Source organism: Candidatus Eremiobacterota bacterium (genome assembly GCA_031082125.1).
In the GTDB taxonomy this organism is placed as follows: domain Bacteria; phylum Vulcanimicrobiota; class CADAWZ01; order CADAWZ01; family Ess09-12; genus Ess09-12.
The window spans coordinates 1-57,671 of the sequence record JAVHLM010000025.1; the positions used below are offsets into that span (position 1 = coordinate 1).

At 56.3% G+C, this 57,671-nt stretch carries 45 protein-coding genes (1 of these 45 running past the window's edge); 29 read left to right on the forward strand and 16 right to left on the reverse strand.

From position 1 onward, the window contains the following. From RDV48_22930 to RDV48_22960, 7 genes are all read left to right on the forward strand, one after another. A partial coding sequence (locus tag RDV48_22930; GenBank protein MDQ7825673.1) for a restriction endonuclease subunit S occupies window positions 1-520 on the forward strand: 520 nt, incomplete at its 5' end. After that, the gene (locus RDV48_22935; protein MDQ7825674.1) at window positions 517-2,631 is read left to right on the forward strand and encodes a DUF262 domain-containing protein; all 2,115 of its coding nucleotides are present in this window, start codon (window positions 517-519) and stop codon (window positions 2,629-2,631) included. The genes RDV48_22930 and RDV48_22935, both read left to right, overlap by 4 nt. Before the next feature lie 37 nt (window positions 2,632-2,668). Continuing rightward, window positions 2,669-3,079 (forward strand): hypothetical protein, encoded by a 411-nt coding sequence (locus RDV48_22940; protein MDQ7825675.1) that lies wholly within the window; start codon window positions 2,669-2,671, stop codon window positions 3,077-3,079. Next, window positions 3,076-6,231, forward strand: a complete 3,156-nt coding sequence (locus RDV48_22945; protein MDQ7825676.1) for a type I restriction endonuclease subunit R — start codon at window positions 3,076-3,078, stop codon at window positions 6,229-6,231. The genes RDV48_22940 and RDV48_22945 overlap by 4 nt, the downstream gene beginning before the upstream one ends. 70 nt (window positions 6,232-6,301) lie before the next feature. Then, window positions 6,302-7,177 (forward strand): three-Cys-motif partner protein TcmP, encoded by an 876-nt coding sequence (tcmP, locus tag RDV48_22950; protein MDQ7825677.1) that lies wholly within the window; start codon window positions 6,302-6,304, stop codon window positions 7,175-7,177. A 4-nt stretch (window positions 7,178-7,181) separates the two neighbouring features. Further along, window positions 7,182-7,892 (forward strand): phage Gp37/Gp68 family protein, encoded by a 711-nt coding sequence (locus tag RDV48_22955; GenBank protein MDQ7825678.1) that lies wholly within the window; start codon window positions 7,182-7,184, stop codon window positions 7,890-7,892. A gap of 348 nt (window positions 7,893-8,240) precedes the next feature. After that, window positions 8,241-8,909 carry a hypothetical protein gene (locus tag RDV48_22960; protein MDQ7825679.1) on the forward strand — a complete coding sequence of 223 codons (669 nt, stop codon included), beginning with the start codon at window positions 8,241-8,243 and terminating at the stop codon, window positions 8,907-8,909. A gap of 29 nt (window positions 8,910-8,938) precedes the next feature. Here RDV48_22960 and RDV48_22965 read toward each other — a convergent pair whose 3' ends face one another. Further along, complete coding sequence (locus RDV48_22965) at window positions 8,939-10,690, reverse strand: HD-GYP domain-containing protein (protein ID MDQ7825680.1); 1,752 nt, start codon at window positions 10,688-10,690, stop codon at window positions 8,939-8,941. A 240-nt stretch (window positions 10,691-10,930) separates the two neighbouring features. On the opposite strand from RDV48_22965, the gene hypF reads away from it, so the two are divergent. From hypF to RDV48_23000, 7 genes are read left to right on the forward strand one after another with little or no spacing between them, the layout of a single operon-like run. Beyond that, the gene (gene hypF, locus RDV48_22970; protein ID MDQ7825681.1) at window positions 10,931-13,309 is read left to right on the forward strand and encodes a carbamoyltransferase HypF; all 2,379 of its coding nucleotides are present in this window, start codon (window positions 10,931-10,933) and stop codon (window positions 13,307-13,309) included. Next, window positions 13,309-13,530, forward strand: coding sequence for a HypC/HybG/HupF family hydrogenase formation chaperone (locus RDV48_22975; GenBank protein MDQ7825682.1), 222 nt, complete (start codon window positions 13,309-13,311; stop codon window positions 13,528-13,530). The genes hypF and RDV48_22975 overlap by 1 nt, the downstream gene beginning before the upstream one ends. Continuing rightward, window positions 13,520-14,620 carry a hydrogenase formation protein HypD gene (hypD, locus tag RDV48_22980; GenBank protein MDQ7825683.1) on the forward strand — a complete coding sequence of 367 codons (1,101 nt, stop codon included), beginning with the start codon at window positions 13,520-13,522 and terminating at the stop codon, window positions 14,618-14,620. Before RDV48_22975 ends, hypD begins: the two co-directional genes overlap by 11 nt. Beyond that, window positions 14,617-15,627 carry a hydrogenase expression/formation protein HypE gene (gene hypE, locus RDV48_22985; GenBank protein MDQ7825684.1) on the forward strand — a complete coding sequence of 337 codons (1,011 nt, stop codon included), beginning with the start codon at window positions 14,617-14,619 and terminating at the stop codon, window positions 15,625-15,627. The genes hypD and hypE overlap by 4 nt, the downstream gene beginning before the upstream one ends. A gap of 11 nt (window positions 15,628-15,638) precedes the next feature. Next, the gene (gene nagZ / locus RDV48_22990; GenBank protein ID MDQ7825685.1) at window positions 15,639-17,279 is read left to right on the forward strand and encodes a beta-N-acetylhexosaminidase; all 1,641 of its coding nucleotides are present in this window, start codon (window positions 15,639-15,641) and stop codon (window positions 17,277-17,279) included. A gap of 10 nt (window positions 17,280-17,289) precedes the next feature. Beyond that, entirely contained in the window at window positions 17,290-18,585 is a 1,296-nt protein-coding gene (locus RDV48_22995; protein ID MDQ7825686.1) for a serine/threonine-protein kinase, read from the forward strand. Further along, entirely contained in the window at window positions 18,575-18,931 is a 357-nt protein-coding gene (locus tag RDV48_23000; GenBank protein ID MDQ7825687.1) for a hypothetical protein, read from the forward strand. Before RDV48_22995 ends, RDV48_23000 begins: the two co-directional genes overlap by 11 nt. A gap of 18 nt (window positions 18,932-18,949) precedes the next feature. On the opposite strand, the gene pgl is transcribed toward RDV48_23000, so the two are convergent. Beyond that, window positions 18,950-19,654 carry a 6-phosphogluconolactonase gene (gene pgl / locus RDV48_23005; protein MDQ7825688.1) on the reverse strand — a complete coding sequence of 235 codons (705 nt, stop codon included), beginning with the start codon at window positions 19,652-19,654 and terminating at the stop codon, window positions 18,950-18,952. A 128-nt stretch (window positions 19,655-19,782) separates the two neighbouring features. Here pgl and RDV48_23010 point away from each other — a divergent pair, with 128 nt between their 5' ends. Then, on the forward strand, window positions 19,783-20,298 hold the full coding sequence (locus RDV48_23010) for a hypothetical protein (GenBank protein ID MDQ7825689.1): 516 nt from the start codon (window positions 19,783-19,785) through the stop codon (window positions 20,296-20,298). A gap of 160 nt (window positions 20,299-20,458) precedes the next feature. Then, the gene (locus RDV48_23015; protein ID MDQ7825690.1) at window positions 20,459-22,789 is read left to right on the forward strand and encodes a carboxypeptidase regulatory-like domain-containing protein; all 2,331 of its coding nucleotides are present in this window, start codon (window positions 20,459-20,461) and stop codon (window positions 22,787-22,789) included. Between the two features lie 258 nt (window positions 22,790-23,047). Here RDV48_23015 and RDV48_23020 read toward each other — a convergent pair whose 3' ends face one another. Together RDV48_23020 and RDV48_23025 are read right to left on the reverse strand one after the other, a co-directional pair. Continuing rightward, a complete protein-coding gene (locus tag RDV48_23020) occupies window positions 23,048-23,293 on the reverse strand; it encodes a DUF2442 domain-containing protein (protein ID MDQ7825691.1) in 246 nt (81 codons plus the stop codon). Between the two features lie 17 nt (window positions 23,294-23,310). Beyond that, window positions 23,311-23,577, reverse strand: a complete 267-nt coding sequence (locus RDV48_23025) for a DUF4160 domain-containing protein (protein MDQ7825692.1) — start codon at window positions 23,575-23,577, stop codon at window positions 23,311-23,313. A gap of 398 nt (window positions 23,578-23,975) precedes the next feature. On the opposite strand from RDV48_23025, the gene RDV48_23030 reads away from it, so the two are divergent. Continuing rightward, on the forward strand, window positions 23,976-26,501 hold the full coding sequence (locus RDV48_23030) for an HNH endonuclease signature motif containing protein (GenBank protein ID MDQ7825693.1): 2,526 nt from the start codon (window positions 23,976-23,978) through the stop codon (window positions 26,499-26,501). Here the strand turns inward: RDV48_23030 and RDV48_23035 are convergent. Next, on the reverse strand, window positions 26,395-26,748 hold the full coding sequence (locus tag RDV48_23035) for a type II toxin-antitoxin system Phd/YefM family antitoxin (protein ID MDQ7825694.1): 354 nt from the start codon (window positions 26,746-26,748) through the stop codon (window positions 26,395-26,397). The genes RDV48_23030 and RDV48_23035 overlap by 107 nt on opposite strands. A gap of 245 nt (window positions 26,749-26,993) precedes the next feature. On the opposite strand from RDV48_23035, the gene RDV48_23040 reads away from it, so the two are divergent. Then, window positions 26,994-28,814, forward strand: coding sequence for an ankyrin repeat domain-containing protein (locus tag RDV48_23040; protein ID MDQ7825695.1), 1,821 nt, complete (start codon window positions 26,994-26,996; stop codon window positions 28,812-28,814). Window positions 28,815-28,930: 116 nt separating this feature from the next. Continuing rightward, window positions 28,931-29,317 (forward strand): SRPBCC family protein, encoded by a 387-nt coding sequence (locus tag RDV48_23045; protein ID MDQ7825696.1) that lies wholly within the window; start codon window positions 28,931-28,933, stop codon window positions 29,315-29,317. 236 nt (window positions 29,318-29,553) lie between these two features. On the opposite strand, the gene RDV48_23050 is transcribed toward RDV48_23045, so the two are convergent. After that, on the reverse strand, window positions 29,554-32,631 hold the full coding sequence (locus RDV48_23050; GenBank protein ID MDQ7825697.1) for a response regulator: 3,078 nt from the start codon (window positions 32,629-32,631) through the stop codon (window positions 29,554-29,556). A gap of 376 nt (window positions 32,632-33,007) precedes the next feature. Between RDV48_23050 and RDV48_23055 the strand changes: the two genes are divergently transcribed. After that, entirely contained in the window at window positions 33,008-34,636 is a 1,629-nt protein-coding gene (locus RDV48_23055) for a hypothetical protein (protein ID MDQ7825698.1), read from the forward strand. Here the strand turns inward: RDV48_23055 and RDV48_23060 are convergent. The 4 genes from RDV48_23060 to RDV48_23075 all read right to left on the reverse strand — a co-directional run bounded on the left by RDV48_23060 (window position 34,633) and on the right by RDV48_23075 (window position 39,821). Further along, window positions 34,633-36,516, reverse strand: a complete 1,884-nt coding sequence (locus RDV48_23060; protein MDQ7825699.1) for an inositol monophosphatase family protein — start codon at window positions 36,514-36,516, stop codon at window positions 34,633-34,635. The genes RDV48_23055 and RDV48_23060 overlap by 4 nt on opposite strands. 27 nt (window positions 36,517-36,543) lie before the next feature. Continuing rightward, window positions 36,544-37,377 (reverse strand): serine/threonine-protein kinase, encoded by an 834-nt coding sequence (locus RDV48_23065; protein ID MDQ7825700.1) that lies wholly within the window; start codon window positions 37,375-37,377, stop codon window positions 36,544-36,546. 61 nt (window positions 37,378-37,438) lie between these two features. After that, window positions 37,439-38,635, reverse strand: a complete 1,197-nt coding sequence (locus tag RDV48_23070; protein ID MDQ7825701.1) for a class I SAM-dependent rRNA methyltransferase — start codon at window positions 38,633-38,635, stop codon at window positions 37,439-37,441. A 7-nt stretch (window positions 38,636-38,642) separates the two neighbouring features. Continuing rightward, a complete protein-coding gene (locus RDV48_23075; GenBank protein MDQ7825702.1) occupies window positions 38,643-39,821 on the reverse strand; it encodes a zinc-dependent peptidase in 1,179 nt (392 codons plus the stop codon). A 222-nt stretch (window positions 39,822-40,043) separates the two neighbouring features. Between RDV48_23075 and RDV48_23080 the strand changes: the two genes are divergently transcribed. Beyond that, entirely contained in the window at window positions 40,044-41,810 is a 1,767-nt protein-coding gene (locus tag RDV48_23080; GenBank protein ID MDQ7825703.1) for a hypothetical protein, read from the forward strand. Between the two features lie 60 nt (window positions 41,811-41,870). Beyond that, window positions 41,871-43,190 (forward strand): glycosyltransferase family 87 protein, encoded by a 1,320-nt coding sequence (locus RDV48_23085; GenBank protein MDQ7825704.1) that lies wholly within the window; start codon window positions 41,871-41,873, stop codon window positions 43,188-43,190. Here the strand turns inward: RDV48_23085 and RDV48_23090 are convergent. Continuing rightward, window positions 43,114-46,176, reverse strand: coding sequence for an efflux RND transporter permease subunit (locus RDV48_23090; GenBank protein MDQ7825705.1), 3,063 nt, complete (start codon window positions 46,174-46,176; stop codon window positions 43,114-43,116). The genes RDV48_23085 and RDV48_23090 overlap by 77 nt on opposite strands. After that, the gene (locus tag RDV48_23095) at window positions 46,173-47,576 is read right to left on the reverse strand and encodes an efflux RND transporter periplasmic adaptor subunit (protein ID MDQ7825706.1); all 1,404 of its coding nucleotides are present in this window, start codon (window positions 47,574-47,576) and stop codon (window positions 46,173-46,175) included. The genes RDV48_23090 and RDV48_23095 overlap by 4 nt, the downstream gene beginning before the upstream one ends. A gap of 174 nt (window positions 47,577-47,750) precedes the next feature. On the opposite strand from RDV48_23095, the gene RDV48_23100 reads away from it, so the two are divergent. From RDV48_23100 to RDV48_23125, 6 genes are all read left to right on the forward strand, one after another. Continuing rightward, on the forward strand, window positions 47,751-47,927 hold the full coding sequence (locus RDV48_23100) for a hypothetical protein (GenBank protein MDQ7825707.1): 177 nt from the start codon (window positions 47,751-47,753) through the stop codon (window positions 47,925-47,927). Window positions 47,928-48,001: 74 nt separating this feature from the next. Further along, a complete protein-coding gene (locus RDV48_23105; GenBank protein MDQ7825708.1) occupies window positions 48,002-48,709 on the forward strand; it encodes a hypothetical protein in 708 nt (235 codons plus the stop codon). 98 nt (window positions 48,710-48,807) lie between these two features. Beyond that, a complete protein-coding gene (locus RDV48_23110; GenBank protein MDQ7825709.1) occupies window positions 48,808-49,605 on the forward strand; it encodes a YiiX/YebB-like N1pC/P60 family cysteine hydrolase in 798 nt (265 codons plus the stop codon). Window positions 49,606-49,804: 199 nt separating this feature from the next. Continuing rightward, window positions 49,805-51,310 carry a TolC family protein gene (locus RDV48_23115; protein MDQ7825710.1) on the forward strand — a complete coding sequence of 502 codons (1,506 nt, stop codon included), beginning with the start codon at window positions 49,805-49,807 and terminating at the stop codon, window positions 51,308-51,310. A gap of 120 nt (window positions 51,311-51,430) precedes the next feature. After that, window positions 51,431-51,943 (forward strand): 4-vinyl reductase, encoded by a 513-nt coding sequence (locus RDV48_23120; protein MDQ7825711.1) that lies wholly within the window; start codon window positions 51,431-51,433, stop codon window positions 51,941-51,943. Between the two features lie 11 nt (window positions 51,944-51,954). Further along, window positions 51,955-54,726 (forward strand): response regulator, encoded by a 2,772-nt coding sequence (locus tag RDV48_23125; GenBank protein MDQ7825712.1) that lies wholly within the window; start codon window positions 51,955-51,957, stop codon window positions 54,724-54,726. Here the strand turns inward: RDV48_23125 and RDV48_23130 are convergent. From RDV48_23130 to RDV48_23145, 4 genes are all read right to left on the reverse strand, one after another. Next, entirely contained in the window at window positions 54,710-55,351 is a 642-nt protein-coding gene (locus RDV48_23130) for an HAD hydrolase-like protein (protein ID MDQ7825713.1), read from the reverse strand. The two genes, RDV48_23125 and RDV48_23130, sit on opposite strands and share 17 nt — an antisense overlap. A gap of 11 nt (window positions 55,352-55,362) precedes the next feature. Then, a complete protein-coding gene (locus tag RDV48_23135) occupies window positions 55,363-55,944 on the reverse strand; it encodes a DUF6036 family nucleotidyltransferase (protein MDQ7825714.1) in 582 nt (193 codons plus the stop codon). Continuing rightward, window positions 55,917-56,135, reverse strand: a complete 219-nt coding sequence (locus tag RDV48_23140) for a hypothetical protein (GenBank protein MDQ7825715.1) — start codon at window positions 56,133-56,135, stop codon at window positions 55,917-55,919. Before RDV48_23140 ends, RDV48_23135 begins: the two co-directional genes overlap by 28 nt. 111 nt (window positions 56,136-56,246) lie before the next feature. Then, the gene (locus RDV48_23145; protein MDQ7825716.1) at window positions 56,247-56,795 is read right to left on the reverse strand and encodes an ankyrin repeat domain-containing protein; all 549 of its coding nucleotides are present in this window, start codon (window positions 56,793-56,795) and stop codon (window positions 56,247-56,249) included. Window positions 56,796-56,999: 204 nt separating this feature from the next. Here RDV48_23145 and RDV48_23150 point away from each other — a divergent pair, with 204 nt between their 5' ends. Then, window positions 57,000-57,671 carry the start of a hypothetical protein gene (locus tag RDV48_23150; protein ID MDQ7825717.1) on the forward strand. The gene runs 1,722 nt beyond the window's last position, so only the first 672 of its 2,394 coding nucleotides appear in the window; it begins with the start codon at window positions 57,000-57,002; its stop codon lies off the right edge, out of view.

Here is a 57,671-nt window from a genome sequence, read left to right on the forward strand (position 1 = left end):
GGAGGTGCCTAAATTCATTCGGGAATTTGTCCCAAAACTATTGACAAGTTCCGAAGCGATTACCGAGCTTGGCTTGAGGAAATGCAACAGTAAACTTTATCCCAAAGATACAGTATTCATTACTGCCAGAGGAACGGTTGGGAAAATCATAATGCCCTCTATGGACATGGCGATGAATCAATCGTGTTACGCACTTCGCGGAAAGCAAGGAATAAGCCAACCCTATCTCTTTTTTGCGACGAGGGAGCAGATTGATTATCTGAAGAAGAACACAGGTGGCGCGACGTTCGACACAATCGTCGTCGATACCTTTAGACGAATGCTTGTTGTAAAACCGAGCAATGAGGTTGTTGTTCAGTTCTCGCAGTTTATTCAACCAGGAATGGAATTGATTCTAAATATCTTAAAGAAAAACACACTCCTCCGCTGCACCCGCGACCTACTTTTGCCCAAACTCATCTCCGGCGAGGTGGACGTGTCGGAGTTGGACATCACCGTTCCCGAGGAGGCTGAAAGATGAAAGCCACTGAAGCCAAGTTTCTGGATTTCATCAAAAAATCGCCGCAGTTTGTCATTCCCATCTACCAGCGTACCTATTCGTGGACAGAGAGGGAGTGCCGACAGCTCTGGGATGATATTATCCGTACCGGCAGCAGTGAAAATGTGTCAGCCCATTTCGTCGGCTCCATTGTCTACATTGAGAAGGGGATATATCAGGTGACGAGCCAATCCCCTCTTCTGGTCATTGATGGTCAGCAGCGACTTACCACGATGGCGCTCCTGATTGCCGCATTAGCCAAAGCGCTGGAGAATCTTCACGAAGGAAACCGAGAGCCGGTGGACGGATTTTCGCCCCGGAAGCTGCGTAATTACTATCTCATAAATCCTGAGGAAGAAGGCGAGCGGCATTACAAGCTCATACTCTCCCAGACAGATAAAGACTCGCTCATTGCGGCAGTCGCCGGTAACGAGCAACCCAAAGAACATTCCCTGCGCATCGTTGAAAACTATGGGCTCTTTGAATCATGGATTGCAGGCTGCAAGGGTGAGTTTGCCACGCTGTGTAAAGGTATCGCCAAACTAGTAGTGGTCGATATTGCGCTGAGCCGGGATCAGGACAATCCCCAGTTGATCTTTGAAAGCATGAACTCTACCGGTCGGGAACTGACCCAGGCCGATTTAATTCGTAACTTCATTCTGATGGGATTAGAACCGGCATTACAGACCCGACTCTATGAGAACTTCTGGCGACCTATGGAGCGAGATTTCGGGCAAGAAGGCTACAGCACTCACTTTGATAGTTTTATGCGTCATTATTTGACGGTAAAGACCGGCGATATTCCCAACTTGGACGCAGTGTACGACGCCTTCAAGACTCATGCCCGGTCCCCCAACGTAGTGGAGGCAGGAGTAGAATCATTAGTGGCCGATATTCGAGAGTTTTCACGCTATTTTTGTGTTATGGCCTTGGGGAGCGAGCAAGATCGCGATCTTAATCTCGCATTCCATGACTTGCGTGAGCTGAAGGTGGATGTTGCTTATCCATTTCTTTTGGAGCTATATCATGATTATGCGGGGAACATTTTATCAAAGCAGGATTTTCTTGCAGCAGTGCGCCTTGTCGAGGCGTATGTCTTCCGCAGGGCTATCTGCTCAATTCCTCCAAACTCACACAATAAGACATTTGCGACCTTCACTAAGATTCTCAAGAAGGATAGCTATCTGGAAAGTATCCAGGCTCACCTGCTTTTACTTCCCTCCTATCGGCGCTTTCCAAATGATGAGGAGTTCAAACGGGAATTACAGTTGCGCGATCTTTACAATTTCAGAAGCCGCAGCTATTGGCTGAGGCGATTGGAGAACCACGGACGCAAAGAGCGCTTAGAGGTTGACGAATATACCATTGAGCATATACTGCCTCAGAACGAAAAATTGTCCAAAGCATGGAAGGAAGCTCTGGGGGAAGAGTGGGAACATATCAGAGAAACAAAGCTTCATACCCTCGGGAACCTTACCCTGACAGGTTATAATTCGGAATATAGTGACCGCAGCTTTATAGAGAAGCGCGATATGCCTGGCGGCTTCAAGGAAAGCCCTCTTAGATTGAATCAAGGACTTGGTCAGCTTGAAAAGTGGAATAAAGAAGCCATCAGTAACCGCGCTCAATGCCTTAGCGAAAAGGCAGTGGCAGTCTGGCGTGCTCCGCAACTGGCCGCCGATGTTCTTGCAGCATACCGGCCCAGCAAGGAGAAGACCTTGGGCTATTCAATAGAGGATCATCCGCACCTTCTCAGTGGTGTAGGACAAAAGCTTTTCGATGCATTTCGCAAGGAAGTAATAGCAATGGATCCCGTAGTCAGTGAAGAGTTTCTCAAGTGCTACGTGGCTTATAAGGCCGAGACCAACTTTGTCGATGTGGTTTCTCAGGCCAAGCGGTTGATACTTACGTTGAACATGCCGTTTGCTGATATTACTGATCCGCGAAATCTGTGCAGGAACGTTTCCGGCATGCGTCGTTGGGGCAACGGTGATGTGGAAGTGGGGTTCGCCTCACTCGAGGAATTGCCATACATCATGGGGCTGGTGCGCCAGTCATTCGAACGGCAGATGGGGAATGGGGGTGGGCAATGACTCCTACATCAATTGTAATCACGAAAGAGGCCGGATAATGAAAACCAGCGATCTCGAAATTCTGCTCCAGGAAGGCGAAGGCGTGCTGCTGGAGTATAAGGAAGTCCTTTCCTCTTCCTTTGCCCGCGAGCTTGTGGCCTTTGCCAACACTGCGGCCCACCCCGCAAGTACCCCGCAGGAACCCCGCAAGTACCCCGCAAGTACCCCGCAAGTTCTGGCTGTACTCAATGCCGCTCTATCGGGAGAAAAGACGCGGGAAGAGCTGCAGGAAGCAGCGGGAATCATTGACAGGGAACACTTCCGCAAGCACTATATTGAACCCCTTCTCTCTCAGAATTACTTGGAACGAACCATCCCTTCGAAACCCAGAAGCTCGAAGCAACGGTACCGAATTACCATGGAGGGGCGCAGGGCTCTCGAAGCTTCAGCGAAGGAGAATGAACCATGACCCCCACCGGCTACACCGAAGATATCCTGGTCGAGCAACCGGCCATCGCCTTGCTGGCGGAGCTTGGATGGGAGACTATTAGCGCCTATCACGAGTTTGATCACGGAGCAAGTACACTGGAACGGGAGAACCGGGCCGAGTTCATCCTCACCTCCCGCCTGCGCCCAGCCCTGATGAGGCTGAATCCAGAGGCGCCACCTGCAGCCATAGCCCAGGCTATTGAAGAATTGACCCGCGACCGTTCACGAATGAGCGCAGTGGCTGCCAATCGTGAGCTCTACCACCTGCTTAAAAACGGCATCCGGGTCACTGTGCCGGATCCTGAAGGTGATGGCGAGACGGTGACAGTGGTGAGGATTATTGATTGGGATGACCCGGCCAACAATGACTTTTTGCTCTGCTCGCAGTTCTGGGTCACAGGCGAGATGCACACCCGCCGGGCTGACCTGGTAGGCTTTGTCAACGGTCTGCCTCTTCTGCTCATTGAGCTCAAGGCCGTACATCGCCGCCTGGAGACCGCATTCACCGGCAATCTGCGCGACTATAAAGACACCGTGCCTCAGCTTTTCTGGCCCAATGCCCTTATCATTCTCTCTAACGGCAGCCAGAGCCGCGTGGGGAGTGTGACCGCCGGCTGGGAGCACTTTGCTGACTGGAAGAAGGTGGGCAGTGAGGGCGAAACGGGAAGGATATCATTGGAAACAATGCTGCGTGGCATATGCACCCCCGCACGGCTGCTGGACCTTGTGGAGAACTTCACTCTATTTCAGGAAGTTCCCGGCGGGCTGATCAAGCTGACGGCCAAGAACCACCAGTATCTGGGCGTCAATAACGCATTGGAGGCCCTGGCTGACATACAGCAGCGGGCGGGCAAGCTCGGTGTGTTCTGGCATACCCAGGGGAGCGGCAAGAGCGTTTCGATGATATTCTTCGCCCAGAAGGTGCTGCGCAAAGTGCCGGGCAACTGGACTTTTGTGATAGTTACCGACAGACAGGAGCTGGATGGGCAGATCTACAAAAATTTTGCTTCTGCAGGAGTGGTGACCGAGGGCCGCGCCCAGGCAGAAAGCAGTAAACATCTGCGGCAGTTGCTCACAGAAGATCACCGCTATATATTTACACTAATCCACAAGTTCCGCACAGAGAAAGGCGAGGCTCACCCGGTGCTCTCTCTGCGGAGCGATATCATCGTCATCACCGATGAAGCTCATCGCAGCCAGTATGACACGCTGGCGCTGAATATGCGCACCGCCCTTCCCAACGCTGCGTTTCTCGCTTTTACGGGCACACCCCTGATCGTGGGTGAGGAAAAAACCCGGCAGGTCTTTGGCGACTATATCAGCGTCTATGACTTTCAGCAGTCGGTGGTTGATGGCGCGACGGTGCCACTCTACTATGAGAACCGCATCCCGGAGCTGCAGTTAATAAACGAAAGCCTCAACGAGGACATGGAGCGGCTGCTGGAAGAGGCTGAGCTGGACGAGGAACAGGAAAAGAAGCTGGAGCGAGAGTTCGCTCGCGAGTATCACCTGATCACCCGCGACGACCGCCTGGAGGCAGTGGCGAAGGACCTGGTGACACATTTCACAGGGCGGGGATTTCAGGGAAAGGCTATGATGATCTGCATTGACAAAGCGACGGCCATCCGGATGTACGACAAAGTAAAGAAGTGCTGGGGTGAGAAGATTTCGGCATTGCAGGTAGAGCTTGCTGGTGCAGACTGCGAGGCCCGCCAGGAGCTCGAACAGCGCATTGCACGAATGAAAGAAACCGACATGGCGGTGGTTGTCTCACAGGGACAGAATGAGATCGCAGATATGGCCGATAAGGGTCTGGACATTCGCCCGCATCGTAAGAGAATGGTTGAGGAAGACCTGGAAACGAAGTTCAAGAATCCCGAGGATCCCTTCCGGCTGGTCTTTGTCTGCGCCATGTGGATGACCGGCTTTGATGTGCCGAGCTGCTCGACCCTCTACCTCGACAAACCGATGCGCAACCATACACTGATGCAGACCATTGCCCGGGCCAACCGGGTTTATCCCGGCAAGGTGAGCGGTCTGATCGTTGACTATGCGGGAGTATTCCGAAATATAGAACGGGCATTGGCCATCTATGGCGCTGGTGGTGGAGGCGACAAGCCGGTGGAGGACAAAGCCGCTCTTGTGTCTGCACTGCGTAAGGCGCTGGAAGAAACCCGGGATTTTTGTCAGGAACAGGGAGTAAGCCTGGAAGCCATCCAAGCCGCCGAGGGATTTGCCCGTGTCGGCCTGCTCGATGATGCTGTAGAGGCACTGGTGGCTTCCGAAGAAGTCAAGCGCCGCTTTCTTGACTTGGCAAACACCATACAGCGGCTCTATAAGGCGGTGCTGCCAGACCAGGCTGCTCAGGTATTCTCAGCCGAGGTGATACCCGTGGAGGTAATCGCCTGTAAAATCAGGGCATTGACACCACCGGCAGATATCTCTCTGATCATGCAGCAGGTGGAGGCACTGCTCGACCGCTCTATTGCCACAGAGGGTTATGTAATCAGGGAGGCAACCCCTCCTTATGGCGACGAGCACTGGATTGACTTGAGCAGGATTGACTTTGAAAAGCTTGCCGAGAAGTTCCAAACGGGCCACCAGCGCACAATCAATGAGAAGCTCAAGGGGACGGTGGCTCAGAAAGTAATGGCCATGGTGAGGCTCAACCGCACGCGCATGAATTATCTGGAGCGCTTCCAGGAGATGATCGAAGCCTACAATGCGGGGAGCCTAAATGCCGAGGAGTTCTTCAAGCAGCTTCTGGCCTTTGCCCAGAGCCTGAATGAAGAAGAGAAGCGGGGCCTGAGCGAACAGTTGAATGAAGAAGAGCTCGCCCTCTTTGATATCTTGACCAAGCCAGAGATTGAAATGAGCGATGCGGACAGGGAGAAAGTAAAATCAACCGCAAAGGAGCTGCTTGCCACCCTCAAGACAGGCAAGCTGGTTCTTGACTGGCGGAAGCGGCAGCAGGCCCGGGCTGAAGTGCGGGTCACCATTGAGAAGGTGCTGGACCAGGGCTTGCCGAGAGCCTACACGCCGGAATTGTTCGAGCTAAAGACGACGGCCGTTTTCCAGCACGTCTATGACTCCTACTATGGCGCGGGTCGTAGCTTATATGCCGCAGCGTAAAGATGTGGAAATAAGAAGCCACTCTGAATATTGGGTAAAATTTTAGGGGACAAGAAGGAAAGTATCAAAAATGGAAAGGTCTTCAAAATCTCATTCATTCGGCGGAGATTGGACAGAAGAGAAATTGCTCAAAGTCCAAAAGTATCTCCAGGAATATACGAAGGCACTCAAAAACCAGCCTTTCATTACTTATTATATCGATGCGTTTGCGGGTACCGGATACCGCACTGTTAAAAAATCGGCTCACAAGGATGACCTTTTATTTCCCGAGCTTGGAGAAGATGACACCCAGCGCTTTCTTGATGGCTCTGCAAAGAAAGCACTTAAAATCATAATCCCGTTTTCACACTATATTTTTATCGAGAAGAGCAAATCCAAGGCAAAAGAACTGGAAGCTTTAAAAGATGAGCACCCGGAACGAGATATTCAGATAGTAATTGAAGATGCGAATCTTTATCTTGAGAAATGGTGCACTGCTATGGGCAGCTATGACAGAGCTGTCCTTTTTCTCGATCCTTTTGGGATGGAAGTGAAGTGGGAGACCATATCACATATAGCACAGACAAAGAAAATTGATATGTGGTATCTCTTCCCGGCAGGTGGTGTAATGCGGCACCTAAGGCGTGACGGGAAAATTGATGAGAAAGGACTGAACAATCTCAATACAATATTTGGCGATAATAATTGGTTCAATCATTTCTATGATAATATCAGGCAATTAGGCCTGTTTGGAAATGAAGACTATATTGTAAAAACTGCCGATTGTGAAGCCCTTAAGCAATTTCTATTGAAAAAGCTGAAATCGATATTTTCGGGAGTTGCAGAGAACCCTCTTATCCTCTGTAATTCCAATAATACTCCTCTTTATATTCTCTGCTTCGCTGCAGGAAATGAAAAAGGAGCTAAAGTTGCTTTGAAAATTGCGAATTATATTCTCAAGAGGTGAGCATATGGCATTGCAATCGTCGATAGAATGGACCGAAGCTACGTGGAATCCCATTACTGGGTGCAGCAAGATCAGTCCGGGTTGCCGGAATTGCTATGCGGAGCGCATGGCGAAAAGGCTTAAGGCTATGGGGCAAAAGAATTATTCACGGGGATTTGAGGTGCAGGTCCATGACCACTGTGCTGAATTACCGCTCCAATGGAAAAAGCCACAGATGATTTTTGTGAATTCCATGAGCGATCTTTTTCATGAAGCAGTTCCCGATGATTTCATTCTCAGAATCTTCGGCATTATGGCACACACCCCCTGGCACCGCTTCCAGATTCTCACTAAGCGCTCTGATCGCCTGAAGAAGATGAGCAGCAGGATCCCTTGGATGCCTCATATATGGATGGGAGTGAGCATGGAAAATGAAAACTATCAGTTCCGACTTGACGATTTGGTAACCACAGGGGCTCATTTGAAGTTTCTTTCACTGGAGCCTCTGCTTGGGCCTCTTAAAGAACTCCATCTTGGCGGAATCGACTGGGTCATAGCGGGTGGAGAGTCCGGCCCTCATGCACGGCCGATGGAGCCTTCCTGGGTCATAAACATTCGGGACCAGTGCACAGGCGCAGAAGTGCCCTTCTTCTTTAAACAGTGGGGCGGAATGAACAAGAAAAAAAACGGGCGGCTCCTTGAAGGCCGCACCTGGGACGAAATGCCAGCCAGTTAGAGCCCAGGGGCTATTCTCCTCTTAAGCAAACATTTGAGATTGTCGCTGCAGGTGTAACGGAATACAGACAATCTCTGTTTGCCGGGAGAATGCCCCTGGGCTCACTCTGCAGAGTTTTACAATGAGCGTCCGGCATAAAGGCGTTTCTGGCTCCGGTTTATTCGAAGCCTGCCGCATGGATGCGAATCTTTCTTGACAAACGGGTTGCAGCACATTATACTATATTTAATCTCAATGCTTGTAATCAAATATCCTAAGAAGAGTTACCGAAGATTTCTGACAAAAATCTTTCAAGAAGCTCCACATTATTGACTCTGTAACCTAAAGCACACACTTCAGGAGGGAACAATGACAAAGAAATCATCATGGCTTCTGATCCTGCTGCTTCTGGCGGTGCCCCTTATGCTTGACGGTTGTTCAGGCTCCTCAGGCGGGGACTCATCCACTCCATTTACGGGAAGCAGTGCGCCAATCGAGACGGGCAACCCGAATGGCCTGAGCTCCGAGATCGGTGCATACTCTCACGATAATATTGTGACCTTCACTACAGAAGAAAGCACTATTACTTTTTCAATGACGGGATACGACATTACGTCAGGGCAGCCATGGGATGGCGTCACCACTTCGCCTGAGGACGGCTTTCTCACTATTGACGTGAAATGCGGGAGAAAAGGCTCCTCGGGTCCCCTCAACTGGGTCAAAGACTGGGTGAGCGCCCACAATGCCAATCTCGTCTATGCCGATCAGAGCAACCCCTATTACCCGGGATCAATGAATTTTGCCCTCACCGGCATGCTGACCGTGGGGTACAGGACTTACAATATCTGTCTCGGACAGTACGGCTCATGGCCCGCCAACGTCTGGATGTGCGCCGGGGAGAATTTCACCGTGGGCAGCTTTCTTGGAAGCAGGGCAATACTTTCTCCTGACAAAGCGTATTATATCCTCGGCACCGGCAAGGACTACGAGTTCGTGGTAATGGACTCGGATATCGCAGGGGCTCAGAAAAGCAAATAATCCCCCGGCAGACTGACCTGGCATCAGCTTCAATATGAGGGCGCCTGAAGAGAGACGAAGAATTTTGACAGGCTCCTGAATCGAAGTGTTGAAGCCTTGCGGCGGTAATAGCGCCCCTCTTCGTCAAACTTTATGAGGCCCTCTTTCACCGCGAGGTCAAAAAACTCCCTGCTGTGCACGTAGTCATCGAATAATCTCACCAGCCTGTCATCCCACTGGTGGATTTCCGGGTCGCCCAGGATCCTTAGGGCCTCCTCCACAAAGAAGGCTTTCCTGTATGGCCTGTCGCTCGTCATGGCGTCAAAGGCATCGGCTATGGAGAGTATTTTTGAGCCGACAGGGATCTCGTCGCCCTTCAATCCCATGACATAGCCCTTTCCATCAAAGGACTCATGGTGGTAGCGCGCGTAAAGCCGTGCCCGGTCCATATGGTGAAGGTTCTTGATAATCTCGTCAGTAAGGGGAACATGCCTTCGAATGAGCTCCTGCTCGTCCCAGGAAAGGCCTCTCTTCTTTTTCAATATTTTATCGCTGATACCGATTTTTCCAATATCATGAAGCACGGCTGCCATCGAGACATCCTCGATTTCGTCCTCCGGGAGGCCCATTGCCCTCGCAAGCCCCGTGGAGTAAAGGCGCACCCTCTCCACGTGGCCCGCCGTGTATTCATCCCTTAACTCCAGGGCCCTGTTGAGCGACTCAATGAAATTCACCAGGATCTTCCGTTCCCTCTCCCAGAGGGAAGAGAGATTGATGGCAGTGGCAAAAAGGGTGCTCAGGTATCCCAGCCTCTCGAGGTCGTCCTGCCTGTAATAGCCATGCTCCTTCTTTGCCAGGTGGATATTGGCAAGCACCCTGTCCTCGTTTACCAGCAGGTAGTTCATCCACGACCCGTTCTCCAGGTATTCCGAGAGGGCCCTCGCGGCAGGCTCCTCTTTCCTCGTATCGGGAACAACCCGCGATTCCTTTTTCTCCAGTGAGAAGCGCGTGCTCTCCATCAGCACCCCTGAATCCTCAAGGCGCTTCCATTGCTCCTCCCGGTAGCCGCGCTTCAGCCGGAACCGCACCGCCGCCTCTTCCGTCAGTTCCATCGCGGCAATGTCAAACTCCTCGTTGTAGACGGAAATCTCTCCCATGTCGGCGTCAAATATCTCCATCATGAAATCCAGGATATCGAGGGAGGTCTTTTTCAGGTCGCAGTGGGCAGTGTTGATCCGCTTGAGGACCCTGTTGTATTTTCTTTCAAAGCCCATCGAGACGTTGATGGCCGTGGCGAGCAGCTCAGAGAGGCATCCCAGCCTCTCGAGATGCTCGCCGGTGTAATAGCCATGCTCCCTCTTGCCGAGGTGGACATACGCAAGCACGGTGCCGTCCTTGCACAGGACATGATTCATCCATGAGCCTATCTCCAGGAACTCCGAGAGAGCTTTCAGCCTCTCCTGCTCCGATCTCGTATCGGAAACCATCCGGGACTCTTTCTTTTCCAGAGCGAAACGTGCTCCTTCCCGCAGGATTCCCATTTCCTCGAGGGGCTTCCACTGCTCCTCGCTGTAGCCGTGCCTGAGGCGGAATTTCACGGCTTTTTCCTCATTGAAGGGCATCGTGCGGATATTGAAGTCCTCGTTGAAAACGGTAATCTCTGCCTTATCGGCGCCCAGAACATCAACGATGAGGCTCAGGACCTCGAAAGAGGTCTCCCTGAGATGGCTCTGCGAGGTATTGATCTTTTTCAGGACCCTGTTGAACTTCTGCTCAAAACTCTCCGTGAGAGGAATTCCCATTTTTCCACGCTCCTTGAAGTTCCGCCCTTTCACTCCGTGCCGGGGCGATTCACCCCTCACCACGGCAAATCCCGTCGATTCTCCCGTGGAGCCCGGGCAGCCCCTCTTTTCTGCAGGGGGTTTTGCGGTGACGATGAGATTATAGCAGAAGTGAAGGATTAAAGCAAAGCCCGGGAAAGAGGGGCCCATGAAAAGGGGTCGAATAAGAACAGGACTCAGAACCGCCTTAAGAGATGAAATATGGCACAGCAAAGAATCCCGGCGAGTCGCCAGACAACGGCTCACAATGAGTCTCCTGCGCAGAACGAGAACCCGGCAGAACAGGAAAGCCGGCCCCAGGACTGGGCAGCCCTTTCGATCAGGATCAGGGGGATTGTGCAGGGCGTGGGATTCAGGCCCTTTGTCTATTCCCTCGCCGGGGCCTGGAATCTGAGCGGCTATGTGCTCAACGACAGCGAGGGCGTCATGGTATGGGTGGAGGGACCGAAAGGCCGGCTGGGGGGATTCCTGCGCGAGCTTCCCCTCAAAGCGCCTCCCCGGTCCAGGATCCTGGAGCTTGCCGCCTTGCCCGGAGATCCCGAGGGCATTGAAGGCTTCACCATAAGGGAGAGCATGGCCCTGCAGCGTCAGGACATCTTCATCTCCCCTGATATCGCCACCTGCCCTTCCTGCCTTTCCGAGCTGCGGGACCCCGGCGACAGGCGCTCACGCTATCCTTTCATAAACTGCACCGATTGCGGCCCGCGGTTCACCATCATTGAGGGAAGCCCATACGACAGGCAAAAGACATCGATGAAAAGATTCCCCATGTGCCCCGAGTGCGGGAAAGAATACGGCGATCCTTCATCAAGGCGATTCCATGCCGAGCCCAATGCATGCAGCCTCTGCGGTCCTGCACTTACCCTTCTCGATGCGAAAAGCGAGCCGGTTTCGGTCGCGGATCCTCTCAGGGAGACGGTGAGACTGCTGGCCGAGGGCTTCATCGTGGCCGTCAAGGGCCTGGGAGGCTTTCACCTTGCCTGCAGCGCCTCCCGCGAGGACTCGGTTCACAGGCTTCGCAGCAGGAAGTACAGGGAGGACAAGCCCTTCGCCCTCATGGCCCCCGGCATGGAGAGCATAAGGCTCCACTGTGAGGTGAGCGCTCACGAGGAAACCCTCCTTGCCTCGGAGAAGCGGCCCATCGTGCTCCTGAAAAAGAAGCACCCTGAAAAGCTTGCGCCTTCCCTGGCGCCTGGCTATGACACCCTGGGCTTCATGCTCCCCTACACTCCCCTCCATCACCTTCTCTTTGATGAAGGGGCACCTCTCCTCGTGATGACCAGCGGCAACGTGAGCGACGAGCCCATCTGTTACAGGAACGAAGAAGCTCTCAGGCGCCTCGGGGAGATTGCCGATTACTTCCTCGTCCATGACAGGGACATTTACATGCGCTGCGATGATTCAGTCGTGGTAAGCTTAGAGAACCGTGAAATTCCCCTGCGCCGATCAAGAGGCTCCGTGCCTGAGCCTCTTATAGTCCCCCTGGTGTTCAGGCGCCCTCTCCTCGCCTGCGGCGGTGAGCTGAAAAGCACCTTCTGCCTCGGAAGGGAGAGCCTCGCATTTCTCTCCCATCATATAGGCGACCTGGAGAACCTTGAGACCCTGGATTCCTTTGAAAAAGGTATCGCGCATTTCTGCAGGCTCTTTTCACTTGAGCCTGAGGTTGTGGCATGTGATATGCACCCGGAGTATCTCTCCACGAAGTATGCCCTCGAAAAGTTCGGCGGGAAAGTTGTACAGGTGCAGCACCACCATGCCCATCTGGCGGGCTGCCTGGCAGACAACGGTATTGATGAGAAAGCCATGGGCGTCATTTTTGACGGCCTGGGCTATGGCGACGACGGAACCCTCTGGGGCGGCGAGTTTCTGCTGGGGTCTTACAGAGAATATGAGCGCGTTGCTTATTTCAAGCCCATCCCCCTTCCCGGCGGCACGAAAGCCATCAAGGAGCCCTGGCGCATGGCCCTCAGCGTGCTTTACAACGCAATGGGAGAGGATCTCTGGAGCGCCTCCATCCCCTTCGTAAAAGCAATTGACCATAGCAGGTGGCCGATACTCAGGAAGATGCTGGAAGGGGGCCTCGGGAGCCCCCTCACCTCGAGTGCCGGGAGGCTTTTTGATGCCGCAGGAGCCCTCCTGGGCATAAGGAGCGAGATCACCTACGAGGGCCAGGCGGCAGTGCTGCTGCAGATGGCTGCCACCGGCAGCACTGCTGAATGGTACGACTATGACGTCGTGCCCCGGGGCAATCCCTTTCCATATATCATTGACACAGGAAAAATGTTTACGGCAATGGTCCATGAGATTGAAAGGAACACTCCCCTCCCGATTATGGCTAAAAAATTCCACAACACCATGGCTCGAATCGTTGAAACGGTCTGCAGGAATATAAGGAGATCAGGTGGAACATCATTGGTGGCTTTAAGCGGCGGAGTTTTCCAGAACATGCGGCTCCTGGAGCTGTGCCAGGGGCTCCTGCTTGAGTCGGGGTTCACAGTATTGCTCCATGGAAGGATCCCACCCAACGACGGCGGCCTTTCCCTGGGGCAGGCCATGGTGGCAGAAGCGAGGTGTCGGTAATGTGTCTTGCGATTCCCACAAAAGTGATAAGCATTGAAGGAAAAAACGGGAAAGTGGAGTTCGGCGGCGTGGTGAAGGAAGTCTGCCTGAGCCTCCTCGATAATGTACAGGTGGGAGACTATGTGCTGCTCCATGCAGGCTATGCCATCGAGCGCATCAACGAAGAAGAGGCCTTTGAGACCATAAGGCTCCTGGAGAGCATCGTGAGCTATGAGGTTTAAAGAGGAGTTCCGCAACCATGATATGGCCCGGGCTCTGGCGGAAAAAATAGCCGGGGAGTCCTCCGGGCAGCCTATGACCTTCATGGAAGTCTGCGGGACTCACACTATGGCCCTTCACCGTTATGGAATCCCCGGCCTTCTCCCCTCCTCCATAAGACTCCTCTCGGGCCCCGGGTGCCCTGTCTGCGTGACGCCCAACGAGGCTGTGGACAGGGCTGTTGCCTATTCCCGCAAAGAGGGCTGCATTCTTGCCACCTTCGGAGATATGGCCCGCGTGCCGGGATCGGAATCGAGCCTCATGCATGCAAAGGCAGAGGGAGCCTCGGTGGCTTTCCTTTATTCCCCCCGGGATGCCATACAGCTTGCACAGTCGCGGAAGGACCGTATCGTTGTTTTTCTTGCAATCGGTTTTGAGACGACGGCACCCACTGTCGCCTCCATGATTGAGGAAGCCCGCGAGCTCGGCATCGGGAACCTCCTGGTCATCACGGCGATGAAGACCATCCCCATGGCTTTGAAAGCCCTCGTGAGCACTGAAGAGCTAGGCCTCGACGGCTTTCTCCTCCCGGGGCACCTGAGCGTCATCACAGGAACTTCCCTTTACGAGTTTCTCCCCGAAGAGCATGGGATTGCTTGCGTGGTGTCAGGTTTTGAGCCCCTCGACATCCTGCAGTCGCTTCTTATGCTGGTGAGGCAGGTCCGCCACAGGAGCCCCCTGGTGGAGAACCAGTATATCCGCGTCGTGAAGAAAGAGGGCAACAGGAAAGCCATGGCTCTCATTGCAAAGGTCTTCAGGGAAGGGCCCTCCCGCTGGAGGGGAATCGGCGACATTCCGGCCTCGGGGCTCTCCCTTGCCGGGGAGTACAGGGACTTTGATGCACTGGAAAAGCTTCCCGTAAGCATCGATGAGCCCCGCGAGAAGGAAGGGTGCCTCTGCGGGATGATCCTGCGGGGCCTCAGAACCCCCCGGGAATGCCCCCTCTTTGCCAGGGCCTGCACGCCGGAAGAGCCCGTAGGCGCCTGCATGGTGTCATCAGAAGGCACATGCGCCGCCTGGTATAAATACCGCCGCGGGGAGGAAACACCATGAGCGCCAGGGAGGAGAACATCCTGATGGCTCATGGGAGCGGGGGCATAGCCACCCACCGCCTGGTGAAGGATCTCTTCCTGCCCCTTCTCCAGAATCCCGTGATTGAGGCCCTCGATGACGCAGCTTCCCTCGAGATAGAGGGCAGGAGGCTCTTCTTCACCACCGACAGCTTTGTCGTGACGCCCCTGGTCTTTCCCGGCGGCGATATAGGGAAGCTCTCCGTCTGCGGCACCATCAACGACCTCGCCGTATGCGGCGCAGAGCCCCTGTATCTTTCATGCTCCCTCATCATGGAGGAAGGTCTCTCCATGGCGGTCCTCCGGAAGGTTATGGAATCATTGGCACGCACTGCCCTTGATGCAGGGGTGCCCGTCGTCACGGGAGACACCAAGGTCGTGGAAAAAGGCCATGCCGACGGCCTCTTTATCACCACCTCGGGGATAGGCATAAAGAGGGGGCACCAGCCGACAGGCGCCATCGAGGCGGGAGATGCCGTGATCATAAGCGGGACACTGGGGGATCACGGCGTTGCCGTCCTCTCTGCCCGCGAGGACCTTGCGCTCGAATCTCCCATAACAAGTGACTGCGCCCCCCTCCACAGGATGACAGCAGGCCTTCTCTCCGGATGCGAAGGCGTAAGATTCATGCGTGACCCCACCAGGGGAGGCCTTGCCACCACGGCCAACGAGCTGGTGGAAGGGATGCACTTCGGCATTAAATTCAGGGAATCGGCCATCCCGATAAAAGCCTCCGTCGAAGCCGTTTGCGACCTCCTGGGATTTGATCCCCTCTACCTTGCCAACGAAGGGAAGATCCTCGTCATCATCGACAGTGCCGAGGCACAGAAAGCCCTCGAGGCCCTTCAGAGCTTCCCCGAGGGAAAGGATGCCGCCGTCATCGGTGAGGTGACGGCAGATCACCCCGGGCGCGTGGTGATTGAGACCGCCATCGGGGGGACCAGGATACTTGATATGCTCGCAGGAGAGCAGCTCCCGCGGATATGCTGAAAGGAGATGCCATGAACACCGCTGAAAGTCCCTCTCATAAAGAAGCCACTGATCCCGTTCAACTTGACGACAGGTCCCTCGCCGCAGGACTCATCATGATAGAGCGCCCCGGCACTGAAGTTGACGGGAGCTTCAGAGAGGAGTACCGCCAGAATCCCTGGGGAGGCATTATTCTCTTCGGCAAAAACATCGCAGGTGCTGAGCAGCTTCGCGCCCTTACCGCCTCTTTCCAGGAGGCTGCGGGGGCTCAAGTCCCCCTCCTCATAGGCGTTGATCATGAGGGCGGCATCGTGTCAAGGTTCTCCTTCCCCTCCATCACGCCGCTCTGCGGGAACATGGCCCTCGGCGCCGCGGGAAAAAAGGAGTATGCTTACGAGTCGGGCCGGATCTGCGCCTTTGACCTGAGGGGCCTGGGAATCAACACCAACTTCGCTCCCTGTGTCGATGTGAACAGCAATCCCCTCAACCCCATCATAGGCGCCCGCTCCTTCGGCGAGTCGCCGCAGGCAGTGGCGGAGCTTGGAGCGGCCTACGCGAGGGGCCTCATGGACGGGGGAATCATTGCGTCGGCAAAGCACTTCCCCGGCCATGGCGACGTGTCAATAGACACCCACAGCGCCCTGCCTGCCATAAACCGATCCCGCGAGAGCCTCGAAGAGACTGAGCTTGTGCCTTTCCTCGCAGTAATACGCGAGGGCGTGGATATGGTGATGACATCCCATATCACCTTCCCTGCCCTTGATCCCTCGGGGCTCCCGGCAACGCTCTCCCGGGCCATCCTCACGGGGCTCCTGCGAGAGACCCTTCATTACGAGGGTGTCATAATCACTGACTCCATGGCGATGAATGCCATACGGAACGGCTTCGGCTATGCCGAGGCGGCCATCATGACCCTGGAAACGGGGGCCGATATAGCCATGCTCTGCGGATCCCGTGAAGAGCAGCTCGAGGCCCTTGAAGCCATCGTGAAGGCGCTTGAAAGCGGCAGGCTCAGCCGCGAAGCCTTTATTGCATCTTACCGGCGCATCCTCAGGCTGAGGGGAAAGGCCGGGGACCCCGTGCCTTCGGAGAGCCCTGTGAGCCACGAGAAAAACGACGGGGCGATGAAAGTCATCACCGAAGCATCAATCACCCTGGTGAAAAACGAGGGGGGAATGCTCCCTCTCACGGAGAAGGCAAAGCAAGACATCCTGCTGGTTTCACCTTCCCTCTTCCCCCCTTCGCCTCTTGGCGAGGCCCATATCAAGCCTACCCTGGCCCGTCACCTTGAAAAATTCGCCCCCCGGGTCACCTCCCTTGAGTTCGACGTGAAGTCCGGGGCCCATGACTCTGAAAAGCTCGCCGTGCTCGCTGAAAAAGCCTCGGCAATCATCTACACGGCCTTCTGCAACGGGAGGCTCCCCGAGGGCCAGAGGAAGATCGCCGCATCGCTTCTGCGCCACAGGGAAAAGCTCGCAGTGGCCTCTCTTAACAGCCCCTATGTGCTCATGGACATTGCCGATGTCAAAGCTTGCGTCAACTGCTATAATTACGGCGACCTCTCCACGGATGCCCTGGCGCGTGTCCTTGAAGGATCACTCAACCCCACCGGGAAGCTTCCCGTGAGCCTCCCAGGGCTTTACCCCCTGGGGCATTCACTATCATACCGTTAAGAGGAGCGCTTTGTTCAAGCAGGGAGATGTCATCCAGTCACGGTACACCGTAAAGAAGATCCTGGGCAAGGGGGGGCAGGTCCAGGTGTACCTTTGCGATGACAACCGGTCGGGAGGCGCTCCCGTGGTCCTCAAGGAGCTCCTCTTCAAGTGCTTCAATGAAGACGACAAGGAGAGGGAATACGGCCTCTTCTGCAAGGAGGCGAACATACTCAAGGATATCAGCCATCCCAGCCTGCCCAGGGTCTATGATCTCTTCGAGGAAGAGGGAAGCCACTTTATTGTGGAAGAGTATATCGAGGGGACGCCCCTCGATAAATACGCGAAGAAAACCGGAGGGAAGCTCAGCGAGGACCTGGTCCTCTCCATTGCCCTCCAGATGACAGCGGTGCTCAGCTACCTCCACTCGCAGGCCGTGCCGGTGGTGATAAGGGACATCAAGCCTGCCAACATGATCCTGACCGATGACGGCAAGGTATTCTTCATAGACTTCACCATCGCGAGGCACATGGTGGCTGACAGGGAGGACACCGTCCGCATGGGCTCCCCGGGGTACGCACCCCCTGAGCAGTACAGGGGCCTGAGTGACCCGCGCTCCGATATCTTTGCCCTGGGTGTCACGCTCCACCAGTTCCTTACGGGCCACGATCCCGTCGAGACGCCTTTCACCCTCCCCCCGGCATGCAAGCTCAACCACCGCCTCTGCCCCACCTGGGAATCCATAATCTGCAAGGCCACCCAGCTCTCACAGGACCTGAGGTACCAGGAAGCCGGGGAGCTTAAGGCCGACCTTGTCCTGCTCAATGAGGCCATGAAGGCGCGAGCCGCGCTCCGCCATGGGAAGAAGGCGTTCATGAAAAATGCATGGGCTGCCTTGCTCATACTGGCTATTATCGCCCTCGTGGCGGGAGGGAGCCTCATTCTCTTCAGGCAGTATGTGAAATCCGAATATGAGAAGCTCTATGGCTGCTTTGAAAATATGAAAGCTCTCTCCGATGCCCTGGAGCGCCATTATGACCGCACCGGCGAATTCCCCGATACCGTGGAGGAGCTCATTCCTCTCGATCTTCCTTCCCTACCCCTCTGCCCCAAGGCCGGGAAAGCCACGTATTCCATAGTGCGCCTCGATGAGAAGAGGGAATTCACGGGGGGGCGGGAGTATGTGGTCGCCACTTACAAAATAGGGTGCAGCGGCACCTGGCACAGGAACCTCCCCATGGAGCCCTATAAGTATCTCACCTACCGAAAGCTGGCGAAAAATGCCGGCAGGAACACCGTGAAAGGGGGAAAACAAAATGTCCCGTGAATCAATGCTCAAGGACGACCTTGAACAGGCCCAGGCCCTCATGAAGATACTCTACAGCCGCATGAAGCCCCTGGAATGCGTCAATGACGAAAACAAGGAGACTCTCTCTTACAGGATAGCCGAGATTATGACGGCCTGCAAGAACCTCTATACCAGGATACTCCCCAGGCTGCTGGACGACACGACAGGCGAGGATTTCTGGGATCTCCTCTGCGAGATGAGGATGCATTACCTGAATATCCTGGACATCATCAACGAGTTCGACGAGACTTTCCTCGCCTCCATCAAGCAGGAAGAGGAAGAAGACACCGGCGGCGGGGAAGATGACGACGAGGAACAGGGCTGAAGCCCTGCGGCGCTGCGTTCAGTGAGCGTGAAGGCCTGCAAAACCCGCTGCGGCGCTGTCAGCAAGTATAAAAGCCTGCTCCCTGGCTATCCGTCCTGCCGGGATCGAGTCATCGCCGCTCTTCAGGCGTGAGAGCGCATCGGCTTTCCCGCTTCCCGCCACAAGCCACAGGATGCGCCTTGCGCGGTTGATGAGAGGAAAGGTAAGGGTCATTCTCATCCTTCCCTGGTAGGTCCCCGTCAGGGCGACATCTCTATCGGCCACGTCAAGGACAGGGTCGCCCGGCACCAGCGAGGCCGTGTGGCCGTCACTGCCCAGGCCCAGGTGGACCAGGTCAAGCTGTGGCGGCGTTCCCGCGATACCGCGGAGAGCTCTTGCATATTCTCTGGCCGCCAATTCAATATCCTGCTGTTCCACGGGCATTGCCAGGATCTGCTCAGGGCGGAGCGGCGAGGGGCCGAGAAGGCATTCCTTAAGGCCGGTGAGGTTCCGGTCTGGACCTCCAGAAGGTGCGACGCGCTCATCGACCTGAATTATTGAGAGGCTCTCCCAGGGGAGATCTTCCCCGGCAAGGTGCCGGAGCATCTTCCAGGGCGTTTTCCCGCCGCTCACTGCGAGAGTAAACCACCCCCTGGCTTCCACAGATTCCCATGCCTCGCGGGCTATGAAGGCGGCAGCCTTGCGGGCAAGGAACTCCTCGTCGGGAAATACCATGATCTCCATGGAAAAATTATATCCTGCCGCACGGGGAAAGTCAAAGGCTCTCAGGGAGAGCCAGTCTCCAGTCCGGCCCTTGAGAGGTCACCCGGCTTCTGTTATAATTAGCATGAGGCACTTTCAAGCGAGGAACTATGACTGGAAAGGAATTTCTCAACTCAGTCACAGGTGGTAAATCTGACGTGATTGGGTTCCTGCTTGCCCTTCTCAGCGAATCCGGAGTAGACTACTGCGTGATAGGAGGCCTTGCGGTGAATGCTTATGCTGAGCCTGTGGTGAGCCTTGATCTTGATATCGTTCCTGTTCTGGAGACCCTGGATTCCTTCCTGAAAAATGCCGAAAAAGCCTTCAGAATTGAGCGGTTTCCTCATAGCATCAATCTTACTCACCCCCACTCGGATCTGAGGATACAACTGCAGACTGACGAAAGGTATCAGGATTTTCTTAAAAGCGCGGTCACCAGAAATGTTCTTGGCTATGAGATGAAGGTGGCCTCGATGGAGGATCTGCTGCGCGGAAAAAGCTGGGCATATCTTGACGAGGAGAGAAGAAAGAGCAAGAGGCAGAAAGATCTTGCCGATATCCTCCGCCTTATCGAAGAGCACCCCCACCTGAGAGAGCACCTGCCGGAGGCTCTCAGGGGTCTGTAACCTGCAGGGCTCCTCACGCCCTGGACAGGCACACGCTTAGTACTTAGAGATGGTCATGATATTTTTTAACAATTTGTTTATGGCCTATAAGATTATTTTTTATTACAATTCATGCAGGCAAGTTTCGTGGGATTTTTCACCACAGAGAGGGAGCTCAGCAATGACCGCAGCAAGACGTTTCAACGTCTCGGGGGTACTGCTCGTTATTCTCATCTCTCTGCTTCCCGGCATCACGGGGTGCAGCGGGGGAGGGGGAGACTCTGGCGCCACCACATGGTGGGGCGGCGGAGGGGAGACTGCCCAGACCTACGCGGTCTCCGGCACGCTCCGCGACACCATAAGCGCTGCTCCCGTCCAGGGCGCCGCATGCACCCTCTTCCAGACGAAGAGCGGCGGCTTCCTGAAAGATTTCATGAGGGCTCCTAAAGAGACGGTGACGGTGAGCACCACCACGACTGCTGCCGACGGCACATACCGCTTCACCGGCATTCCCTCAGGGACCTATACCCTCAAGTTCACCAAGGCCGACTATGTCACCCTGGAAGTCACCGACCTCTCGGTGACCTCGGACACCTCCAATGTTGATAAGACCGTAGTGCAGACCTCCCAGTGGAACCAGATCGCCGGGCCCGACGCGCCTTATGATGCCACCAAGGATTATGTGATAGTCGATGCTTCGCTCCCCTCCAAGGGCACTTCAGGCATCGCGGCCACCATTACCCCTTCCACCGGCGTGAAGATCGGCTACTTCACCGATGGGACACCTCCCACTATTGACTGGAATGCCACGGGGACCTTTTCAAACGGCAGGATCATATTCTATGGCCTCACGCCGGGAACAAAATACACCATCACCTTCGCGCTGTCAGGCTATTCGTTCCCGGCTCTCAGCGTAAATTCGCCTGCCGGTGGCGGCGTCGTGCAGAATTACAACATCTATGCCACTTCGCCCACTCCCACACCCACTTCGACGGTCACTCCCACCCCGTCGCCCACACCCACCCCGACGACTTCACCTACCTCTTCACCGACACCCACCACGTCGCCCGGAGGCGGCGGAGGAGGAGGCGGCGGGGGCACAGGCAACGTGCAGGGCAATGTGAAATCCGGCGGTGATGGCCTTGAAGGAGTCACGGTGACCGTAGGCGGCAAGACGGGGACTACCAATGGTAACGGGAACTATTCAATAGCGAATGTTCCTGCTGGAGCCAGCCAGGATATCACGGGCACCAAGGCAGGCTATGCTGATTATTCCGGCAAGGTGGATGTCACGACAGGGGGGACGGCCACCCATGACTTTGAAATGACTATGATTCCCGTGATTACCAGCATCGACCCGGTTTCAGGCTATGCGGGAACAGAGGTCACCATCAAGGGGACCACATTCGGCGCCATCCAGGACACCAGCACGGTGACGTTCTTCAACGGCAAGGATGCGGTAATAAAAACGGGAGGATGGAGCGACACCAGCATTGTATGCTACGTGCCCGACGGCGCCGCCACCGGAGATGTTCAAGTGACCACCGCGAGCGGGAGCGGCACCAGGAGCTTCACTGTTGACACGGTTCCCGCCGGCATTACGTGGAAATTCATAGGGAACTATGGCTTTGCAATGTACAATGCATTTTTTACTGACGCAGACTATGGGTGGATTGTAGGAGCAAGTAAAATCTTATTTACCACTGATGCAGGGGCGACTTGGACTGAAAAACCCACTCCCGGTACATCGAGATCAGTCTTTTTTCTGAATCGCTCGGACGGATTTGCACTTTTTGACACATTTGGTGTTTACAGTACTACAGATGGAGGGAATAATGGGGTTTCCATGGGAGGGCCGAATATTGTCACTTCCTATGCGGTGCAGTTTTTTAATGCCACCGATGGCTTTGCCGCGGGGCACCAGGCGCTCTACAGGGCCAGCAGCGGCGGGGCGGGAGGCGTTACCTGGACTCCAAAAGATAATGGGGGTATAAACATAGACGATATCTATTTCCAGGATACTTCTACCGGGTGGATTGCGGGAAACAAGGACGGAGTGGCAGTGGTATACAGAACTACTGATGGTGCAGACACGTTGACTGAATCATATAAAGATACCAGCGGAGATCATTTTTTCAGCTTATGCTTCCCAAGCGGTACCAACTGCTGGGTTGGAGGGAGCAATCCAGGCGGCACCACGCCCGTTATCGCCCATACCACTGATGGTGGTAAAAACTGGGCCAAACAGACTTTTCCTCCCGGAACCGGCAAGGGGATCTACCGCCTCCATTTCCCCAAAGGGAATATTCAATACGGCTGGGTGGTGGGAGTTGGTGGATTCATAGGAAGGACCACTGACGGCGGGAACACCTGGACCGTAGTGGACACTCCCGTAGATGGAGCGAATACCTGGCCTGCTGTTGATGCAGGCGTGGTGTTCTTTACCTCGGTCACCACAGGGTGGTTTGCCAATACCAATGGAGATATATGGAAGTGCACCCTGACACCTTAAGTGAACTCAAACCCGGTGTATGAAAGAACCCCCGGGGCGCCTGCCGGCCCCGGGGATTTCTTTTTTATGGACAGGACGTGATCCTCTCAACCGGGTCTTATGATTCCTTACATCTCTCCAGTAAGTGAGTAGAATGCTAACATACTGGAGACGCACTCGGGTTCAGGGAGAATATCGTGGGTAAGCCGGGGGATCCCGTAATAACTGCTTGCAAAGGATCCTGAGACGAAATAGGGAATGGCCGGGGATGCACGTGGGTTATGCTGAACGGCTTCTCCGGCATTTCGCATAGACATATTCCGGGTCAAGATCGGCTCCGCACTCCCACTCGACAGTATCAAAGGCCACGCGCACCTTTTTAAAGGCATCAGGGTCCTTTATCCGGCGGAATATGCCGAATTCAAGGAAAGGCTTCAGGTCAAGGCTGCCGCTCTCCCCATTTTCAAACTCGACGAAAAGCACATAGTCATCGCTTGGAATAGCCTTGGTTACGGGAGAATACATATAAATCCTCCTGTCAGTTACTGAAGAGGCGCTATTTTAAATGGCTCCTCACCGTTCATCACGAGCCTCCAGTCAGCCATAAGCTCTTCCTGATGGAGCTCCGCCCAGGCGAGGGCCAGCCGTGCCTGTCTTTTGGGGAGCTCTCCTTCAATTATCTCGCACAGGCTTATGTCCACTGTTGCCTTGTAGTCGTTGTAATAGACATGAAAATGAGGCGGAGGATGCTCGCCCGGCGCGAAATACATCCTGATAATAATCCCATAGAACATTGAGATGGTCGGCATTACTGAACCTCACCCATAAATTTCCCATATATATCTTACCATACTGCAACCACAGTGTAAACGTTTTCATTTCATTAGAAGAGCAGGCGCCTGCAATTATGGGTGGGTCCACTCCCTCCGGATTGGAATCAGAAGAGAAGAGCTTCTCCAGAGGGTGCGGAGCTTATAGATATTTCATATTTGTCATATTCTCGGTGTTTCCCCTCGGTCTCATTGCCGTATGAAGCACTGGAGGCTACCAGGCTTCACATGGATGACCTCCAGGGTCATTTTTGACCTCTTAATCCCTTCCAAGCCCTCAGCATGGCATCCTGTAATGTGCTTGCATCCTCTCTGTGAAAGGGTTTTACTGGGGTGACCTGTTTGATATTTACTAAAATATGCGTTATAATGCAGATATGGATACACATGAGACCCGCTTGAGCTCCGATATGTTTCTCCCTGATGAAGAGGAGCTTCTTCACCTCGGTGAATCATTTTCTTCACAGGATTACGAAGATATGCTGCTCCTCCCCGAGCCTTACGAGATCCCTTCGGGAACCACATGCAGGCCGGAGCACTTGATCAAGATAACCAGGGAGGGCCTCATTCCCGAAGCGGAAAGGCTCACGGGGGACATCACCTTCGGCTCAATCGACAGGGATGAGCGGGCAGAGCGCATTGATTTTCTGCTCTGCGAGGCAGTCCGCGGCCGCCTGGCACTTGATCTTGCACTCGGCGGCCTTCTCGTCACTCTTAAAACGAAAGGGGTTGATCAGTTAGGATACCGCTCCATGGGGACCTTCGCCACGGAGCATCTCTCGTTCTCGGGGCGCACCGCGTCGGAGCTGATGCACAACTATGAGCTCCTCAAGGCGCTCCCCCTCACCCGGGAGGCCTATCTGCAGGGCAGGATCGCAAAAAGCGCTCTGAGATTTCTCTCGAGGGTCATCACGCCTGAGAACGAGTCCTGGTGGCTCGCCGTTGCAGAGGAGCGCTCCCTCTGCGGCCTTGAGGGGGAAGTGAAGAAGGCCCTCGCTGAAGGGAAGGCCGATGAGGCCCCCTGCTCCAAGGAAAGCCCGTGTGCTGAAGGCAGGCCTGCGGATTTCACGGGCGGCGGGAAGTGCGATGAGCCCCATGGCGATGAGTCCGAGGGCACGATGATGTACTTCAGCGTGTCGCCCTCACTTGCCCTCACCTGGGACTTCGCCCTCTCGCTCTTCAGGGACAAAGAGCACTATGACGGGCCCATGCCGGGCTTCGTCGAGGCGCTCCTTGCGAATTTCCTGGCCTCAGGGGAAGCCGCTCCCGGGCTTCCGGCCCTTGATGCCGAAGGGAGCCGCCCCATATTCTCCCGGGTGCCTCTCCTCCGGAGGTGGATGGGAAACCGTCGCATCAGCGATCCCGAAGAGATCACCGGGGAGAACGGCGAGGGAGAGGCCGCTGAATCTCCGTGGTCATCACCCTGGAGCATCTTCTTCCCGTCGTGGCTTGAAGAGGCCCGGCCGGAAAAAGTTACCGGGGCCTCCGCGAGGGCAATTGCAGGCCGCCTGATCAGGGCCGCCTCGATCCGCCAGAGGCTCGACGTGGCCGCGGGGATGCTCCTGCGGGCGATGGATGCGCGGCAGCTCCACCGCCTTCTCGGCTTTGAGTTCATCGAGGACTATGCCGGGGAGCGCTGCGGCTTCTCGATGGCCCAGACCCGCCAGCTCATAAAGCTTGCCGAGGGCTTCCGGCGCCACTCACTCACCGAAGACGCCTTCAGGAAAGGCGTCATCACCAGGGAGCAGGCGCGCCTCATTCTCCCCGTGGTGGACGAGAAAAATGAGTCACAGTGGATTGCCTACGCCGCGAGCGTGCCCACGGCGGACCTTCGGGAAGAGGCGGGGCGTGTCGCCCGGATCCTTGAATATGACTGCCTGGTCCCCCACAATTATGCGCTCCTTCCCGGCTTCCGCTACGTCACCGACGAAAGGTTTCACGACCTGCCGGAGGAGGTGCAGGACATCATAAGGACTGGGTCCTGGTACACAGGCCCTTCCCTCAATCCTTCGTGGCCTCTTGAGTCAGACGACGAGGAACTCGTCGCTTCCCGCGACAGGCGCTTTGATGTGCCCTGGAAGTATTTCAGCGATGTCGATGAGCTGCGCGCCGCCGAGGCATCCAAGAAAATTGAAAAAAACTCCAGGCTGTGTGCGGGCCTCGGAAATCGGTCGGGGAGCGATCATCTCTATGCGGGGGCATGCAATGGGAAAGAGGAGGGGCACGCAGGGCATGGATGCGAAAATCCAATGTGTCCGAGTCATCAATCACTGGAAAAAGCCCGGCAGCTCTGCACCATCCCCCGGGGCGAGAGTCCCGAGGAGGTCTTTATCAGGGACATCCTCTCTTCGCCAGACCCCTCCCGGGCATTGAAGGGCGCCATGATGATAAAGTTCTTCCTCCCCCGGGAGCTCCAGGAGCTCTGGGACCTCGCGGCCCATACCTTTCTCTGCCGCCTTGCCAAGACAGAGGGCGCCGGCGTGGCCTCCGAGGGGCTGCTGACGGGCCCCGAAGAGAAATTCCTTGCAGCCCTCCTCGCCGATTATCTCAAGACCGAGGGAACCTTGAAAAAAGCGGCCCATCATCACAAAATCCTGAAGCGCGACCGGTTCCGCTGCCAGACCCCCGGCTGCCGCTGCCGCCATAACCTCCACGTGCATCACATCATCAGGCGCTCCCAGGGCGGCACTGATGACGAGTGGAACCTCATCGTGCTCTGCGAGGCCTGCCACCTCCATCTCCTCCATGGCCTGCGGACCCTCACCGTGAAGGGCAGGGCGCCCTATGATCTTACCTTCACCTTCGGCTCCCTCTCGGAAGGCACTCCTTTCCTGGTCTATGAAAAGGGAGTCTTGGCGGGGATCTTCGGCACCTGTCGCCGGGATTCATTGTTTTCTCAATAGCGGCAATGACCTCGTCCTGTGGCGTGAAGCGGCCTTTTGCCACGTCATCCTCACCCTGGCAGATCAGCTTCAAAAGCCCTATGGCATTGCACATGTTTTCATAGCTCTCGGGATCCTGAAACACTGCCCTCAGCTCTCCGTTCTGAGTAATCAATACCGGGCGGTGTGTCTCGTTTATCTGCCTTGAAAGATCCGATGCTCTGGATTTGAGATAGGTTATGGGCTTGATGTCCTTTGAGATTTTCATTCTTTCACCTCCGGTCCTTTTATCGTATCATATTCTGACCGGCTGTAAATAGTACCTGGAACTCCCGGAGTATTCTTTCAATAGCTTACTGAGTAATTTTTATCATCACATCGATATCATGGGTGAGGCGCAGAATCCTATAATGATTGCCTACAAAGGAGCCCGAGATGAAGTAAGGGAGTTTCAATGAAGGAAGAACCATCGCCTCAGAAGAAAGTCATGGAAAAGTCACTTTTGAGGAGCCAATGAGCAGCGAGTCAATCTTCGATGCCATCCAGAACAATGACCCTGAGAAACTAAAGGAGAACCTTGACAAGGGCGTTGCCATAAACACCAGGGACAGCGAGGGAAGAACGCCCCTCCACTGGGCCATTCTGGAAGACCGAGTGGAAATGGTGGAGCTCCTCCTCTCCCGGGGAGCCGATCCCCTCCTCAAGGACAGCTCCGGCGACGATGCCCGGGCAATGGCGAAGCTTGGGCAGAACAGGGAGATCATTGAGCTCATCGCATCTTTCGGCAGCCTCTCCCCCGAGGTGAGGAAGGCTGTGGAAGAGAATGACGGAGGGAAGCTTCGAAGCCTATTCGGTGATGGCGGCAGCAAAGCCGGCGATCCCCAGCGGGAAGCCGCCCTCCACCAGGCTGCATGCAAGAACAGCCTCGAGGCGCTGAAAACCCTGCTGGAACTGGGAGCTGATGCAAATACCCCTGACAGGAACGGCTCCACGCCCCTTCATGCGGCGGCTGCAGCGGATTTCTCAGAAATTGCGGAAGCCCTGCTCGCCGGCGGTGCCGATCCCTACGTAAGCGACGGACACGATAAGCTCCCTATTCAATATGCCGCTGAGCTCCATCCGGGAGGAAAAGTCCATGGGCTCCTCAGTGACCGCATCGAAGCCGACAGGAAGATCCCCTTCCAGTCGATCCTCGACGGCGCCGAAGATAGTGACCCTGCGCAGCGCCGGATCTTTGAGAACCTTATATGGCTTCGCTCCGCGACAGGCCTCACACCCGCTGAGTTCATCGCCATGGCAGTGCGAAGGTTCCACACAATGGACAACAAAACCAAATTTGATACCCTTGAAACTCTCGCAAGGATGGAGGAGCGGGAGGCCGCTCTTGCCTACGTGGATATCGTCACCGCCCTGGGGAAAGATTCCATGAATTTTTTCTGCGGGCCTGGGCATACCCTGGTCCCCCTGCCGCTTGGCACGCTGGCGGAAAAACCACGCCACGCCACCGAACTCTTCCCCCTGATCCTTGAGTCTGCATTTATTGAAGGCCTTACCTCTTCCATTACACTTTTACTGCGCTGTTACCATAAAAGCGGCCTCGTATCCGCAGAAGCAGCCAATCCCTTCATACCGCGATGGCTTGAGGCCTGCTCATCACTCTGCGGGGATGTCCGCCGGATCCAGCAGAAATCAGGCGCAGCATGGCGCTGGGAAGATGCATACCGCAGCATACGTGCCAGTCTGATAGATATGATTTTCCGCCTGTCAGCTGTTCCCGATCCCAGAGTCATTAAGGAACTTTGCGGGATATGTGATCTCTATGATCCCAATATCAAATTTTATGCAGTGCTCGCTCTTCTGGAGTCGGGGGAAAGGGTGGAGCCGCACTATCTGGAGGAAGTGGCTGCATGCCCCGAAGTGCGCCGGGACTTTCTTGTTTCCCTCGGACAAATGGGCAAAGGCTCCCTTTTTCCCCGCAGATACCTCACGCAGGCTGCCATAGCGGAGTCGGACATGGCAGTTTGGCTCGCCTTTCCGACGGAACTGGGCTCGCCTCCCGGGCAGATTGAGCTCGTGAAGGTCTTCACCGTGAAAGCCGACGCGGCCACCCTGGAATACTATCTCTTCCGCTTCAAGCCCCTGCTTCCTGACTGCCCTTTTCAGGGATGGATGGCAGGGATATCGGGACCCTATCCAAAGGGAACCCTCACCCTTGATTCTCCGAGAGGCACCTTCAGCACTTTCACGCCCTGGGAGCAGATGCCTCCCGAGAAGCATTTTGAGCAGCTTGTAAAGATGATGGCACCAGCATGCGGTGACAGCCCGCAGAAATGAAAGAGACAGACAAGCCACCTGCGGCCCCGGGGCTTGATCTGTTAAAATTGGAGTCTGTCCCCATTTTCACGGAGGTTTTTTTCCTGCCGGGCGCGAAACGAAATATTATGAAGACCATGAAGATCCGGCAGAGCGTCACTTTTAACGCCCCACCCCACGAGGTGTACGAGGCCCTCATGGACTCGAAGAAGCACGAGGCCTTCACAAGAGACAAGGCCCATATCAGCAGGAAGCCCGGGGGAACCTTTACCGCCTATGGCGGCTACATCACCGGGAAGAACCTTGAGCTTTACGAGGACGAGAAGATAGTGCAGCTCTGGCGGACTGACGAGTGGCCCGAAGGTCATTTTTCCACGGTGACCTACCGCCTCAAGGACCTCCACGGCTCGACAAAGCTCACCTTTACCCAGGACGGCATTCCCGAGGAATTCTGCGAGAGCATCAGAAAGGGCTGGCATGAATACTACTGGAGGCCCCTGAAGAAGCTCCTCGAGGGAAGATAGCCCCGGGAAATGTTAACATCGGGGCAACCAATTGTTAACGCCTTTTTTACAAAAATTCATTTCCCCGGCTCGCTCATGGGGTGATATATCATCAAGAAGAACATGCCGGGGGGGTGCACCGTATGAACGACAAAAAGGATTCCGCCTCAGGAAATGATTACCTTCAGGTACTCAGCAGCCTTATCACTCTCGTCGATTCGGTCCTGAGAAAAGACAAGTAGGGCCTGGGATCTGCCTCACCTGCCCATCCTGACACTCCTTGCCTCACATACTCCGGCGCCTCTCTGAGGCACCTTGAGAAGGGCGTCCTTCAGATCTAAGAATTCAAAAGGCTTATAGAGACAGTCATTCACCCCCGCCTCGAGAAAATTCTTTGTATCCTCCTCGAGGCAATAGGCCGTGAGGGCTATGATATGAACCTTGCTCCCCCACTTCTGCCTCACTCTCCTCGTCGCTTCAATGCCGTTCATCACGGGCATCCTAATATCCATAAGAATAAGATCGAAGGGCTCCCTCTCCAGGGCTTCGAGAACCTTCTCCCCGTTGCCCACCTGCACCACCGTGTGGCCCTCGTCTTTCAGGAAATCCGCAATGACCCTCCTGTTTATTACCTCGTCTTCAGCGACAAGCACCTTGAGTGGTGAAGGAAGCTCCCGGGACAATGCTGTTCCCTTCACCTCTGCTTCCTGGCATTTTTCCTGGAGGAGCACCGTAAAATGGAATGTGCTCCCCTCTCCCGGCTCGCTCTCAAGCCACATGCGCCCCCCCAAAAGCTCCGCAATGCCCTTGCTGATTGCAAGGCCCAGCCCCATGCCGTCCAATTTTTTCGTGTAAGAAGTCTCGCCGCGGAAAAAAGGCTCAAAAACCGCCTTGTGCAGGTCGCCGGGGATTCCGCAGCCGGTATCCTTTACCGTGCAATGAATCAGAACTCCCCCGGGGGACGACCTCTCAACCTCCACCGAGATATTGACATGCCCCTTTTCTGTATAACGGATTGCATTGTCGCAAAGGTTAAGCATTATCTGGTTCAGCCGCGTGAAGTCACCGCAGAGCATTTCCGGCAGAGACCTGGAAAAAACGATAGAGAATGAAAGCCCCTTCTGTTCGGCAATGGCCTTCTGAATTTTCAGCGTCTCGCTGAAGCTCTTCCTTATATTGAAATCAACTTTCTTGGGCTCAAGCTTCAGCGCCTCAATCTTTGCCATGTCCAGCACGTTGCTGAGAATACCCAGAAGGTTCCTTGTGGAGATCTTGACCATGGAAAGGTATTCCCTCTGGGCCTCATTGGGCTCCGCCCTCAGGAGCAGCTCCGTGATGCCGATAATGCCGTTGAGGGGCGTCCTTATCTCGTGGCTCATATGTGCCAGGAACTCCGACTTTGCCCTGCTGGCAATCTCGGCGCGCTCCTTCGCCCTGATAAGCTCCTCCTCGGCACGCTTCTGCTCGGTGATATCCACTGCCGAGGAAAGAAGGAAGATCTCGCTCTGCACCTTCAGGTAATCGGCTGACCAGAGGACTGTGCGAAGGTCCCCATCCTTTCTCCGGATCTGGAGCTCCCTGTTATAGACGAATTTGTTTCTCTCCAGCTCGTCCAAAAGCTCGGCACGCTGCTCGGGCTTTACCCAGAGATTAAATCCCCGGGCGGTATTGTCAATTACTTCATCCCTTGAGCGGCCCGTCAGGCGGAGAAACTCATCATTGACGGCAATGAACAAGCCATCATTGACAGTGGTGATGGCAAGGGAGATAGGCATGGAATGGAATGCCTTGTTGAAGCGCTCTTCAGATTCCCTGAGGGCTTCCCCGGCTTTTTTCCTGTAAGTGGCATCCCTTGCCACGACCACGACGGTGTCCGCCGTGAGAGGTGAGACATTGGTGAGAAACCATATCTCTTTCCCGCTTATGGGGAGCGAGTACTCTATCTCTGCGGTCTGTTCTGTATCAAGAGCTTTCTGTATGGCTCCCTGGAAAAAATCGGCCTTGTCCGGCGGGAAAATCTCGTGGAGATACTTTCCCAGAAGCTCGTCAGGGGGCCTGTAGAGCAGATCGGGATTGGTGGGCACCACTTCGAGACAGCGCCCCGTCCTGTCGAAGACCATCACGGCGTCGCGCATTGCCCCGAAGATGGTCCGCATCCTGGCTTCAGAGGCGCGGATAAGCTCTTCCGCCTTTTCGCGCTCGCTGATGTCGCGGAGGCTCACCAGCAGGGATATCCTGCCGTCATAATCCAGGAAGCTCCTGCCGAAGGCCTCCAGGTAATGCCACGTGCCGTCCCTGCGGCGGAAACGGAGAAGCTGAAGGGGTCCCGATGCCCCCTGCTCCAGTATGGCATTCTGAACCGACTCGAGAGTAGTGATAAGGTCATCGGGATGGATTATGGCATATATGCTCGTTCCCATGATCTCGTCAGGGGTGATGGAGAGGATCCTCTGTATCGAGGGGCTGCAGTAGCTCACCATGCCTTCGGCATCAAACATCAAAACGATATCGTTCATATTCTTGATGAGCATGGAGTAGCGCGCTTCTGCTTCACGGGCTTCCCACCGGAGGCGGGCAGTTGCCATGGCCTGCCGTGCCGCTACAGCCAGGCGGCCGACTGTCTCGGGCGACTTATTCACGTAATCATCAAGGCCCGCTTTCATGGCTGCCACGGCGAGCATCTCACTCCCCTCACCGGTGAACATGATGACAGGGCAATGGGGCCACTTTACCTTGACGGCGGCAAGGACATCAAAGCCGCTGGTCCAGTGAAGGCGGTAATCGGTGATGACCAGGTCATAGCGGCCCAGGTCCAAAGCCTTGTGGAGCTTATCGGCACTGTCAGCAAAGTCAATGCGCAGGCCGGGAAAAGCGCGCTGGAGCCCTTCGGCGGTAAGAGCCTTCATATCAGCGCTTTCATCGACCACCAGGAAACTCAGGTTTGCCTGCTGCCGCACCACGAATTCAATGAGGACCTCCCTGAGGGCCTGGGTGGTGACGGGTTTTACAAGGAAGCTGATTGCGCCCAGATCAGAGGCTTTTATGATGTCCCGGCTCTCATGGGAAGTGGTGAGGACCACGGCAGGAATATCCTTGAAGGTCTTCTGCGCACGGGCCCATTTAAGCACCTCGAAGCCTGACATCCCTGGCAGGTTGATATCGAGGAGCATCAGGGCAGGAAGGGGAGAAGCTTCAAGGTAGGCGACAGCCCCGGCCCCGTCGGCGACTGCCACCAGCTCGGCCTCCAGGCCTGTCTTGCGGAGGGCCCTCTCGGTAAGAAGCACGCTGTTCTGATCATCTTCTACAAGGAGAATTACTGGAGTGCCTCTCGTCATTTGGGGAGCTCTTTCATGAAAAAATCAGGATCCTTTTCGGGCGCAGGCCTTGCAGGGAGAGAGGACTTCCGTTCGTATGTATAAGGATCATTTATCATTATACCTGAAATAGAGGAGTATTGCAATTATGACGGCACCAATTCGTGGATCAGAGCGCTCAGGCAGGCATCCCGGGCGCCTGCCTGCCTGTCCACAGGCAGCCAACAATGACGGAAAATTGCGGAAGAATTTAACAGGCTGGTTACTTTTTCAGCTTCTTTTCAGGCCTGTTTCATATTCTTTTCAGCAGAGCCGGTGAAAACATGGCGACATAGATAGTTATATCTTTCTTTATGGATCTCAAGGGAAGGGAAAGACTGAAAAGAAAGGTGAGACCATGAGCGAAATATCAGCATCCCAGAACTCATCAGGCTCCAATGCAGTAAGGGAATACGAGGATTACAGGAAAAAGGCTCCCGAAAAGCCGCCGGAAAAAAAGAGCGACGCATCCTGTGAATGCCGTGACTGCTCTTCGCTCTCCAAGGAGGCGGAGGGAGCCTCACCTGAAAAGAGGCTGCGCGGCCTCGAGAGGGAAAAGACCTTTCCCCGGGCACATGAAAAGCAGCAGCAGGCTGAATACTCTTTCAGGGATACATGGGGCAGCGCTCTGGAGAAGAAGCACGAGGGGAAATCCTCCCGCCAGGATGCGCGTGGGGCTGACAGGAAAGGCTCCGGGGCAAAAGCAGAGCCCCTTTACCCGGAATCGGCCGCTCTGCAGTCAATGGCTTCTGATTTCAAGAAGCTGAGGCAGGAAAATGAAAAAATACGGCCCCGCCTCGAGGAGGCCGGCCTTGCCGCTCCGGAAGAGGGAGGGGGCACAGGCGAAGCCGGGCAGGCTCCTGAAAGGGCTGAAGGCGCCCGGGCCGGCGACACCCAGGCAGAAGGGGCTCAGGCTGCAGAGCCACAGGGTGCCAACGCCACGCCCAACAACACGCCTAATACCAACACTATGCCTGATAATACGAATCCCCAGCAGCAGCAGATGCAGATGATGCAGCAGATGATGCAGATGCAGATGCAGATGATGCAGACAATGATGCAGATGATGCAGATGATGATGCAGATGAACGGCGTAAAGCCGGGGCCTCAGCCGGGACCCCAGCCTGCGCCCGGACCAGGCCCGACGCCGGGGCCGAACCCGAATCCCGGACCCAGTCCGAACCCTAATCCCGGGCCTAATCCTGGTCCCATCAACTCCAGGTACGGCAACAACGTGAACTTCATCAATTTCGGCAGACAGAAGAACAGCGGGGAAACCAATGGCGGAAACTTCCTGAACGATATCGAGAGCCACCTCCCTTCAAGATACGGGAGCCAGTACAGGGACAGGGACCCGGTGACATGGTCCCACGAGACCACCCACGGGATAAATGCCCATATAAGCAACCAGAACTATAACAGCGGCGGAAGAAGAAATACCGGCCTCTATGTGGGCGGCGACAAAGGAGTGGTGCTCGAGAATCCCAACATGAGAAAGTCAGACGTGAAGGAGCATATCCCCCAGGCCCTGAGAGGCTCGCGCTATAACCTCTACCTGAACCAGCAGCAGGCCTTCGAAAACGAGCCCCACTACCTCCTCGACGAGTGGGCCTCCTATACCAACGGCCTCCAGACAGGTGTCGATCTCGGCAAGATGGGGAAAGGCCGCCCCGACAACATCGTGGGCCTCGGCGTGATGGGCGCCCTCGAGTTCACCGCGTACTCCTTCGCCGAAGCGAAAGCCATAGCGGAGAAGGATCCCAGCTACTGGAACAGCGAGAAGGGCAAGCAGTACAAGGAATTCATGGCCTGGCACGGCCTGAGGGCCATGGATCTGGTCCGTGAAGGCAGCCCGCTTGAAAAGAACAAGGAGGGGGGCCAGGATCAGTACCTCAACGAGCTGAGGTCCGGCGCGTCATCCAAGGCTCTCAGGGATTTCATCGCGAAGGAGTTCGGCGAGGACTACCTCAGGAGGCTCCTGGGTTAGCGGGGGCCTGCCCTGCCGGAGGCCTCCTGGCGGGCAGTGAGGAGACGCTCGGCAAGCTCCAGGGCATCGACGGGCCAGAAGGACCAGGGCCTTGGCCTGAGCACACCCTCCATACCCGCAATGGGGCGGCATGAGAGGACCATCTGCCTCCACTGAAGGGGGACGGCGCTCCGGCCGTAAAGAGCCCCCAGCAGTGCCCCGGCAATTGCCGCATTAGTGTCCGTGTCTCCTCCGCGCATCACCGTGTCTACGACGCCTTCTTCCATATTTTCCGCGTGGAGGAGCTGGTAAAAGGCATTCTGAAAAGCGAGGAGCACCCAGCCCATCTGCTTTGTGAGATCCTTCGGGGGCTCCTTGGCGGCGTTACGGAGTGTTTCAAGAACGGGGGCACAGGCATTCTTTTCGGCGAAGCCCTCTGCAAAGCGGTATACCTCTTCCGCTCCCCCGCCTGCCGCTATCGCCCTTGCGATGGCCACGGTAAAGACGGCGCATGCATCCTGGCATACCTGGTTCTGATGGGTAAGGCTGCTGTCCTGGCGCGCACATGCCGCAAGCTCCTCTGGCGCAAGGTCCCAGCCCCATATGCCAAGGGGGCTCACTCTCATGAGAGACCCGTTAGCCTGGCTGTCTCTGAATGCCTCTCTTGACGCAACGGAAAGGGCCTTTTCACCGGTCGAAGACTTGAGGGCCGAGAGGGCCCACCTGGTGGTGGTACCCATATCAAAAGGCCCCGAATCATGCCAGTACACATAAGCTTTTGCCGTCTCATCGGGATCATATGTCCCTCTCTTTACAAGGGTCCGGGCCAGCATGAGGGCCATTTCGGAGTCATCGGTGGGCTGCCCGGCTATGGTGTGAAAGGTTCCCCCATTGTGAAGAACTCTGACTCCCTGAGGATAGGCATCCCTGATATCCTCAGGGCTCATGAACTCGACGAGGCTCCCCAGGGAGTCGCCGGCGAGCTGCCCCAGGAGGCATCCCTGGGCCCTGGCAAGTATACCCGGGTCTTCCATTTTCCCTCCGCGCCGGGGTTCAAGAGGATCATACCCGTGGCTTTTGCTCTCCCTGGATGAAAAAATACCCCTCCAGTCTCTTCCCGCAAGCTCAACAACTGCATGAGACGGGCCTGCAAAGCAATAATGGACGGAGCTCCGCCCTGAAGAAGTATAGGCCACGGGCTTCCCCTTCTCGTTGACAAGGCTTCCCCCCCTTGCGCAGAGGAGGGCGTGGCCTCCCGCATAATCATAGTCGCAGGGGGAATTGAGCGAGACGGCTCCCAATGCATCGCCTGCCGCCACGAGAGCCATCCGGTAGGCAATGCTGGGAAGGGCAATGAAGCGCGCCGGGTGCACAAGCTGACCGTTCGCCCCGGACTTTGTATCTCCCTTGTGGGAGACAAGCACTATGGCGTCATGCTGCAGATTCCCCTGCAGAGGCTTTTCACTGCAGGCATCGCCGTTGCGGCTGAGAGGGCCGCATCCTTCGGCCCATGAGATGAGATCGCCGCGGTCGTCTGGAAAAAAGGGTGAATAGACCACGCCGAGCACAGGCTTCCCGCCGCGAAGAAGGGCGATGGAAACGGCGGAGCCCCTGTATCCCTGAAGATAGGGCTCCGTGCCGTCATTGGGATCGACGAGCCACAGGTGGCCTTCCCTGTCCTTGCCTCCCCGGTCGCCTGTCTCCTCTCCCCTGAAGCCCCAGAGGGGACGGAGGCCCTGGAGCATCTCCCTGATATGCATTTCAGCTTTCCTGTCAATATCAGCTTGGTCCCCCGACCCCAGCGGGCCGTCGCTGCGGTGAAAATCCTTTCTGAGTAAGACGCCAGCCTCGCGGACTGCTGAAATGGCGGCAGCGAGCTCTTCTTGATAGCAGTTGTCCATTACTGTCCACCTTTCATAGAGAATGCCTCACTGCGAGTCTGTCCCGGCACTCCCCATGGAGCTCTCAAGGAAGTGCCGAAGCTCCGCCGCCGATGAATAGCGCTCGCCGGGGCTCTTCTTCAGGCATTTCTCCACGGCCTCGGAGAGCCAGAGAGGTATATTGTTGTTTATTGTATGGAGGGGAGGGAACTTGAAATGAAAGAGCAGGGGATCCCTCAGGGTAAGAAGGTAAAGGAGGGTGGCGCCAAGGGAGAAGAGGTCGCTGCGCCCATCGGTCTGGGCACCGCCGTACTGCTCGGGGGCGGCGTAGCCGGGCGTACCCATCGCGAAAGTGTCCTTGTCTTTCCTGGGCGAGAAAAAGCGGGCAATGCCGAAATCGATGAGCTTGGCCTCTCCCGAGGGGGTGATGATGATGTTGGAAGGCTTGAGATCCCTGAAAATAATGGGAGGAATCCGCCCGTGGAGGTACTCAAGTATGTCCAGGACCTGGAAGGCCAGGCAAAGCGTGTCGCTTACGGGCAGGCTTGTCCCCAGGCGCTCCATGTAAACGTTAAGGTTTATGCCCTCAACAAACTCCCTCACCATATAGTGGCGGCTTCCTTCGCCGAAGATGTCCACAATGCGGGGAAGCAGGCGGTGTGAGAGGCTCTTCAGTATCTGCCCCTCGCGCTCGAACTGGAGAAGGGCGTCCTTCTTCTCGCCCTTGTCAAGGGGAAAGAGAAATATCTCCTTGAGGGCCCACACCTGGCCCGTGGTGCGGTCAATGGCCATATAGACATAGCTGAAGGCGCCGCGGCCGATGAGCTTCTTTACCTCATACCTGCCCCGGATCACTGCGCCTGGCGGAAAGCCTGTTCCCATGATTCCTCCGAAAAATGCTTCCCACAGAATTCTTTGCCCCCCGCCCTTTACCCTCCCTGCTTCACTCCACCGAGCAGATGAAGCACTTGAGATATGATGTCTCGGGGCATGAGGCGGCCACGGGGTGATCAGGCGCCTGCCCGCGCTGCTCAAGGATCCTCACGGGCCTCCCTGTCCTCTCGGAAACCTGGGAGAGCACTGAGAGAAAGTCCTCGCGGCTGATATGGCCCGAGCAGCTGCATGTCACAAGGATGCCCCCGGGGGTGAGGAGCTTCACCGCAAGCTCGTTAAGGCGCAGGTACCCCTTGAGGGCCTGTTCCAGAGAGCGCTTCCTGTGGGTGAACCTCGGGGGATCGGCTATTATCATCCCGTATGATTCCCCCCGTGCCAGGGCACCTTCCAGGAAGCCGAACACATCGCTCCTGACAAGCGAGACCGGGGAGACATCATTATGAGCGGCGTTTTTTTCTGCAAGGCAGAGCGCTGCCTCGGAGACATCCACGCCTGTGGCGCAGGCGGCACCGGCTTTCATGGAGCTTATGAAAAATCCCCCGCTGTAGCAGCAGAGATCAAGCACCGTCCTGCCCCCTGCATAGCGGGCGGCAGCCTTCCTGTTCTCCCTCTGATCCAGGTAAAAGCCCGTTTTCTGACCTTCCCTGAGATCAACCTCGTAACGGGCTCCCTCTTCCTCGATGAGCAAAGAGCCGGCCTTCAGGCATCCCCTGAGAAGTCCGTCCTTGAGCTCAAGGCCCTCTTCATCTTTCACGGCGCGCTCAGTTCTGAGGTAGATACCACGGGGCCTGAGCCTGTGCTCAAGATGATCCAGGAGAAGGTCAAGACGGCTTGAAAGGGCGAGGCTCGTGACCTGGAGCGCGAGATAGGGACCATACCGATCAACGGTGATGCCCGAGAGGCCGTCGGATTCACTGAAGACAAGCCGGCATGCACCTTCAGGGTCCATCAAGCCCGGGATAGCCTCGCGGAGCGCGAGGGCATCGTCAAGACGCTTTTTTAAAAAAACCTCCGTGAGAGGCTTATCGGGGTCCCAGGAATAGAGGCGGACCCTTATCTGGCTTTTCAGGTTATAGAGCCCATAGGCAACAAAAAGGCCCTCATGGGAGCGAACCGTTACCTGGTCTCCCGCAGAGGGCGATCCTTTCACCGAGGCCACAGCTCCTGAAAAAAGCCAGGGGTGCCTTCCGAAAAAGGGCCTGGCCCTTCCCTTCCTGAGAATAACAGCCTTCTCCTGGGAGATCACCGGGCCTTTATGAGTAGTACTGAGGATAAGGGCAGGAAGACATCTGCATGGACATCATAAGGGCCATCATCTGCTGCATCCTCGCCATCATCATCATCATCATGTAAGCGGCTATCTGGTTGTTCTGGATAGTGGGCGGCACGTTGCTCACCGGTGGATAGCTGACGGGCGGGTACCCGTTGTTCCAGGGAGTGGTGTTCACCGGCGTATTGGAAACTGGCGGGTACCGGTTGTACCATTGGGACGAGTTGCCGTTCATATTGGGATAATTGGCGTACATCGTGTTGGGGAACGGCGGGTTTGAACCCTGTGAAGAGACTGAGAGAGCCTTTTCCACGTAAGCAAAAAGGGCGGGATCCTTCTGGCGCAGCTCGTCCTTGGTCTTGTCGCCGCCAAGGTATCTCTCCACGCCCTCGGCAAAATATTCCCTCTGGTTTTTCTTCGCATAATTGCTCCACTCAAGCGAATTATTGGAATCCGTCCGGGAGAGGTAATTACTGTAAAGGTTCTTGAGGTACGCATCATTGTCAGTGGCCATCCTGCCTTCGCCGACATCGGGATAAAGCATGTCATCAACAGCGTGGGCAATTTCGTGGTGAGCGACATCCATGCCTTTCTGGTGGTTGCCGTACTGGAAATCCTGCTGCCTCAGGCAGATGACTTTATCCTTTCTCACGCGGTAGCCGAGAAGTCCGCTGTCCCATTCGGTTCTTCCCCCGGGATAGCCTCCAGGCGGCGGATTGTTGGTGTCATAGAGCTTGATGTGCATACCGTCGCTCTCGAGGTTCTGGAGCGTTCCCTGGTCGTAGTGGGAGAGCGATGTGGCAAGGATTTTGCACTGCTCGGGCGAGAGAGCCATCTCCCTTCCGTCGGGGCCCACGGTTCTCCCTATGCGCTGGGCAAGCTGCATGCAGTAAGTGGGATCGGTCTTCGCCACCTGGCCTGACCGCGTAAGACCGTTGAGATCGGGGAGATTACCCGGATAGCGGAGCTGATCTATATTGTCCAGCGTGTTGTTATAGAAACTCTGCAGGTCCGATACCTGACCTGCCGTCATACCCTCAACGGGCGCCATCCCCGTCTCCTGGAGACGGCTCTCCCTCTGGACAGCCCTTGCCTCTCTCCCCACCTGGGCTTCAGGAGAATAGGCGATTCCGCGGTTTGATGACACTGCTCCTGGTTCCATCGCTGTGCCCCTTTTCTTTAAGATATGGCGCTCTCTGATTACAAACAGCAACCACTGATTACACTTTTTAATCTTACTTTAATTATAATATGGAATGCGCAGCCTGTCAACAGGAAATATTTGTTAACATTCCGTTAACATGAATCCCTGGACATTTCTTATCTCCGCTGGTAAAATGTTTTCATAAGGCTCCATGGGATTACTTAAGGGGGGAAGAACACTATGGATATCCATTCCGCGGGATTCAGAAACCTGGACAGGACGCCTGCCGTGAAGGCCCATGCCCAGGGTGAGAAAGAGCCGGAACAGGCGGCATCAGATACTTTCAGCAAGGGCGAGGCGCCCGGGCAGGACGAACTGCAGACCTTCACCCGCAAGCTGAAAGCCAATCCGCTCTTCAAGGAAGGCGCCAACTTCGACGAATTCAATCTCACGGCCCAGAACGCCGATTTCGCTCAGAAGCAGTTCAAGCTCGACCAGACCTTCGTGGACCTTGTAAAGGCAGGCGGCATCAGCGCAAAGTACTCGGTGGTGTATCACAGCGAGCCCGACGGTGTGAAGGTAGATGCTTACAGGACCGCGGCCCAGGCAGGATCGGACTCGGTTTTTACGGCTTATGACATCAAGAATCCCGACTTCGACCCCTCAAAAGTTTACCGCAACGAGCTCGTAACCCCGATGGGAGAAGGAAAGGCTTTCGGCTCCGTTATCACGAGCAAAATGCTTGCCGTTCCCGCCACGGCTGACCCTGCGATGAAGGAATGGCTCAAAAGCAACGGTTTTGAGCTTAAGGAGACGATCCCCTTTGAAAAATTCGGCTATCCCAGGGAGTTCAAGGAGCGCTTCGGCATCAAGGACGACCTGGGCATAGAGAAATACGAGCTCAAGAACAAATCATTCCTTGAGAAGTTCAAGGTCTTCTACAGCCTCTTCAAGGACGATCCCGAATACAGGGTCTTCAAGATCGGCGACACCCTCACCGACGTGGGGAGCGCCATGCTCCTCGGCGTCGTCACGCCCAAGCTCTGGACCCAGGGAGCCGCTTACGGCATAGCCTCCACCATATCCTCAATAGGCAACATAGGGAGCCCGGCAGTGAGCATTCTCGGCGAGGGCATCCTGGGCAGCGTCGTTGACAAGGCCGTCAACTCCGACAAGCCTCTCGAGAACCTGAAGAAGGTGAAGCTGGCCTGCGCCGGCCTGAGCGCCGTGAACATCGGCTCTTACTTTGCCCTGAACCCGGAGATCATTGGCCTCTTCGGCGCCCACAAGGGGAAGGCCTTCGTGGGCCTTTACGGACTCGCGGCACTTGCGAGCGGCTTCTCGGGAGTCATGAGCGGCAAGGCCAATTTTGCCATCCGCGATCAGCTCATTACCAAGGGGACCCACTCGAGCCCCGAAATCGCAAAGAACTTCTACCAGATAATGGGCGTTGAGTCCTCTATAAGCGAAGGGGTGTACCTCGGGAGCTACACGGCCACTATGGCAGCCGCGGGAGCTTTCCCCAACGCCTCCCTTTACATTGCAGGCTCCGGAGCCGCGCTCTGGGCGGGAAGCAAGTTCCTGTTCCCTCTTTACCAGGAGAAGCCCGAAATGAAGACCACCATAGAGGGAGGCGCTTACATCCACGACGGGAACCGCTATATCTTCGACTCGGGGTGGGAAATCTCGTTCAAGGGGACGGAAGGCAAGATTGTCAAGGAAGACGAGAAGCATTTCTCCGTTTCCTTTGAAGACGGCGAGCTTTACATGAAGAATGCCGATGACAAGATAGCGGTGGAGCACAAGCGGCGTATAAAGGATTACCTGCCCTCCTTCCTGAAGCCGAAATTCCTGGGCGAGAAGGAGCACTGGGCTCTCTCAGACGGCAAGGAGACCGTTGACGTCTCCCGCTATGGCAGCTCGCCCTATCACCTCAGGGAGATCTCGCCCAACGAGTTTGTCATCACCAAGAAAGAAAAGCCCGAGGCCTTCTGGAAGGAAGCCTAGGGCCGGCGCCAGGCATCACGGAGAGGGCTCGAAAGCCCTCTCTTTTCTTTGGCGGGAAAAATGAAAAAAACACTTCTGGTCATAATGATCTTCCTCGTAATGGCAAGCTGCCTTGTCACACGGGGCTGGACGTATCTATCCCTCTGGAATCCCCGGTTTGAAGACCGGGAGATCTTCGGGAGGGACTTTGTCAACGGTTACTACCTGTATGGCGAGCTGTTGAGAAAAGGGCACTTCTATTTTTATGACAGGAGCCAGCTGGACTCTTACCTTGCCATGGAGAGGCCCGGCATGACCGAGCACTTTCCCCCTGCCTATCCGCCTGTCGCTTTCGCCCTTTACATCCCCATGACCTGCCTTGAGCCCTTTCAGGCAAAGCTCCTGAACTTCTGGCTCAACCACCTGTGGCTGCTCATCACGGTCCTGCTCACAGGCTTTATTTTCTCAAAGAATCTGCCTCCAAGGAAAATCCTCGTTATCTCCCTTGGCGCCTGGGGAGCCCTTCTTGTCTTTTCGCCGGTCATTGACAACCTTCTCTCGGGGCAGATCAATATCTTTCTCACCATGCTGCTGGCCCTCTTTCTTTTTCTCTATACCAGGGAAAGATTCTTATGGGCCTCACTGGTACTCGCCCTCGCGGTGAACATCAAGCTCTTTCCCCTGGCCTGCCTCTTTCTATTCATCATCAAGCGCCAATGGAAGGCTCTTCTATGGACTTTTGCCTTCATCGTGCTCTTCAACGTGCCCTTTCTTTTCCTGGCAGACCCCGTGAAGCTTTACGGCGGCCTTTTCACCTGCCTCGGCTCCACCATAATCGATATAAAATCCGTCTCGTGCCAGGCGCTCCCCGCCGCCCTGGTGAGGACCCTCGGGCTTACCTTCACCAGTGAGGCCTATATCATTTTCTGCAGGGCTGTCTTTGCCGTGGTGGCGTCCCTCATTGTGCTCATCTGCTGGCGTTTCGCCGGCAGGGAGAGCCCGCTCCCCCTCGAGAAGGATCTCTTCCTCTTCACCGCCCTCCTCCATATCTATTTCCTGGGCTTTTATTACATCTTCCCGACGCACCACGTGATGATAATCATATTCTACCTGGTCTCCCTCTATTTCTATATCCTGTGGCGGAGCGAGGCCTTCATATCGGCCCTTATCATGCTGGGAGTCTATTTTCTCACTGCGCAGTTTGACGGTGAGGTCTCGGTGCTCTACGGCGATTTCATGCTGAAAAAGTTTCTCTTGAGGCACAACGTGGGATTCCTTCTGATCCTCTGCACCTTCCTGCTCAACCTGGAGCTGCTCTTCTCCGTCACTTCCGGGCGGAAGCCTTCCGGCGGGCCCACCAGGCGCCCGCCCCCTCAAAGTAAAGATATATCACAGGGGTGATATAGAGCGTAAGGAGCTGAGACAGGGCGAGGCCCCCCACGACGGCTATGCCGAGAGGCTGCCTCGACTCGGCGCCGGCGCCCACACCGAGGGCGATGGGGAGCGTTCCCGCGAAGGCCGCCATGGTCGTCATCATGATGGGCCTGAACCTCACGAGGCACCCGTCGAATATGGCGTTATATGGGCTCTTACCCTCCTGGCGCTGGGCCCTTATGGCGAAATCAATCATCATGATGGCGTTCTTCTTCACAATCCCCAGCAGCATGATGACTCCCACAAAGGCATAGAGGCTCAGGTCCCTGCCGGAGAGCATGATGGCGATGAGGGCGCCCACGCCGGCCGAGGGCAGGCCCGAGAGGATTGTGACGGGATGGATGAAGCTCTCGTAAAGGATCCCCAGCACGATGTAGATGACCAGCAGCGCGATGAGAAGAAGGAGTGAGAGGCCCTTCATCGAGTCCTGGTAGACCTGGGCCGTTCCCTTGAAGCTGTAGTGTATCGTCGAAGGGAGCGTCTCCCTGGCCGCCTTCTCCACGGCGCTCACGGCCGTTCCCAGGGGCATGTCGGGCCTCAGGTTGAAAGATATGGTCACGGCGGGGAGCTGCCCGAAGTGGTTCACCGAGAGGGGGCCCACGGTCCTTGTGAGGGTGGCTACTTCCTCAAGGGGCACGAGTTTCCCCGAAGAGGAGCGCACATAGAGAAGGGAGAGCGCCGACGGGTCGAGCTGGTACTGGGGAAGAAGCTCCTGGATGACCTGGTACTGGTTGATGGAGGTGTAAATCGTCGATACCTGCCGGGAGCCGAATGCGCCGTAGAGGGTGTTTTCTATCTGTGAAGGCGTGATGCCCAGCGCGGAAGCTCTGTCCCTGTGTATCGCCACCTTCACCTGGGGATTGCGGAGCAGCAGGTCGCTCGTTACGTCCTGAAAGCCGTCGAACTCCCTTATCTTCGCCTCGAGCTGAGGAGCGTACCGGTAAAGGTCGTCAATCTCCGTGCTCTGCAGGGTGAACTGGTACTGGCTCTTGGTGAGCATGCCGCCCAGCCTTATGGGAGGAGGGTTCTGAAGGTAGATGGAGATGCCCGGCACCTTTGCGAACCTGGGTCTCAGCCTCTGGATAATCTGATCGACGTGGATGCGCCGGGGGGGCCGGGCCCGCAGGTGCATGAAGATGCGGCCTGCATTGTTGCCTGTCACGGAAGACATGTAGGCATCGATTTCATGCTCCTCCCTTATTATCTTGGTGAGCTCCTGCTGGTGGCGGCACATGGATTCGAAGGAGATCATCTCGGGGCCCTCGGTGAAGCCGAAGAGCACGCTGGTGTCCTCGCTGGGCAGAAATCCCTTGGGTATCCTGATGAAGAGAAAGGCGGCTGCGAATATCAGACCGATGGAGACAAGCAGCGTGATGAAGCGGTATTTCAGGACTGCCGCAAGAGTGACCCGGTAAAGAGCCAGGAGCCCGTCGAAAACCTTCTCGGTGAAAGCCTTCCTCCCTCCTGATCCCTCATGGGGCTTCAGCATGCGGCCGCAGAGCATGGGAGTGAGGGAAAGGGATACAAAGCCTGAAAACATGATGGCAAGAATGATGGTGACGGCGAACTCCTTGAGGAGTCTCCCCAGGAGCCCTCCCATGAAGAGGACGGGGATAAAGACCGCCGCGAGCGACAAGGTCATCGAGAGAATCGTGAAGCCTATCTCTTTCGAGCCCTCGAGGGCGGCCTGCAGTCCTCCCTTGCCCTTCTCCATGTGCCTCACGATATTCTCCAGCATGACGATTGCGTCATCGACCACAAAGCCCACGGAGAGGGTGAGAGCCATCAGGGAGAGGTTGTTGAGGCTGAATCCCAGCAGGTACATGAAGGAAAAGCTCCCGATAAGAGATATGGGGAGCGCCAGGCCCGCTATCAGAGTTGCTGAATAATTACGGAGGAAGAGAAATATGACGATGAACACGAGGATAACGGCGATCAGGAGGCTGACCTTCACATCATGCACTGAGTTCCTGATGGTCACCGATCGGTCGTTCAGGATGCTGAGATCGACCGAGGCAGGCAGCAGCGACCGGAAGAGCGGCAGGAGGGCCCTGATGGAATCCACGACCATCACGGTATTGGTTCCCGGCTGGCGCTGCACGGCGAGCACGACGGCCCGCTCGCTTTTGTACCAGCTCGCGATCTTGTCGTTCTCCACGCTGTCGATGACCTTCCCCAGCTCCCCAAGCCTCACGGGAGCGCCGTTCCGGTAAGCCACTATAAGGGGCTCATAGGAGGAGGCCCTGAAGAGCTGCCCGTCGGCCCTGATGGTGTAGCTCCTGACGGCGCCGTCGAGGGTGCCCGTGGGGAGGTTCACGTTGCCCTGCCTGAGAGCCGTGGTCACGTCATCGATGCCGATTCCCCGCGAAGCGAGGGCCCATGGGTCAAGCTGAGCCCTCACGGCGTACTTCTGGGCTCCGAAAATCTGCACCTGCGCCACGCCGCTTATCATGGAGATGCGCTGCGAGATAAAGGTGTCGGCATATTCGTGCACCGTCGAGAGGGGGAGGCTCGGCGAGCTGAGGGCCAGGAACATGATGGGCTGGTCGGCGGGGTTCACCTTGTTGTAATTGGGCGGGTTGGGCATCTCGGGCGGGAGCTGCTTCGATGCCTTGCCGATGGCGGCCTGCACGTCCATCGCCGCATCGTCGATGGTGCGGTCAAGGGCGAACTGAAGGGTGATCGAGGTGCTCCCCAAGGTATTGGTGGAGCTCATCGAGTCGAGGCCCGCGATGCTTGAAAACTGCCGCTCCAGGGGCGTTGCCACCGACGAGGCCATCTCCTCGGGGCTCGCGCCCGGCAGGCTCGCCTGGACCTGGATCGTGGGGAAGTCCACGTTGGGGAGGTCGTTCACCGGCAGAAGATAGTAGCCAATGACACCGAAAATGACGATGGCGAGCATCACGAGGGTCGTGGCAATGGGGCGCCTGATGAAGATCTCCGCGATATTCATTCCTTGAGCCCGCCCCGGGAGCCCGGGGGCTTTTCAGGGTTCTTTATCTCCACGGCCGTGCCTGGAGCAAGCTTCTGAAAGCCGTCGGTGACAATTTTTTCTCCGGGACTCACTCCCTCGAGGATCTCTGTCTCTTCACCGACGGTGAGGCCTGTCTTCACAATGCGCAGGTCCACCGTGCCTCCCTCTTTCACAATGAAGACATAGTCGCCTTTCTGGCCCGACTGCACGGCGTCCCGGGGAGCCACCGTCACGTCGGGATGAACCGTAAGGGTGAGCGAGACATCGACGAACTGCCCCGGCCAGAGCGAAAGATCCCTGTTCTGAAAGAGGCCCTTGAGGCGGATGGTGCCCGTGGTCGTGTCCACGGCATTGTCAATAAAGACGAGCTTTCCCTTCTCGCCCTTTTTCCCCTCCTCCCTGGTCGCCGCTTCCACCTTGAGCGTTCCCAGGTCCGAGTATTTCTTGATTTCAGGAAGCCATTTCTCGGGAACGGTGAACGACACATAGATGGGCCTCACCTTGTTTATCACCACGAGAGGGTTGGTATCATTGGCCTTGATGACATTTCCCCTGTCGATATTGTAGCTTCCCGTGCGCCCTTCGATAGGGGAGGTTATCGAGCAGAAGCCGAGATCTATCCGGGCGCTCTTCACATCGGCGGTGCTCATCGCGAGGGCGCCCTGAGCCTGGCCTATGGTCTCCCTTGTTGCCCTGCTGTTGGCCACAGCCCTCTCGAAATCGGCCCTGGCAGCCCTTACCCCCGCCTTTGCATTGGCAAGCGACGCTCTGTCCGACTCAACTGTGGCCTTTAAAGCCTCGGCGTTTGTGCGGTACTGGTCATAATCAGCCTGTGTGGTGAAGCCTTTTTCAATCAGATCGGCATATCTTTTTTCCAGAACGGCGGCATTCTGAGCCTGGACCGTGTCCTTTTTCAGCACCGCCTCCGCCTGGCTCACCTGGGCGAGGGCCTTTTCATAATTAGCCCGGGCCTGCGGCTCCTCCTTGAGGGTGCGCTCATAGCTTGCCCGGGCCTGGAGCACAGTGGACCGGTCCTTGCTCCTGGAGCCCTCGACCTTCTCAAGGCTCGCCTCATAGGGGCCGGGGTCGATGAGAAAAAGAGGGGCTCCCTGCCTGACGAACTGGCCCTCGGTGAAATAAACCTCCTTGAGGACGCCTCCCACCTGGGAGCGCACTTCCACCCTGGCAAGCTCTTCCACAGTGCCGATGGCGCTCACCTGGACAGGAAGGGTCTTTTTCACAATTTCGCCGGCGGTGACGGGGACAATCCTCTTCCTTGCAGCCTGGTTTTCACTGTTCTTGCGGCATGAGGCAAGGAACGGCATTACCGCAAGGAGTGCTGCCACAAGTACGATAAGTGGACGGAAAGCTGATTTCAAAGGCGTATCCCGCATTGTCTGTATCCCTGTAATATTCTCCCCTGCGATGTGAGTTCCTGTCGCTGAAACATCAGCGTCCCGCGGCTTTCAATGATTCAGGAGGCCTGAAGGAGCCCTGTCAGGAATACCCGTTGCAGGGAATGGAAAATATCCCTCTCTGTGGTAAAGTAATTCATGCGTATCGCAATAGTGGAAGATGACTCACTCCAGAACGGGAACCTGCGGCTTCTCCTCCAGGGTGAACAGGGGATCACCCTGCAGCGCGATATGCTCAACAAGGACCGATGGCGGCATCGGCGCCGGGGGGGGATTCTGCTTCTTACCGGCCCGGATTGCCTCTTGCCGGAATAGTATTCCCCCGGCCTTCATTTTTGCATAAAATAAGAGCATAGTAACTTTGAAGGCAAGAAAGAGGAGGGTCCATCATGACAATAGGAACAGTCGCGCAGCCCCTTACCGCAGGACAGATGCTCCAGGAGTGTGCCCCCGGGGCACCTTCCGAGGTAAAAGACCAGTCATCCGATATCCAGGATTCCGCCCAGGTCTCCCTGGAGGCAAAGCCCGAAAAATCAGAGACCCTCGAGAAACTGAAGAACTGGATTAAAGACAAGGTAAACAGCCAGAACAAGGAGCTCACCACCGCCGACAAGGTGAAGAGAGTAGCCTTCTCCACGGCGGTAGGCGCTGCGTCAGGCGCGGCGATGATCGCCACGGGAACAGCACCCCTGGTCTCCGCTATAGTGAGCAGCGCGGTGGGCGCCGTGGCATTCGGCGGACTCGGCCTCTTTGTCGGGTTCATAGGCGGAATGATCGCCGAAAAGGCCGGAAAGAAAGGCGCTATGGGAACAGGCTCCATGATGGGCGTGATTGGCGGGGGGATAGCCGGCGCCGGCATAGGCGGCGTCTGCGGATGGGCCCAGGGCCATCTCCTTATTGCCGCAGCCAATGCATGCGGAGGCGGTCCCGTGGGAGGCGCCATCGCGGGGGCCATCTTCTCGGGCGTATCGGCAACGCTGAGCATCCTCCGCCGCTCGGGTCAGCACAAGCCTGAGCATGCACCTGCGAATAATGCCCCGACGCCTCAGCAGCCGGCGCCGGCCCGGGAGCAGGACACCAAGCCTGCCCAGGCATAACAGCACATCACTGAGGGACACCATGAGAGGCACTGTAAAAGGTGCCTCTTTTCCCATGAAGTGAGGAGGGCCTCTGGAGCCCTGTGAAAAGGTGGAGCATGAAGAGCATATCTTTCAGGGGAAATGGGGGAGCGCTTCAAGGCGCCGAGGAGATGAAGAGGACCGCCCCTTCCGCAGGGAATGAGGCGGCGCCTGGATTTCCCGCGCAGGACATGGTCGTGGCGGGCGCTTCCGGGGAGATCTCCCCGGCGCTTCCGGCTTGCCTGTCGCTTCCCGGGAAGACATGGGGTTTTCCCCTCCCGCGCATGAGCGTGCTCGCCGGTGCGGTGATGCTGCAGGTAATCTCGGCCTTTTCCGGCGCACTGTCGGCATCTTCGCTGCCGGATACGGAGAAAAAGGGCTTTTCCGCATCCCGGCTTGAAGAGGTGAGGAAGAGCCTCATGCCGGGAGATATCATCCTGAGCAGGACTCCCTCCAACCAGCTCTATTACCTCCTCCAGAAAGCGGCCTTCGGGAGCGACTATTCCCATGCCGCGATGGTCGCAGGCGACGGCAGGATCATCGACGCCTACTCGAAGGTGAAGGCGCAGTCCCTGGAGGACTTCTGCGCGTCGCAGACCGCTCTCGTGATCCTGAGGCCCCCCTATCATTCAGAGGAAGAGCGGATCAAGGCCCTGGACTACCTGGAGAGGCAGGTGGGCAAGCCCTATGACTGGCGCTTCGACCTGAAAGACGACAGCGCCCATTACTGCACGGAAATCGTGGTAAAGGCCCTCGAGGCGTCGTGCTCCAGAGCAGAGGTCAAGGGAAGATGGGCCCTCGGAAGGCCCGTGGTGGTCCCCGACGATCTGCTGAACTCGCCCTCGCTGTCGAAAGCCGGGGAGTTCCGCTCCTGACGCCCTGATGGAGAGAGAGGGGATACTCGCTGCTCAGCTCTTTTGTCCACCGGAGGATCCGGTCTATCCTGAAAAACCTGCCCAAACAGTGCCCTTTTCAATTGCCTTATGGGCCTCTGCCCTTTTCTTGACATGAGAATATCTCTGCAGTATAGTGGGTATTGTCACCGTTCCTGTCACGCAGAGGAGTTGCTCCATAATGGGATTCTTGAGAATCGTGCACCGCACAGGCCGGCCGGAGGTCTTGCCCAATCCCAGGGTCCTGGCCTTTCTTCTTCTGTGTCTGCTGACACTGGCTTTCCCCGCTCCCCCCCGGGCCGATGCCCAGGTGCCTCTCCCTTACATGCCAAGGGTCCAGAAGCTCCAGGCGCCGCCTCCCATTGAGCTTCCCGCTCCCCCTGAAGGCTCCGCGCAGGAAGGGCAGACCCCTCTCTCGGCATCGGAAGCCGCAAGGATAGCCCTCGGCATGAGGGGCGTGATAAAGAAAGCTCAGGCTGACGTGGCTGCGGCCAGGGGGAGGACCCAGCAGGCGCAGTCGCCCCTCAATCCCACGGTGACCGTGGGAACAGGCTACACGGGCATCAACAACTTCATCAGCCCCTCGTCGTCAACAGGGACCGGTATCATTGCAGCCCCCGCAGGAGGCGTTGCCGGCTCCACGGGACAGACGGTGTCCATCCCGGGCTACCAGGTCAACGCGGCCGTCAGGCAGCTCATCTATGACTTCAACCACACGCGCCAGCTCATCAGGGAGGCCCAGGCCCAGGAGGAAGCCCTCGGGGCCACCCTCACAAAGACGCAGCAGCAGGTGGTCCTCGAGGTGAAAACAACCTTTTATGACCATCTCTACAAGGCACGGCTCGTTACAATCTATGAGAAGACCCTCTCGACGCAGAAGGAGCACCTCTCCATGGCAGAAGAGCGCTTCAAAGCAGGGGTAGGACTCCCCCAGGATGTGGTAAGGTCAGAGGCCGCCGTGGCAAGCACCATCTACCAGCTTACCCAGGCGAGAAATGACGCCAGCATTTCCCGCATAAAGCTCGCCACCCTTATGGGAGTAGATCCCCGGACCCCCCTCCTCACGTCAGATGACCCCGAGCCACCCCCCGCAGCGCTGCCCCTTGAGGCCTTTATTGAAAAAGCCCTCAGGGAAAGGCCGGATATGAAGGGCGGTATGTCGCAGGTGAAGGCCGCAGAGTACGCCCTTGGCGCGGCGGCGACCAATAATGCCCCTGATGTGGTCGGCTCGACGTCATACTCGATGAGGGGTTACAATTTCCCTCCCCACAACAGCGATCAGCTCAGCACGACCCTGTCCATCCAGTGGAGTATCGGCGACGGGGGCCTCACACCGGGGATGGTGAAGGAGGCAAAGGCACACATTGAAGCGGCAAGGGCGCAGCTCGAAGAAACGAAGCAGGCAGTCATCTCCGAGGTATCCCAGGCCTACCTGTCAATGGCTTCCGCTGAGCAGAAGCTGACGGCTTCTGACGCCGAGGTGGCAAACGCCGACGAGAGCCTGAGACTCGCCGAGGGGCGCTTCAAGTCAGGCCTCGGCATACTGCTCGATGTCCTGGACGCCCAGAACGCCCTCCTCACTGCGCGGGTGAACAGGGTGAAGGCCCGGCTTGATGTTGATCTCTCCATAGCGTCCCTTGCCTATGCTCTTGGTGAAAATCTACCGCCCCCCCGCCAGGGGCCTTGACCCCTCACTCCCGGGGTCTCATCAAGCCAGTCCATGATGCGCTGATTCCCAGGGAGGCGGGGAGGATTACCGGAGATTCTTGGTTAATATTGCCTTTATCCGATCTAAGGAGCCGAAGCCATGAAGACAACTGAAGATTTCAAGTGGAGCAACCTGGGAGACATCGAGAAAGGGCGGCCCAACCTGGGAGACAAGACAAGCGTGGCGGTGTACCGCATATTCAATTACTCATTGAAAAGCGTCCTTGAAAAGCACCTGGGCAAAGAGAAGACACGATCCTTCTTCGTCGAGGCGGGCCACATGGCGGGCCTCGAATACTGCAGGAACATGCTTGCCACGAGCCTCACGCCGGATAGATTTGTTGCCGAGCTTCACAGGCAGCTGAAAGACCTGGGAATTGGCGTGCTCTACGTGGAAAAGGCCGACTTCAAAAAGCTGGATTTCGTCCTGACCGTCACAGAGGACCTTGACTGCTCGGGACTCACCCCCTGCGGCGAGACCGTCTGCACCTTCGATGAGGGCTTTATCGCGGGGATCCTGGAGGCCTACACGGGAAAATCTTTTGAAGTCAAGGAAGTGGACTGCTGGACCACAGGGAGCACCGCCTGCAGGTTCACTGCCAGGGCGCACTAAAAAGGTACCCCATGGACGACAGACCTCCCACAGATATGGCCCCTGTAGTGGAAAAGCTCTGCTTTACACTTGAAAAGCTCCTCCAAGGGGACTTTGCAGGAGCAGGCGCCTCCCTTCCTGAGCCTGACGCCTCCGCAGGGGACCCGGCGCTCTCAAGGCTCGCAGGGGTGATAAGGATCATTGTCGGCTCGCACATTCAAGGGGCGGCCTTTATCAACGCGCTTGCAGCGGGGAGCCTCGAGGCGGAAGCGCCGCGGAAGAACCTTTTCTTCTCGCCCCTCAAGTCTCTCCAGGCAAGCCTCCGCCACCTCAGGTGGCTCTCCGGGCAGATAGCCATGGGCAACCTCGATCACGAGGCAAGCTACCTGGGGGACTTCTCAGAGTCCTTCAACAGGCTCATGGAAGCCCTGAAGGAGAAGGAGAAGCTTGAGCAGAGGCTCAGGATTGACGAGGAGCGCTACCGCGCCATTGTCGAGGCCGCAGCGTACCCCATCATTATCACCGATTCAGAGGACTACCTTATACTTTACCTGAACAGCAGGGCTGAGAAGCAGTTTCTCGTCACTAGGGAGATGATGACGGGGAAAACAACCCATACTTTTTATGAAAGCCCCGAGGAGAGGGATCGCCTCATCTCCCTTTTTAAAGAGAAGGGGTCCCTCTTCGACATGGAAGTGAGGCTCCGCAGATCAGACGGTGAGCTCTTCTGGGCCCTCATCTCAATAGGTCACCTCACTTTTGACGGGAAAAAGGCCATCTGCATCTCATTAAACGAAATAACAGAGCTCAAGAAGGCTCAAGCTGACCTTATGGCGGCTAAGCAGGCCGCCGAGGAGGCCAGCAGGGCCAAGAGCATCTTCCTGGCAAACATGTCCCACGAGATAAGAACCCCGATGAACGCCATCGTGGGATTTCTCGAGCTCCTGGGCGACAGGGACCTCGGTGCAGAGCATCAGGAGTACGTGAGGGAGACAAAGAACGCCTCGGAGTATCTCCTCCATCTCATCAGCGACATCCTTGATCTCTCCAAGATAGAAGCCGGCAGGATGGAGCTGGAGAGAGTAGATTTCAATGCCCTCTCCCTCGTGGAAGACGTGATTTCCCTCAACGCGCCTATGGCCTTCCAGAAAAGCCTTGAAATCTATCCCTTCCTGGATCTTATGACCCCGGCCTGGCTCTCGGGGGACCCGGGGAGGCTCAAGCAGGTCCTGAATAACCTTATCAGCAATGCCGTCAAATTCACGGAGCATGGAGAGATAACAGTGACGCTCTCATCAGAGGATATGGGCGACAGGGGGGTGAAGCTCTCCTTCTCCGTCGAGGACACGGGTATCGGCATCAGGAGCGGCGACGGGATAAAGCTCTTCGAGGCCTTTTCACAGGCCGATGCCTCGACGACGAGAGTTTATGGCGGCACAGGCCTTGGGCTGGCAATATCAAAAAGAATCGTCGAGATGATGGGCGGATCGATTGCAATGAAAAGCAATCCTGGAGAGGGCTCGTCATTTGCCTTCTCCGTGGTCATGGAGAAAGGAGCCTTCATTGCCCGAGAACATAGTGATGACGGGGTTCCCCGGCTTGAGGGCATCACGGTGCTCATCGTGGATGACTGCCGGAAGAGCAGGGAGGTAATAAAGAATATTCTCTCCCCCGCGGGATGCCCCATCATTGAAGCCGAATCGGGCCCCAGGGCCATGGAGCTCCTCATCGCCGGGAAGATGCAGTGCGGCGCGGTGATCGTTGATTCAGACATGCCGGGGATGGATGGCCCCTCCCTTATCGCTGCCCTGAAAGCCCTTGAGCCCGCAAATCCCCTCCCGGTAATACTTCTTGAACCACCTTCCGGGAAAAGGGAGCCCGAGAGCGGCACACTCACCACGGTCACGAGGCCCATAAGGCACAAAGAGCTTCTCATGGCCCTTCTCAAAGCACTTGGAAGAGATCCATGCCTTCTTCCCGTTGAAGCGGCAGCCATCGCCAGGAGCATGAAAGGGGGAGAGCGGGCCGATCCGGCACACCTTCGGATTCTTCTTGTCGAGGACAACAGGACAAACCAGAAAGTATTCACCGCGATGCTGAAGACCATGGGTTATTCCTGTGACATTGCCGCTGACGGCAGCGAGGCCGTCGAGGCAAGCCTGAGCAGGGACTACCACCTGATCTTCATGGACTGCATGATGCCCGTGATGGACGGCTACCAGGCCACCATGGAGATCCGCAGGCGGGAGAAGAGCCTCTCCAGGGTTCCCATAATAGCAATGACGGCCTTTGCCATGAAGGAAGACCGGGACAAGTGCCTCGCCGCCGGCATGGATGACTATATCAGCAAGCCTGTCTCGAGGGAGACCCTCCGCAACATCCTCACAAAATACGGGGAACATGCACAGAGAGCCCGGGACCTTGATGCTGTACCGCCCCCCTTTGCCATTGATGAGGATCTGCCGTTGAAAGTCATAGACTCCATAGTCGATGACCTGGCGATAGAGCGGTCAGAGGCAGAGAGCTACCTGAATAGCTTCATGGAGAGCCTCCCTCTCTCTCTTGACAGGATAGATCGCCACCTGGCAGCCGGTGCCATAAACGAGGCCTACAGGGAGCTCCACCGCCTCAATGGCTCCTCGGGGTGCCTGAGGATGAAAAAACTCAGCAGGCTTTTCGCTGCCTGTGAGGAGAAGGCGGGAAGGGATAACATTGAAGAGACTGCCGTGCTGTTCCGTGAGACAAAGGCATATGCCGCGGCGCTCAGCACCCTCTACCGTCGTCATTTCAGCCAGATGCGCTGACATGAGCCACGAATTCCGGGAAAGAGGACACCGTGAGATCGGGGACCAGGCCATTCAGCCTCCCGAAGCCATAGGATACGAAGCATGTCCTTATGCCGGCGTTCTTCCCGGCACCAAGGTCAGTATAATGGTCGCCTACTATCCAGCTCCTCTCAGGCGCGGCCTTCACCTTCTCCATGGAGGCCAGCAGGGATTCAGGGTCGGGCTTGAGGGCATACCCCGAGTCGCCGCCGATGACCAGCTCAAAGAGATGAAGAATCCGGAAGTGGGCGAGGATCTCGTCGCAGAAAACCCGGGGCTTGTTGCTGATGACGGACAGCCTCCAGTGATTCCGGCGAAGCTCTCTCAAGCCCTCTGCAACTCCGCCGTAGAGGACCGAGTCATCGACCATGTGAGCGCGGTAAAAGCCTCTCATAATCCCCACGGCCTCGTCCAGGTCAATGCCGGTGCCTGCAAGGATTCTCTCGCAGAGCATCTTTATGCCGTCACCGATGGAGACCGTCACCTCCTCGACGGAGAGGTGCGCCATGCCGTAATGGGAGCGCATGACATTGACCGCCCTGGCAATGTCAGTGCGGGAATCCACAAGGGTGCCGTCAAGGTCAAAGGCGATGAGTGAGCTCATAGGGTTACCATTCAGAAAAAAGATATGGGCGGCAGGGAGTCTCCTTTATAAGCGCTCTCGAAAGTCTTCATGAACTCCCCTTTTCCGAAGGATGCGTCAAACTCGCGGAGCCATTTCCTCACGTAGGCGCCGTCAATGCTCCCTCTGTGCCTTGCCACGAGCTTCTGCATGTCAATGATGTCGGGAGGAGCTCCCGAGAGAATCTTGTGAATGATGAGATCCTCGCAGGAGGCGAAACAGACGCGCTGATCATTTATCCTGAGCTTCACCGTCCTCTTGATGGCCTGGGCTTCGTAGGGCGTAAGAGAGAGGATGAAGTCCACGCGGATGGAGCTCGCTTCATCGATGGCCGGGAGGACCATGTTCTGTCTTATATACTCCCTCGCGTCTTCAGGGACCGGAGAGAGGCCCATCTCGCGCACAATGGAGATCAGCAGGTTGATGCAGCGGGCGTCAAGGCCGATGAGGACATCGATGTCTCTTACGAGCTTTGGCTCGCCGTAAAGGAGAAGCGCCGCTCCGCCCGTGACAATATAGGGCACATTGTGGCGCAGGAGAACAAGGGCTATTCGTGAAAGGAGTTCTTCGAACATGAATTCAGCACGCTCGCAAGCCTTATGTCATTCTCGACGCCCTCCAGGGGATTGGGGGAGGGAAGCTTCCCATCCCTGGATGCCTCTTCCCAGAGCCTCCGGAATATCTCCATCGACATCTCAAAGTGCTGCTGGATTTTCTGCTCTGCTTCGTCGTGATCCCTTACTTCGATCAGTTCCTGGTTATTCATCTCTGCCGGGTCTCCTTCAATGATGATTGGATAGGTTTCCGCTTCCTCCAGAGGCACTCTGGAAATTCTTTCTCTATTATAGCATGAATCGGCCTGGAAAAAAATATTCTTTTACCCCGAAATCCCTGCAAGACTCTTCAGATACCCGCTCACCTCGCGACGGCCACGGGATTCTGCAATATCAAGCGGAGTCAGGCCGTCCCGGTCCACCGCCGAGGAGGAGGCTCCCTTTGAGACGAGGAGTTTCACCAGATCCAGCGAGCCATTGGCGGCGGCGATATGGAGGGGAGTGAGGCCGGAGCCGTCAGCAGCATTGATATCGGCGCCATAGTTGATGAGCACCCGGGCAGTCCTCAGGCCGCCGTTGAGCACGGCGTGGTAAAGCGGGGTACAGCCGTTGCAGTCGCGGGACTCAAGCAGGGCGCCCATGTAGAGGAGACCTTCCGCCGCGGCGCTCTCATCCCTGCATGCAAGCCAGTGGAGAAGGGTGTTGCCCTGGGTGTCCTTCAGCGTGAGAAACTCCGGGTGGCTTTCCATGAAAGCCCTGCTCTTCGGGATATCAATCTTTCCTGAGGCATCCCAGAGCCTGAGAAATCTCACGTCTATGCCTGCCAGGCTCCGCTCCTTACGCTCTTTTCCTTTTTCAAAGGGTTCCGTCATACCGCACTGCCCTCCCCTGCCCCGACAGGCAGCTATGAATTTACCAAAAGTCCTGTGTGAGTGAATTTCAAGGCCCGGAGGAAATCTCCTTCCCCCTGATGCCATGGGGCCTCAATGGGTCTCTTGCCGGAAAAGGGACTTGACAAAAAGGTGAAAATGCGGGAAATAGATAGTAAGCATGTCTAAAGAGAAGGGGTGGTAATTATGGCAGACAGCATCCAGCCGGTACAGGGCGGCAATATCCAGAGAACCGTGGTGGACCCGCTTCAATTCGGCCAGCAGGTGGGTGCCGGGGGTGCCGGCGTGAATGAGGCGCTGGGAAAAATCGGCAAGATGGGCGGGGCCGGGAAGGATCATAAGGGCGAAAAGCCCTCATCGTCCAAGGACGGCTTCCAGCCTTCTGACGACATGTCGGAGGTCTCTGACGGCATCGTGAAAGCCCACGAAATAGATCCCCACAACCAGGAGCTTCTCCAGAAAGGCACCCCGGCCTCCGGTGCCTCTGCCGGCGGCCTTGGCAAGCCCATGGCAGGAATGATGAACAAGAAGGCTGCCGATGAGCAGGCTGATGAAGGTGCCGAAGAAGGCCAGGATCTCCAGAAAGGAACGGACAGCAAACTAACAGCCTCGCCTCAGGAGAGCACTTCCGCCGCGCCGCAGCTTGCCGAGACCTCCCACGGCTCCACCCAGCTCAAGGTGGAAAAAGGCCCCGGCGAGGAGAAGCAGATCGACGGGGAGCTTGCTAACCAGCAGCTCAACGCCGATAATGCGAAGCAGATGGCTGCAATGAACGCCACGGGCAAGGAAGACGCCACGGCAAGGCAGATGGCAGCCCAGTCCGGCGTGAGTGATATCATGGAGCAGCAGGGCCTCAAG

Bases quoted from the DNA above. Each gene is read 5' to 3' on its own strand.
- RDV48_22935 (MDQ7825674.1), top strand. From the start codon at position 517: ATGAAAGCCACTGAAGCCAAGTTTCTGGATTTCATCAAAAAATCGCCG.
- RDV48_22940 (MDQ7825675.1), top strand. From the start codon at position 2,669: ATGAAAACCAGCGATCTCGAAATTCTGCTCCAGGAAGGCGAAGGCGTG.
- RDV48_22945 (MDQ7825676.1), top strand. From the start codon at position 3,076: ATGACCCCCACCGGCTACACCGAAGATATCCTGGTCGAGCAACCGGCC.
- tcmP (MDQ7825677.1), top strand. From the start codon at position 6,302: ATGGAAAGGTCTTCAAAATCTCATTCATTCGGCGGAGATTGGACAGAA.
- RDV48_22955 (MDQ7825678.1), top strand. From the start codon at position 7,182: ATGGCATTGCAATCGTCGATAGAATGGACCGAAGCTACGTGGAATCCC.
- RDV48_22960 (MDQ7825679.1), top strand. From the start codon at position 8,241: ATGACAAAGAAATCATCATGGCTTCTGATCCTGCTGCTTCTGGCGGTG.
- RDV48_22965 (MDQ7825680.1), bottom strand. From the start codon at position 10,690: ATGGGAATTCCTCTCACGGAGAGTTTTGAGCAGAAGTTCAACAGGGTC.
- hypF (MDQ7825681.1), top strand. From the start codon at position 10,931: ATGGCACAGCAAAGAATCCCGGCGAGTCGCCAGACAACGGCTCACAAT.
- RDV48_22975 (MDQ7825682.1), top strand. From the start codon at position 13,309: ATGTGTCTTGCGATTCCCACAAAAGTGATAAGCATTGAAGGAAAAAAC.
- hypD (MDQ7825683.1), top strand. From the start codon at position 13,520: ATGAGGTTTAAAGAGGAGTTCCGCAACCATGATATGGCCCGGGCTCTG.
- hypE (MDQ7825684.1), top strand. From the start codon at position 14,617: ATGAGCGCCAGGGAGGAGAACATCCTGATGGCTCATGGGAGCGGGGGC.
- nagZ (MDQ7825685.1), top strand. From the start codon at position 15,639: ATGAACACCGCTGAAAGTCCCTCTCATAAAGAAGCCACTGATCCCGTT.
- RDV48_23000 (MDQ7825687.1), top strand. From the start codon at position 18,575: ATGTCCCGTGAATCAATGCTCAAGGACGACCTTGAACAGGCCCAGGCC.
- pgl (MDQ7825688.1), bottom strand. From the start codon at position 19,654: ATGGAGATCATGGTATTTCCCGACGAGGAGTTCCTTGCCCGCAAGGCT.
- RDV48_23010 (MDQ7825689.1), top strand. From the start codon at position 19,783: ATGACTGGAAAGGAATTTCTCAACTCAGTCACAGGTGGTAAATCTGAC.
- RDV48_23015 (MDQ7825690.1), top strand. From the start codon at position 20,459: ATGACCGCAGCAAGACGTTTCAACGTCTCGGGGGTACTGCTCGTTATT.
- RDV48_23020 (MDQ7825691.1), bottom strand. From the start codon at position 23,293: ATGTATTCTCCCGTAACCAAGGCTATTCCAAGCGATGACTATGTGCTT.
- RDV48_23025 (MDQ7825692.1), bottom strand. From the start codon at position 23,577: ATGCCGACCATCTCAATGTTCTATGGGATTATTATCAGGATGTATTTC.
- RDV48_23030 (MDQ7825693.1), top strand. From the start codon at position 23,976: ATGGATACACATGAGACCCGCTTGAGCTCCGATATGTTTCTCCCTGAT.
- RDV48_23035 (MDQ7825694.1), bottom strand. From the start codon at position 26,748: ATGAAAATCTCAAAGGACATCAAGCCCATAACCTATCTCAAATCCAGA.
- RDV48_23040 (MDQ7825695.1), top strand. From the start codon at position 26,994: ATGAGCAGCGAGTCAATCTTCGATGCCATCCAGAACAATGACCCTGAG.
- RDV48_23045 (MDQ7825696.1), top strand. From the start codon at position 28,931: ATGAAGATCCGGCAGAGCGTCACTTTTAACGCCCCACCCCACGAGGTG.
- RDV48_23050 (MDQ7825697.1), bottom strand. From the start codon at position 32,631: ATGACGAGAGGCACTCCAGTAATTCTCCTTGTAGAAGATGATCAGAAC.
- RDV48_23055 (MDQ7825698.1), top strand. From the start codon at position 33,008: ATGAGCGAAATATCAGCATCCCAGAACTCATCAGGCTCCAATGCAGTA.
- RDV48_23060 (MDQ7825699.1), bottom strand. From the start codon at position 36,516: ATGGACAACTGCTATCAAGAAGAGCTCGCTGCCGCCATTTCAGCAGTC.
- RDV48_23065 (MDQ7825700.1), bottom strand. From the start codon at position 37,377: ATGGGAACAGGCTTTCCGCCAGGCGCAGTGATCCGGGGCAGGTATGAG.
- RDV48_23075 (MDQ7825702.1), bottom strand. From the start codon at position 39,821: ATGGAACCAGGAGCAGTGTCATCAAACCGCGGAATCGCCTATTCTCCT.
- RDV48_23080 (MDQ7825703.1), top strand. From the start codon at position 40,044: ATGGATATCCATTCCGCGGGATTCAGAAACCTGGACAGGACGCCTGCC.
- RDV48_23085 (MDQ7825704.1), top strand. From the start codon at position 41,871: ATGAAAAAAACACTTCTGGTCATAATGATCTTCCTCGTAATGGCAAGC.
- RDV48_23090 (MDQ7825705.1), bottom strand. From the start codon at position 46,176: ATGAATATCGCGGAGATCTTCATCAGGCGCCCCATTGCCACGACCCTC.
- RDV48_23100 (MDQ7825707.1), top strand. From the start codon at position 47,751: ATGCGTATCGCAATAGTGGAAGATGACTCACTCCAGAACGGGAACCTG.
- RDV48_23105 (MDQ7825708.1), top strand. From the start codon at position 48,002: ATGACAATAGGAACAGTCGCGCAGCCCCTTACCGCAGGACAGATGCTC.
- RDV48_23110 (MDQ7825709.1), top strand. From the start codon at position 48,808: ATGAAGAGCATATCTTTCAGGGGAAATGGGGGAGCGCTTCAAGGCGCC.
- RDV48_23115 (MDQ7825710.1), top strand. From the start codon at position 49,805: ATGGGATTCTTGAGAATCGTGCACCGCACAGGCCGGCCGGAGGTCTTG.
- RDV48_23120 (MDQ7825711.1), top strand. From the start codon at position 51,431: ATGAAGACAACTGAAGATTTCAAGTGGAGCAACCTGGGAGACATCGAG.
- RDV48_23125 (MDQ7825712.1), top strand. From the start codon at position 51,955: ATGGACGACAGACCTCCCACAGATATGGCCCCTGTAGTGGAAAAGCTC.
- RDV48_23130 (MDQ7825713.1), bottom strand. From the start codon at position 55,351: ATGAGCTCACTCATCGCCTTTGACCTTGACGGCACCCTTGTGGATTCC.
- RDV48_23135 (MDQ7825714.1), bottom strand. From the start codon at position 55,944: ATGTTCGAAGAACTCCTTTCACGAATAGCCCTTGTTCTCCTGCGCCAC.
- RDV48_23140 (MDQ7825715.1), bottom strand. From the start codon at position 56,135: ATGAATAACCAGGAACTGATCGAAGTAAGGGATCACGACGAAGCAGAG.
- RDV48_23145 (MDQ7825716.1), bottom strand. From the start codon at position 56,795: ATGACGGAACCCTTTGAAAAAGGAAAAGAGCGTAAGGAGCGGAGCCTG.